Here is a 57,671-nt window from a genome sequence, read left to right on the forward strand (position 1 = left end):
AAATAGTCTATGAAGAGAATTTTACTAACGATTGCATTTATTATTTTTGCTAATTCAATTATATACAGTCAAGCAAGTAAATTCTCATACTTACAATTTGACATTGCGGTTTCTATTACAGGAAATCAGGATAGAGACAACTATTATAATGATTCTGAATCAACTTCTTCAAATGCTTTTTTTGTTCCTAATGGTTTAGGTTCGCAAATTGGCTACGGAGTTCATTATAAAAAATGGGCTACATTGGGAATCCATAGCGGTATTGACTGGAAATGGGACCATAAACTTGTTGCTGTACCTGTTTTTTTAAATCTTGGCTTAAGTCCGAAAGTAGGACCAGAAACTAGAATCATGCTTCAAGCTGGTTATGGAAAAGGATTTGCCCTTGGCCGTGGCAATTTAAATGGAGCATATAAAAAACTCAAGCTTGGAATTGGCTCTGATGATTTTATCCTTTTTGTAGAAATAAGCGATTATGCTTTTCCACTTCATAACGAAAAAAGCATGGGTGCTATTTCTTTTGGAATAACGTTACAGGATTTCTTTTATTACAAATCGGAAGAAAATTAATTAAAGGAATAAAAAAGCACATTACTTTTTCTTCGGTAATGTGCCAGTCTTTCTAAAGCAAGTATTATTATTTCATACTTATCTTAAATTAATAGTGAGGCACATTTTTCCCTCCAAATAAAAATTGAGAGAAGAAATCATAAAACCTTTCGAATAACTTTTTCATGATAGTGTATTTTAATTGTTAGACATTTAAATCAACACCAATAAAAAGAGTAAATCAGAAAGTTATAATAGAAGTGGGTTACTATTACTAAGATACAAAATCCAATTTAATTTAAAAAGACTTTAAGATAATTTTATTATACAAATCACTTGTTTTCAGTATATTATTAAAAAACTAAAGACGATTGTAAGTAATATTATCCATTATTTCAATCAATTCTTCCTGAACAGAAATGCCTTTATCGGCCAAATACCATAACTGCAGATCGGTTTTTATTTTTTCATCAACAACACCAAAATCCCTTTTGTAATCTGCCATTAACTTGGAGGCTCCTTTTGGTCTAGGCCCCCAATCGGCACGAACAATTCCGGCTTCTTTACAAATTACAATCACTTTTGGAATCGCTTTACCTCCATTAGTCAGATATTGATTCATCAATTCTTCATTTTCATCTCGAAGTACAATTTTAAGATCGATTTTTTTATTAGACTGCACTGCCATTTTATTTAAAATCGGAAGAATCTGTGCCGCATCTCCACACCAACCTTCAGAAAGAACCAACCAGATGTAGTGATTTTTCAAATTTTGCAACTTAGAAATTACATAATCTTCAATTATAATTGTCTTTTCTAACCGATTCATTCTAGCTTCGTTCAGTTTGGTATAATTGGTCAAACTTTCCGATTGTTCATTTCCAGTCGATTTTCCGTCTGCTAATAAATCTGTGACCAGTTTTCGGTATTCTGTATAGGAATGACTATTGAATAGTCCTTTGGCTACGATGCTTTTCATATTGTTTTTTTTGGTTATGCTAAATTTAAAACAATTTTGCAAAACAGAAGAATGACTTTTGTCATAATTAGGAGAATTCCCTTTTATTACAAAAGTCATTTCATTTTTTGAATAAAACAGCACACGGATAAAAACGGATTTATATAAAGAATCAAAAATCCATTTTCGCCTGCGTTTTCGTGATAACGAATCTGTTTAATCCGCGTCAAAATCTATAACATTTTAATTGTTGACAGCAGATTAAATTTTAAAACATTAGGTATCACAAGTTACATCGTCCCACTCTGCCTCGCTATAACTAATAAGCCAGTTCAATGCATAATGACGCTCATACACCACACCCGGATGAACAGTTGTCATTTCTTGTCCATTTAATCTCGCATCGACGCAAGCCCAGTCCAATCTGTAATACAAATCGTTTAAAGCCAATATTTCTGATTTGCTTCTCGCATTAAAAACAGAATTAATAAAATCATTGGGATCTTTATCAGGCCCCACTGGATATTCTTCTTCTGGAATGTCATTTAAACTGCACAATTCATCCGGAAATCCCAATTCTTGAACTTTGTTCAAAGCAAACATCAAAACCCAGATACATTCGCATTTCCATGATTCATGACTTTTTTTCTGTTCTGTCGGATTTGCCAGAAAATCTTTTTCATTTGGAGTAACAAAATCCCATAAATTGTAAGTTTGAAGATATTCTGTCGCTTCCTCGTTTGAAATTGTATTAAATGAAACTAGATTTGTTATTGCAAGAATGCATACTCGTTGCGCAATTTCTTTGGGAGTTCTTAGAACAACTTCCTCTTCTGCTTCAATATAAGGAAGGTATTTATTTATTTTTATCTCTTTTTCCTGCAGAATTTTTTCACTGGCAGTCTTCCATTGTTTTTGTTCTTCAGTTATTACCTCCGATTCTTTGTCGTAATAAGCACTCTTGATTTTTACATCTAAGTTTTCGACCTCGCAATTTCCGTCGTTATCTAATAACAAATCGAGATTTTCGTCCAAAAAATGCTGACCGTCAGATTTGCTGATGATTGTTTTGGGCTGTACAAAAAGAATTGCTTCCTGGTCTTTTGCTAGTTTTTTAATGAAATCTTTTAAGTCTTTAGTCTGCCCCTTATCCTGACTGATTGAAAACTCTGAATTTAAAGTTTGTATTTTATGCAGAAACAAAGCTTTTATTTTTTCATTTTTTGAATAAAGCGAATCTACATAACCATATAATCCCCTGAGGTTTCCGGTCAAAGGACATTCATCTGTGTCAGGAATTTGGTAAGACGGTTGTTCTCTTTCGCGGTAAACGATTGTCAGCTTGCTTCCAGAACTCAAAAAACCTCCTTTGATTTCGATTGTTGCAATTTGAGATCCATTTTGGTTGCTGCTCGTAATTATTGACTGCGGATAACTGTTTTCGACGCTTTCTATAATTTTGTCAAAACCAATATGGTGCGAATAAAGTGTGCAAATCATGTTTTAAATTATTTTCAATTAATAGTTGCGCTGTTCGGATTTTGGGTCTTATTCTAAAAAAACTTTTTAAACCAATTCTTACAACGCTGAAAAATTCAATCCAAATATAGACAGAAATTATTTTTGCAAACATTATTTTTAAAAATCAGAATATGTCTATATTTGCACAAATTAACGCAACAACAAACATGAAATATAAAAGAATTCTTCTAAAACTTAGCGGCGAAGCGCTAATGGGTGACTTACAATACGGTATTGACCCAAAAAGATTAGCCGAATATGCAGACGAAATTAAGCAAATTCACAGTAAAGGAGTAGAAATTGCGATTGTTATTGGAGGAGGAAATATATTTAGAGGCGTTGCCGGAGCCAGTGCAGGAATGGACAGAGTCCAGGGTGATTATATGGGAATGCTTGCAACTGTAATTAACGGAATGGCATTACAAGGCGCTCTTGAAGATAAAGGAATGAAAACGCGTTTGCAGACTGCCTTGAAAATGGAATCTATTGCAGAACCTTACATTAAAAGAAGAGCCGACAGGCATCTTGAAAAAGGAAGAATCGTAATTTTTGGAGCTGGAACCGGAAATCCGTATTTTACGACTGATACTGCAGCAGTTTTGAGAGGAATCGAAATTAATGCCGATGTAATCCTAAAAGGAACACGCGTTGACGGAGTTTACGATTCTGATCCTGAAAAAAATGCTTCTGCCGTAAAATTTGATTTTATTTCGTTTGACGATGTAATCAAAAAAGGACTAAATGTAATGGACACCACAGCTTTTACATTAAGCCAAGAAAACAAACTTCCGATTGTTGTTTTTGACATGAATAAAATCGGAAACCTATTAAAAATCTGCAAAGGCGAAAACATAGGAACTGTAGTAAATATATAGTCTCGGTCACGGTTTAAAGTCGCAATACCTACTAAACTGAAAACTGAAAAACAAAAAACTGAAAAATAAAAAAAATGACTGAAGAAATAGATTTTATTTTAGAAAGTACTGAAGAATCAATGAATGGTACTATTGCACACTTAGAAAAAGAATTTCTAAACATTCGTGCAGGAAAAGCTTCTCCGGCTATGCTTGGAGGTGTTTTTGTAGATTATTACGGATCTCAGACGCCACTTTCTCAGGTTTCTAAAATCAGCGTTCCTGATGCCAGAACAATTACATTACAGCCTTTTGAAAAAAATATGCTTTCTGTAATTGAAAAAGCCATTTTGATTGCTAACATTGGCTTTAATCCAATGAACAATGGAGATGTTATCATCATCAGCGTACCACCTTTGACAGAAGAGCGTCGTCGTGATTTGGCAAAACAAGCAAAATCTGAGGCTGAAGATGCGAAAATCGGTATTCGTAATTCGAGAAAAGACGCTAATACTGATATCAAAAAATTAGAAAAAGAAGGAACATCTGAAGATATCTGCAAATCTGCCGAAGAAGAAGTTCAGAACTTAACTAACGCTTACATCAAGAAAATTGACGAATTATTGGCTCTGAAAGAGGCTGAAATCATGAAAGTATAATTATTATAAGCTATAAAATAAAAATCCGTCCGGTATATTGTACCAGACGGATTTTTTTATTGCTATTTTTGCATACGAAAATTATTTTTTTTCGTTTTTGAAATTATATCATTCTATATGAAGCTATTTTGTTTTTTGACTTTGTTTTTTACGCTTACAATTCAAGCACAATTTCAAATAAACGGTATCGTAACCGATTCTAATAACAAACCTCTTCCGTTTGCCACGATAACAACTCCAGAAAACAATAATGCTATTACGGATGTTGACGGAAAATTTATTTTTAAAATAAGTACCGCAACTTCTTCGATGACGGTTTCCTATATCGGTTTTCATACGAAAACCATCTCAGTATCAACTTCCAAAAAATTCTATGCTGTTTCTCTTTTACAAAAAACAGATGATTTAAAAGAAGTGGTAGTTTCGAATGAAAATCCAGCATTGACCATCATAAAAAAGGTAATTGCGTCTAAGAATCAAAATGATCCACAGAAAAAGCTGCACAATTTTGAATACAAAACGTACAATAAACTTATTGTAACTGCAAATCCTGATTCGATAGACGGACGTATCGACTCTTCTGCCGCTTATAAAGATCTCAGCAAAAAAACAATTCACATAGATTCTTCTGACTACAAGTTTAAAGAAATCATCAGCAAGCAGCATTTATTTCAAACCGAAAAAGTTTCACAATATCAGTTTGCGGAGAATAAATTGAAAGAAACAATCCTAGGAACAAGAATGGCAGGTTTTAAACAGCCTGTTTATGAAATTATTGCATTCAATCTCCAATCTATTTCTATCTACGATTCTAAATATGAATTATTTGAAACGAAATACGAAAATCCGATTTCTAATAATGCTCCTTCAAATTACAATTATAAACTGCTCGACACTGTAAACCTCAAAGGCCGAGATGCTTATATGATTTATTTTAAAAATAAACGAAAAAAAAGAGCATCGGGACTTGAAGGCGTTTTATATATCGACAAAGAAAATTTTGCGATTGCCAAGGCTGTAATGCGTATAAAAGGTGTTCTAGACATCAGTGGCATTCATGATTTTGAATACCTTCCAAAAGAAAAATTATGGTTTCAGAGCAACACTACTTTTAAGATCGTAAAAGGAAAAAATGATGATGATATTAAGATTTTAGGAGGCACAATTCAGTTCGACAGTGATGTTGATGAGAATTTTGAGCCACGAAAAAAAGTAGCTTCAGATTTTACCTATTTGCTTTCTGAAAGCAACAGTTTTGATGTACGGGTAAATACAAATGTACCTGTAAAAAATCAGTCGCTATATATTGAAATCAAAGACGATGCTGCCCAAAAATCAGAAAGTTTCTGGCAAGCTTACCGAAAAGAAAATCTTGATGAAAAAAGCCAAAAAACATATTTGTTGATTGACAGTCTCTCTATAAGCAATAAAGTTGAAAAACGCTTAGGAATAGGCCGAAAAATCCTCAACGGATTCTATCCGATTGGTCCCGTTGACCTTGATCTTAAGAAGATTATAAGTTACAATAATTATGAAGGATTTCGTCTTGGATTAGGAGGAATTACGAACGAACGTCTTTCAAAAAATTTCCGTATTGAAGGATATACTGCTTACGGAACAAAAGACGGTGCTTTTAAATACAGTCTTGGCGCTGGGATTTTATTGGATAAAAATACAAATACATGGTTCAACGGATATTACACCGATGATGTTCGCGAGATTGCAAGTACTGTATTTGCTGTTGACAAACGTGTTTTTAAAATTTATGACCCACGCCCGATTAACATTAGCACTTTTTATGAATATACGGGTTGGAGAGGAAATATTCAAACCAAATTTATTCCGAAAACAGAAGCGGTTATAGAATTTTCTAGAAATTATATAGAACCAAAATTTGACTATCTTTTTAATGTAAACGGAAAATCATATTCGAGCTATGTAATGTCAACCGCTATGATTTCTATAGTTTGGGCACCATTCAGCAATTTTATGCAGACTCCTTCAGGAAGAAACGAAAGCGAAAAAAAATTCCCAAGATTTACTTTTCAATATACACAGTCACTGCCTAATGTTTTTGACAATGACTTCACCTTCAGCAAAATAGATTTCAAAGCTGAATATGAAAAAAAATACCTAAACCGTCAAAAAACTGCCTTATTGCTTCAGGCGGGTTTTGCATCTGGAGATATACCGTTGACGCATTTGTACAATACTTCTCCGAACAACTTAACCAAAGAAACGGTTACACAGCGAATTACATTTTCAGGAAGAAATGCATTTGAAACCATGTATTTTAATGAATTTTTCTCTAGTCAATATGTAATGTTTCAGATTAAGCACGGCTTTGACAGAATTAAAATCCTTAAAAAAGTAAGGCCTTCATTGGTTCTAGTTTCTAGAATAGCATGGGGAGGTTTGGAAAATCCAGAGGAACATGACGGTCCCGAATTTAAAACACTCGAAAAAGGCTTTTTTGAATCCGGAATTGAGCTGAACAAAATTTATAAAGGTTTTGGTCTTGGAGGATTTTATCGTTATGGTCCAAATCAGTTGCCGAAATTTGAAGATAATATCGCCGTCAAAATTTCGTATGTAATTGATTTAGGATTGTAAAATCTTATTTTTTAATCCATTTATTCCACATCTGGTTTCTTCCGTGATTGTTTGATAGCAGAAAGGTTCTTTTTGTCTTTAATGCGTTTTTTAACTACCGCTTTGGGAACTTTAGTAGCTTTTCGGACTTTAGGGACATAAAGTCCCTTTTTCATAATCTCTAAAAACCGTTTTATCACGATTTCCTTGTTTTTAAGCTGGCTTCTGTCTTCATCACAACTCAAAATCAAAATATTTTCAGAAGTAAGTCTCGAAGTTAGATTATGCTCTAAAATCATTTTCTCTTCTTCCGCTAAAGCCTGAGAAGCGTTCAAGTCAAAAGTTAAAATCACTTTTGAGGAGACTTTGTTTACGTTTTGTCCGCCCGAACCGCTACTCCGAACAGCCTTAAAACCCAACTCTGATATGATTTTTTCTGCATCCATATTATTGTGGCTGATGTGCGGGTTTCAATAAATCATTGACTGTTTTTACCGGATTAAAGGTAATCAACGGAACAGCCGCAAAAATAGTAAGCCAGCCAGCCATAGAACCATTCCACAATCCAGGAAGTTCGTAGTTTCGTACAATTTTCCCGTCAACGCTTTTTTCGGCTATAAAACCTGTTTTTTGATCGACAAATTTCTGTAAGTCAAACTTTTCGTTTTTGTAATTTTTAATAGCACAAACCAAATCAACAGGATTAAAATGTGTTGCTTTTGCAAAAATCTCTGCCTGCTTTTTATTGGTAAGATCTACCTGAGAAGTTTCAACAATCTGCAACGAAGTTACTCCTTTATCATTCATAACCCAAAACGGGCCTCCTCCTGGTTCTCCTTCGTTTTTTACCATCCCGCATACACGTATTGGCTTATCCAAAAGCTCTTTAAGCTTCAAAATCTTATTTTCAGAAGTAAATTTATTAAAGTCGTTCGAAATTTCTGTATTCAATTTTTCTTTTAAAAACGATACAATCTCCTCAATATCTTCCTCTTTAATTTTCTGCTGCTCAATTTGATTTAAGTAACCGAAAATCTTTTGCTGCACTTTTATTAAAATACCAGCCAAGGCTTTTTTATACAATGTCGTTTCTTCAATATGATTCTGAATCACATTGTCGATGTTTTTTATAAAAATAATGTCTGCTTCAAGATTGTTAAGATTCTCAATTAAAGCTCCATGTCCGCCTGGTCTAAATACAATTTTATCATTTTTATCTCTAAACAGCTTATTTTTCAAATCGACTGTAATCGAATCCGTCTTTTTGCTTTGATAAGAATACTGAATATTAATTTTTGTTCTCGATTGATTTTCAATCTTTTCTTTTAAAAACGAACATTGATTTTCAAATAAAAACTGATGTGCTTCAGAAACGGTGAAATGTAGATTCGAAATTTCGTCGGCAGTTGCATAATGAACACACTCATTCAAATGTTCTTCAATCGGATTGGCAATATGGCTTTCATATTCATGAAAAGGCAATACCGCTTTTGGTTTATTCGAAAAATCAAAATAATCTGAAGATAAAAGCAGTTTTACAAAATAATAATTTTTATAATCCCTGTCTAAAGATTCAAAATCTGGATAAATTTCCCTTAGCTTTGTATCAGTAGCCTTAAAAAATGGAAATTTTTCCATTCCGACAATAAAAACAGGAAGTTCTGTATCTTTCTTGCGGTTGATATAAGCATTAATTGTCTCTTCACCTATCTTAAAATCATTTAGAAAAGCTGTCAAAAATTTAAACATTCTGCTTGCCGCGCCAGAAGCAGGAACGAACTTTTTAAGCTTAAATTTTGATTTTTCGACATCATAAAACATTGCATTTTCTTCAAATGCTGCTTTAGACAAATCCAAAATTCCATTATTTAAACCTGCAGGACTTACCAGATTACTTTTTGCAATTCCGTTTTCAAAAATTTCCAATTGCTTAAGAATATTTCCAAACACAGCGCCATGTTTGTATATTTCAACAAAATCAAGCGAAGAAAAACCTTTTTCTTTAGCTATGGTCAATTCATTAATAATTGAGATTGCGTTTTGCAGTCGATGTTCTTTATTCCCAGAAAGAGTAATAAAAGGCTTATTATGATCAATTAGAGTTTGTTTAAATACTGAAAAAACAGTTTCTCTACCCTCTGCTTTATCTCTAATATCATCTTTTTCCCAAGGAACATCAATATTGGTTAAAAATACCAAATCATAATCATGTTTTAAGGCCGCTTCATGAAGTTCTGGTTCAGAAAATCCATAATAAATTTCAGAAAAAACCTTGGTTACCATGAGATTTGTATCACAAAAAAGATACCTGTCTGCAGCACTAAGTTTTTCGTTTTCTAGTGCGGTCTGCCCATAAGCGATAGGCATCATATCCGAAGCATCGCAAACATGCTGGTTTTCTTCCCATTTTTGCTGTAAATAATCACGAGCAAATTCCGGAACCCATTCTGTTTTATAATATTCAGCAAGTTGCTTTGCCAAAGTCGTTTTTCCTGTACTTTCAGGACCGAACAAGGCAATTCTTATGATTTTTGATTTTTGCTGTTTAAGATTTTTCTCCATTCTATATAAGCCGATACAGCTAAAATTGTAAAAATTAAATATTGTAATGAAAGCATGCCCAAACCTCTATAGGCATAAAGCGGCACTACAATGATATCACCAATTATCCAAAGTGTCCAGTTTTCGATTTTTTTTCTGGCCATATACCACATTCCAGCAAAGAATATTCCTGACGAAATCATATCGACATAATTGTCTACTTTAATCTCGTAATCAAAATATTTATAAATGCCGAAAACTACAAAAATGGTAACGATAAACAATGCTATACCGATTATTTTTTCATCATCGTTCGTTCTCGTTATTGGGAGATTATCTTCTACAGTTCCTCCTTTTGCCCAAACATACCATCCATAAATACTCATTATCGAAAAATAAGCATTAATAATCATATATCCTATATAACCAGCAACATATAAAAGATATACTGAAATTACCGTTGCAATTAATCCTGTTGGATATACCCAAATATTTTCTTTTTTGGCAAACCAAACGCTTAAAATACCGCAGACAAATACTAAAAATTCTAGTATAATATGCCAAAGCGGCGCATTTTTATAACTTTCGAGAAAAAAATCAATCATTGAGGCCGTTTTGAGTTGCTAAAACTGATTCAAAAAAATGGCTGTTATTTTCAAAAGCAGTTCCAATAACCACCAAATCTGCGCCAGCATTGTAAGCATTCTGAATTCCGTGCAAATCTACAATTCCGCCTCCAACAATAACAGGAATTTCTATATTTTGAGCAATCATCTCAATCATTTCTAGCGGAACAGCTTGTCTAGCACCACTTCCAGCTTCGAGATATATAATATGATTCCCGAGCATTTCTCCTGCCTGTGCTGTTGCAAGAGCCAGATTTAAATCGTCTCGTTTCAGAGGCTTTGTTTTACTTACTCTTTCTACTGCCGTTTCGCTACCGCTTTCTATTAAAATATAACCCGTTGAAATGACTTCAAGTTTTGTTTTTTTCAAGATTGGCGCAGCCTGAACCTGATATTCTATCAAATAATCGGGATTTCTGCCGGATAAAAGCGACAAAAACAAAATTGCATCGGCTTTAGACGAAATTTGCGAAGGATCTCCCGGAAATAAAACAACCGGAAGCGAAGTTTTCTGCTTTAATGCCGAAATTAATTCTTCTAAAATATTGGTCTGAACAATGCTTCCTCCCACAAAAATATGCGTTGCAGGCGACTGGTTGATTTTTTCAATCAGCTGGCCTACATTTTCCAATACAATTTTATCAGGATCCAAAAGTACTGCGAGCAATTTCTGACCTTTCTTTTTGGCTTCTAAAATTTGTTGTCGAATCGTAAATATTTGTTTTTGCATACAGAGTGTAAAAGTAAAAGTTTTTTGATGCAGAAGAACTATATTGAATGAATTATATTTGTCTTATGGCTTTTTATAACGTAAAAAATACGATATGATTACATCTGAATTATTGGAAAAATATACTGCTGTCAAAAAAACATTCTCTAAAAACGAAACTATTTTTGAAGAAGGAAATTTGCCGTTGTATTACTATCAGATTATTTCGGGCGAAATAAAAATGAGCAACTATAATGATGATGGACGAGAATTTATACAAGGGATCTTTTATAAAGACCAATCTTTTGGCGAGCCTCCTTTGTTCTTAAATCAAAAATATCCTGCCAATGCCATTGCTGTTGAGGACAGCGAAATTTATATGCTCCCAAAAGCTAATTTCATGAAACTTCTTGAAGAAAACCCTTCCATCAGCGTAAAAATAATCGAAAATCTGGCGCAACGTTTATATTACAAATCGGTTATGGCAGCCGAAATGTCTACTCAGGAACCTGAACATCGTGTTTTAAAGTTAATTGATTACGGAATTACCCATTTCGATTTTAAAAAAGACCAAAACGGATACTTAATCAATTTTACGAGACAACAAATTGGCGATTTGACAGGTCTGCGTGTAGAAACGGTTATTAGAACAATAAAAGCATTAGAAAAAAAAGGAAAACTAAAAATTATTAATCGAAAAGTATACAGATAAAAAAGTTCTGGTTTTATGATTAAAGTCATAAAACACAGCGGTATAGTGGGCGTATCTTTGTCATATAAAAATCTGAATATCATGACACTATATCAAACAACATTCGACATTTTCAATAAAAACTACATGGGATCAGCTGCAATGGCAGTAATTGGGCAAAGCTGTTTAGGAGGTGCTGCCGCAATGTATGTTTTATCAAACGGAACTTCTTTTTTTCAAATGATCCAGCTGGCAATTATCGTTTTAGCCTGTATCTTTGTAAACACTTCAATTTTGGCACAAATGAAGCACAAAGTAGTTTTTAACCTTTTGCTTTTAAGTTCTGTTTTAAGTGTATTCTTTATTTTATTAAACACGCTTTTTCTGTGAAAAAACAAATAGAAAACAGAACTGACATTTCTTTTCTGGTAAATCAGTTTTATGATAAAATAAGAGCCGATGCAGCAATCGGCTTTTATTTTAATGAAATGATTACTGATTGGGATCTACATCTGGAAAAACTAACTGATTTTTGGGAAACCAATCTGTTTGGAGTTCGCAAATACAAAGGAAATCCACATGCCGTACACAATGAAGTAGATGCTCACTTTGGCGAAAAAATCACAGCAAACGAATTCGGAATTTGGCTCAATCACTGGTTTCAGACCATTGATGAACATTTTGAAGGCAAAAATGCCGAAACCTTAAAAAGACGCGCTCAAAAAATGAGCACTTTTTTGTTTTTGAGTATGTTTCAGCATCGTCAAAAAGAAAGCGAAGTTTAAATTTTGGAATTGGAATTTGAGATTTCTTTATTCTTTTATTTCTCAAACGCATAAACCAATGTAAAATTTTCGATTTCTAGATAATGAACCTCAAAATCTTTAATTAAATCATCAAAATACAGACTCGCCGAGGTCTGTTTTTTATTTAAAGAGAAATCATGTACTCTGATATGATCTTTGAAACTAATTCCCTTTTCGTTTCTGATTTTAAAAATCGCTTCTTTTGCACCCCAGATAACGGTTAACTTTTTGATGTATTCTTCAGACTCATTCGGTTTGAGGTAATCGCATTCGTAATCGGTAAATTTATCGGCAATTCTAATGATTTTTTCGCGCTGTAATTCCATATCGATTCCAACCGTTTCTTCACTGATAATTATAGCGGCAAAATTGTGCGAATGTGTAATGGAAATATAATTATGACAATCAAAATAAGGTTTTCCGAATTCGTCATAATGCAAATCTTTGTCTGTAAAACCCATTTCCTGAATCAACATTCTCACGCTTAAAAAAGCACGTTGATGCATTTCAGATTTCATTCCGTCCAGTCTTCTCTGTGTTTTTTCCTTCAAAGAAACCTGACTGTACAATTCATCAAAAGATTCAGTTATTTTCCAAATTAAAATTTTAGTAGTTTCATTAAATTGTATGGTCTGAAATAGAGGCATTATGGTGAGTTCTGCGTTAAAAGTTATTTGTTGTTTTTTAAACCATATAAGTCATATAAGAAAATATAACAGTTGGCTAAAAATGTACTAGTAAATATAATCAATTAGCAATAAAGCTAATAGTTTAAAAACCCTTTTTAAATGAACTTATATGTCTTATATGGTTCAAAAACGATTCCTAAACTAACTTTCTAGAGATTAAGAAATTAAAGAATTCACAAATCTTGCAGAAAGTAGTAAAAATAAAAACCTATTATGTAAATTTGCAAAAATTTTACAATTATACAAATATACTATAAATGAGTACAACGACTACGCCTTACGTGGCTTATAAAGTAAAAGACATTTCTCTAGCGGCTTGGGGAAGAAAAGAAATTGAACTAGCTGAAGCTGAAATGCCAGGTTTAATGGCACTTCGAGCTGAATACAAAGACGAACAACCATTAAAAGGTGCTCGTATTGCTGGATGTTTACACATGACGATTCAAACTGCTGTTTTGATCGAAACTTTAATTGCTCTTGGTGCAGAAGTTACTTGGTCTTCTTGTAACATTTTCTCTACTCAAGATCAGGCTGCTGCTGCAATTGCTGCTGCTGGAATCTCAGTTTATGCTTGGAAAGGTCTTGATGAACAATCATTTGACTGGTGTATTGAGCAAACTTTATTCTTTGGTGAAGACAGAAAACCATTGAACATGATCTTAGATGACGGTGGGGATTTAACTAACATGGTTATCGATCGTTACCCAGAATTAGTTCCTGGAATTAAAGGTCTTTCTGAAGAAACTACAACTGGTGTTCACAGACTTTACGAAAGAGTAAAAGCTGGAACTTTACCAATGCCTGCAATCAACATTAACGACTCTGTTACTAAATCTAAATTTGATAACAAATACGGATGTAAAGAATCTGCTGTAGATGCTGTACGTCGTGCAACTGACTTAATGTTAGCTGGAAAAAGAGTTATCGTTTGTGGATACGGTGACGTTGGAAAAGGAACTGCTGCTTCTTTTAGAGGTGCTGGATCTATTGTAACGGTTACTGAAATCGATCCAATTTGTGCTTTACAAGCTGCAATGGACGGTTATGAAGTTAAAAAATTAAACACTGTAATTGCTAATGCTGATATCATCATTACAACGACAGGAAACAAAGATATCGTTCTTGGAGAGCACTTCGAGCAAATGAAAGACAAAACTGTTGTTTGTAACATCGGACACTTCGATAACGAAATCGACATGGCTTGGTTAAACAAAAACCACGGTGCTTCTAAAATTGAAATCAAACCTCAGGTTGACAAATACAACATCGCTGGAAAAGATATCATTATCTTGGCTGAAGGTCGTTTAGTAAACCTTGGTTGTGCTACAGGTCACCCAAGTTTCGTAATGAGTAACTCATTTACAAACCAAACTTTGGCACAAATCGAATTATGGAACAATAGCGCAGCTTACAACAATGATGTTTATATGTTGCCAAAACATTTAGATGAAAAAGTTGCTGCTTTACACTTAGCTAAATTAGGTGTTGAACTTGAAGTTTTAAGAGAAGACCAAGCGGCTTACATTGGTGTTGAAGTTCAAGGTCCATTCAAACCAGAATACTACAGATATTAATATTTTAGATTTCTGAGTTTAGATTTTAGATTATCTGAATACATATCAAACCCGGCAGATGTTTTTGAACTTCTGTCGGGTTTCTTTTTTGGTTAAAATTTATTTAATTATAAATCAAAAACAGAAGTCCTTTTAGAACGGATTAAATCTTTCAGCCTAATCCAAAAAGCAAGAGTCAGATAAACCCCAAAACCAAGACCGGCGGTAACAAAAGAAATGTAAATAAAAAAAAGACGCACACTCGTTACGCGCATCCCTAATTTATCGGCTAGTCGCGATGAAACATGAAAACCGTATTTCTCGAAAAAAAACTTTAGTTTTAAGATTGCAGACATTTTATTGTAAACTTTAGATTGTAAAATTACGAATTATCTAATTATTCCAATTTCTAATTTTACAATATCTCTTCATTCTTTAAGAGTTCCAATCCGAAAGCACATCTAAGGCATGATTTTTTATTGCAGTATTCATTCTTAAGCTCCAACATCGACTGGGTTTCAAAAGCATTATTAGATTTTATCCCAAATGAAGCAAATTTATCAATAATAGCATTTTTCTCTGGCGGAACTTCCATTAAAAAATCTATCAAACGTTCTGAAATTGATTCTCCCATAATCGAACTGTATGCAAACTGAATCGGAATTATCGTATTCACAATCAGTAAATCTATAAAAGATTTAGACAAACACTTTGCTTTCCAAGCACTTGCCTTATCAAATAGATAATGATTCTGCCAATAAGAACTTGGTGAAGTTTTGAGCAACTTATAGACTGATTCAGTAGATTTTAAATTAATCAATTCTGAAAATAAATTCTGGTTGTCGCTATATAAACTGGCAAGCTGAGCCAACCTTATTGTTGGAAAATTATCTGGCCGATGTTTAAAAAACTGAACTTGTTCTATGTGATTTTTTTCGATTTGATATTTATTAACAAGATACAAGTAACGGATTTTTAGATCCAAGAAATAAACATCTTCAAAATGCGAATCAAGTAATCCTGAAGTACCAAAAAGCAAAGCCTCTAGATTTTCTATTTCAAAACCTTCTTTTCTGATTACAGAAAAAGGTATCGATTTTGCTATTTGCAAAAATGCTTGCCCATTTGTATTTAAACCAAAATTTTTGGCAAGGAGAATAAACAAAACGGCTTCCCAATCCTGATTGGTCTCTTTTAGCAGGTCATAAATAAATTTCGATTTTCGTTCCAGTCTTTCAAAAAATAGTCTTTCCTGCCAATTTTTAAGAACAAAATCATTTATCTGTGTCAGCTGTTTTTCGCAAAAAATCCAAGATTTAGGTGTTGTTAATTGATTGTACAGCTCCAAAGCATTTTCAGAAACATATTCTTTTAAAACCAAAACAGGAATTTCTGTATTGTCTTCTCTAAAAACCGTTGTATCATTTTCCCAGACAACATGTAGAATTACATTATCATAAGCTTTGTCTCTTTCATGAAAATGACCGTACCAATCAGATGATTTTACATGAATCTCAACATTTCCCGCCCATTTCTGATTGCCAATAATAATTTGTGCATTAAAAAAGTCTGGGCCAGAATTCTCCAAAAAATCGCCCGAATGCAGTATAATCAGCTCTTCATTTTCAGTCGTTTTTAATTTTAGAGTTTCAAACTTTTTAAATCTCCATATATAATGAAGAAAATCTTCTTTCATGTCAAAAGGCTTTTATAGAATTACAAAAACCGAATTTAATAAAAAATAATACTAATCTTACATTTTTTAAAGTCAAAAAACAAAAAACCTCAATTTCTAGCAAATCAGAAATTGAGGTTCTTACCTAAATTATTTGGAAATACTATTTTATAGATCCAATAATATCGTATTTGGTAATAATATGATGATGTCCGTTTTGCAAATCAACTAAAACTGCATCATTTTCTTTGGTAAAAAGTTTAGAAACTTCTTCAATTGGGGTTCCTAATTTCACAATTGGAAACGGCTTACCCATAACATCTTTAATTGGTTTTTCGGCAACATTCTTATCGGCAACATAACTTCTAAACAAATCTGTTTCATCAACAGACCCAACAAAACCGTTAATATCAACTACTGGAATTTGAGAGATTTTGTATTTTCTCATACGTTCAATGGCATGAGAAACCAATTCTTCAGTACGAACCACAATCAATTCTTTATCGATATGATCTTTTATTACATCTTCGGCTTTGGTAACGTTTTCTTCAAGAAATCCGCGTTCACGCATCCAGTCGTCATTAAACATTTTACCCACATATCGACTTCCTGAATCGTGAAAAAGAACCACTACAACATCATCGGGTTTAAAATGTTCTTTGAGCTGTAAAAGTCCTTTTATACAAGCTCCAGCAGAATTCCCAACAAAAATTGCCTCTTCTAAAGCTATTTTTCGGGTATAAACCGCAGCATCTTTATCAGTTACTTTTGTAAATCCGTCAATAAGTGAAAAATCTACGTTTTTAGGCAAAATATCTTCTCCAATTCCTTCTGTGATATACGAATAGATTTCGTTCTCGTCAAAAATCCCAGTTTCATGGTATTTTTTAAAAACAGAACCATAAGTATCAATTCCCCAGATTTTGATATTCGGATTTTTTTCTTTTAAGTATTTTCCAACTCCAGAAATTGTTCCACCTGTTCCAACTCCAACCACAAAGTGCGTGATTTTGCCTTCTGTCTGTTTCCAGATTTCAGGACCAGTCTGTTCGTAATGCGCCTGTGAGTTCGACATATTATCATACTGGTTCACATACCATGAATTTGGCGTTTCTTCTGCCAAACGTCTAGAAACAGAATAATACGAGCGCGGATCAGAAGGTTCTACATCTGTCGGACACACAACCACTTTTGCTCCGACTGCTCTAAGAATATCCATTTTTTCCTTAGATTGCTTATCCGAAATTACGCAGATCAGCTTATAGCCTTTTACAATTGCAACGAGAGCAAGCCCCATACCGGTGTTCCCAGACGTCCCTTCAATAATTGTCCCCCCTGGTTTTAGTCTTCCATCAGCTTCAGCGTCTTCAACCATTTTTACGGCCATCCTGTCTTTTACAGAATTTCCAGGATTAAAAGTTTCGACTTTTGCTAATACTAACGCATCAATTTCGGCAGTAACTTTGTTGAGTTTTACCAACGGAGTGTTGCCTATTGTTTCTAAAATATTTTTTGAAAAGTCCATTTTATTTAAATTATTAATTTGGTTTTAATGAATAAAAGCTTGGTACTATTGGAAGAAATTCCAAACCAGACCAAATCGAATTACGAAATCACGATATGGATAATTTGGTGAAGAAAAATAATTACTCTTAGAAAAAGCAGCGTTAAAATGCTCTGCTTTCAAATAAAATCTCGTCTGGCGAATTCTCGCATTTATAAAAAAGTCAAATGCGGCAAATCCTCCTATTTTCTTCTCCTGCTGTACAAAAAATTCTGCCACTACAGGATTATAGCCATCACCATAATATTTCGTGAAGTAATTGAAAGTGAAACCACTTTGCATGTAAAGTGCTTTTTTGAAAAAGTAACCTGAATAATACAATGTATTTCTGGTTACAAAATCAGGAACATTTAAAATAAGATCCGATTGATCTACTTTTTGATATAAAAGAGTATTATCTAGAGCAAATTTTCCAAATTTAAATTCTCTATTTGCTTTTATTTCTAAATAATTAATCACATTTCCATACTGAAAAGGTTTTACAATCTGAATCAAACTGTCTTTTTGAGACTGAGTGGCATCATCCTTAAAATATAAATGGTCTTTTAGAACTGTGTACTGAACTTGTGCATTAAGCCAAGGCGTCGTAATTTCGGCACTTAAGGAATTAATCTTTTCATTCTTGAAATTTTCTGACCAGTTGTACTCTACCCAACTGCTTTGGTATAAATTGTAATTGTTGTTTGGCAGTTTATTTATGTTACGATATCTGAAATCAAATTTAATTTTTTCATTCATGTCATATCTTAACTTGGCGTCTAAATCAGAAAGCGACTGATTTGTAATAGATCTTGAATACAAAAATCGTCCGTTCCATTTATTTTTTTGGTATTCATACTGCCCGCCGACATTGTTAATCTGCAAATACAAATTATCTGGAATGGTCTTATCAGTTCTAACAATAATACGATTGTACTCGTAATTAGATCTGTAGTCGTCTATAAAGAAATTAAATTTCCCGAGAAGCGAATTTTCATAAGTGGCTCCTACTTTATTATAAAGTTTTTCGAATTTCGTATGATCGTTAATTCCGCTAGTTACGTACGAATCCCCAAAACGCTGTATACGTAATGTATCTGCAGAAGAAATAACTGTTGGCTGTCTGTATTCGTAAACTTTATTTTCGTAATTAAGTTGATGAGTGATATACAAATTGTTGTTTGCATTTCGCGGATTGATTCGAAAAGCATGATCAATAAAAAATCGTCTCCCCTTTAAAAATGATTGCGCATCAGTCAAGAAAACCTGCAATCTCTGACGGTTCTTATAATCTTTATTATCACTTTCAAAATCTGATGGAGTCGTAATTCCTCCGTTTTCTTCATTCAAAACATCCTGATACGTGTAATGCGCATTTATGGCATATCTTCTATCGGTCGTTGCATAACTGGTTGTAAACCTAAAGTTTCCTGCACTTACCAGCTGATTGATATAATCTCCTTCAGACCTTAAACCTCTATAGGCAATTGAAAAATTAAGATTTTTTGAAATATTCAATGTCAAAAAAGAATCGACATTCTGTCCTTTATTTATAGTAGTATTGAAAAACAACTCAGTTAATGGAGTCGGCGCAGAATAATAACGAATCTGATCTGCTTCGATATAATTAAAGTGCTTTCCTTTAAAGCCAATTTCAGGATACGGCGAAAAACTGGTCAGACTATATTGCAGCGTATTGTATGGCTGGCCAATATTTGCAAAAGCCAAAAGCCCAAATTCATCCCTTCTTATGTGATTCTGTTTATAAGCACTTTTTATTGTCAATGACGTATCTGCATAAATAGTATCATGTTCGAGCGTAATAATCTTATATTGATCAATTTTTGCCACAATAGACTTTTTCTTTTTTACAGTATCTGTAATACTTGAATATTTTGTATTCATATCTAAATTATTTTTAGAGGTATTTTTCTCTTGCGAAAACAATAAAGATGGGATAACTAAAAGATATAGAAAAATGAATATTCTCATTTGATGGCTTTATATATAAATATTTTGATAAAATTTGTCAAGCAAAGGTAAAAGATAATCACGTATAAATAAAAATCTATATGTAAGTATTAACTTTTTTTTCGAAACCTATTTTTATATAATCAAAAAGTCCTCAATCATTCTGATTGAGGACTTTGAAAAAATATTAATCTGATATTTATTTATCCCATCCTGGATTTTGTCCTAAACCTGGGAATATGTTTAATTCAACTTGTGGAATCGGCCATAAAAATCTATAATCACTGCCAGGTATTGCGGCAACTCCTTTTGGTCCGCTATATGGTTTTCCGTCTAAAGTAAACAAACCAGCATTAGGAGTACCATTAGCAATTTTAGCTGGTATACCATCTATCGGCGCAATATCATCGCCCTGTAATCTGTGTATGTCAGACCATCTTCTTCCTTCAAAAATAAACTCAATTCTACGCTCTGCCAAAATTGCTTTTACCAAACTTGCAGGAGCAGCAAAACTACTGGCGGTGTAAGCTTGCGTTGACGGATTTGCTAAGGATCTGTTTCTCACTTTATTTAACAGACTTAAGGATTCTGTTGTATTTGGTGTCGCTAAACGTGCATAAGCCTCAGACATGTTTAACAAAACCTCTGCATATCTGATAACTGGAGCTGCATCAGAAAAATTGGTTACATCAGTATATTTATTAGTATATTTTCTACCATCAACGGTAAAAACAAGTTTGCCTTCTTCTCTTCTCTTATCATCAGTCAACCAATTTGGATCTTTCCAAATAATTGGACTTATGGTTACCAGAGTTCTTCCTTTTAAAATACTAGCCAAAGCTGCATTTGTGTTAGGATTAGCACTTGATGAATGCTGAATTGAAAAAATAGATTCACTATTCGTTAAATTATTCGCTAATATAAAAGGATCTCCAGGATTGGCTGTCAAGGAATAAACTCCATTTAATTTAGTTCCTTCTTCAATAACTTTTGCCCAGTCTCTTTTATGAAGATATACCCTTGTCTTAAATGCTATGGCTGCAGATTTAGATGCTTTTGCCGTACTTTTTGTAGTAATCAAATTTTCAGCATCTGTTAAATCTGCTAAAACTTTTGTATAACATTCTGCAACTGTATTTCTTGGTTTTGGAGTTTCTGAAGTAATTTCAGAAGCTGTATTTACACCAACTTCTCTATACGGAATCCCCGGATGTGATGCGCCATCTGTAAAATTATAAGGTCTTGCAAAATAAGTCAGCAATTCAAAATGCGTTATTGCTCTTAAAAACTTAGCTTGACCGATATAATCATTTGCTACAGATTGGTTAATAATTCCTTTAGCTAATGCCCCATTTACACCTTCTATCATTAAGTTACATCTGTTAATCAGCCTGTAACCATCAATCCAATAATAGACGTTATTAGCTGTATTGGCATCATAACTGCCCTCATAAGTATATTGGTAAAAAGCGGCTGTATTTATAACATCTTCTCCTCGACAATCACCTTGTTCAACAAAAGCTGCTCCCCAAACATAACCTCTACCTCCATTTGGTGTACCACTATTATAGGCTCCTATTGCTGCAGCATTGTAAACACCATTCATAGAAGCTGCAATTAAGGAAGGAGTTGAGAAAGCCTCAGCCTCAGAAATACTATTTATCGGGGTTAAATCCAATATTTTCTCTTCTGTACATGCATTCATCCCAAACACCATTACAGAAAGCAAAATTGTTTTTATTGTATTTTTCATATTTTTTGTATTATAAACTTACATTTATTCCCATCGACATTACCTTAGAACGCGGTGTACCATTAACGTCTACTCCTGCAGTTTCCATTTCTGGATTAACTCCCTTATATTTAGAAATCATCAAGAAGTTTTGAGCTTGAGTAAAAATCCTGAAACTGTCTACTCCAATTTTGTCTAATAATCCTTTTGGCAATGAGTATCCTAAACTGACATTATCAAGTGAAATGAAGTTTCCGTTTTCAACAAAACGAGAAGTTGCGTTACCATTTAGATTTGTCGTATTGTTACTGCCTGCATATAATCTAGGTGTCCAGCCGTCTCCTGGGTTATCTACACTCTGCCATCTTCCTAAAATCTCCGTGCTATTGTTATTGAAGTTTTGGTTCATTAACTCTCTTCGTGTTGCATTAAAGATTTTATTACCTCCACTGAATCTAACCATAAAACCAAAATCAACGTTTTTATATTTCATATTAGAGCTAAATGAACCAAAATATTTAGGAAGTGTATTTCCTAAAACTACCTTGTCTGCTGCTCCCAATGAAGATAATTTAGAAGCATCTGTTGGTTTCGCAGGATCAAAAACAGAATAAGATGTGCCCGGTAAATTTGCTTGAACTAAGCTTCCGTCAGCTTTATAATAAACTGGATTACCATTGGATTTATTAACTCCCCAATATTTATATCCATATAATGAATTAATCGATTCCCCTTCTCTAATAATAATATTTGGCGAGATGTTAACATTAGAATCACCAACGTATGAACCTCCAATCATGTCACCGCTTGGTAGAGAAGTAACTACGTTTTTAGAAAGTGTTAGATTAGAAGAAACATCCCATGAAAAGTTTTTCGTATTTATAGCTTTATATGTCAATGCAAATTCTAAACCTTCATTATACATATTTCCAACATTGCTGTTTATTATATTGTCTGGAACACCTAATGATGGAAGGACTGGTGCTTTTAAAACCAAACCGTCTATATCATTTTTATAATAATCAAAACCTAATGTTAAGCGATTATTGAATAATCCTAAATCAATTCCATAATCGATTTTTTTACTGGTCTCCCATTGCAACACACTATTCCCAAATTGCGAATAGCCTAGACCATTTAGAGTTCCATAAGGAGAACTAATCGTCAATCCTTTTGAAGGATATTCAATTCCTCCTAAAACATCAACATTTCCTACTTGAGAATAAGATGCTCTTAATTTTAAATCAGAAAGCGTACCGCTGATTCCCTCCATAAACTTTTCCTTCGTAACAGTCCATCCAGCAGAAACTCCTGGGAAATTATTCCATCTCACATCTGACTCGAACTGAGAGATACCGTCTCGTCTTAATGAAGCCTGAATAAAGTACTTTTCTTTATAATTATAATTGAATCTTCCTAAATAAGAAATAATCCCTTTTTCGCGAACCGAACCTCCAGAATCCTTAGTAGAATAAGAATTTGATACAAGATTTTTATTATAGAAATCACTCAACAAATCACTTCCTTGTCCCCAAAAATTCTGATATTTCTGTTTCTGATATTCTGAAACTAATGTTACTCCCAAATTGTGGTCTTCGGCAAATGTTTTCTTATAGTTTATTATATTCTGCCAGTTCCATCTTGTATATTCAGTATTATCATTGTATATAATTCCATTTCGCGAACGTCCATCACCATGAACCGGGTTCCAATAATACATTCCTCCTGTTATAGCATTATCTGCACTTACCTGCAACCTGTAGCTTAAGTCTGAAGTAATTTTAGCATTTGCAAAGACATTGGCTAATGTTCTATTTACCTTTGAATAATATTTGTTATTATTTAAAACATAAACAATATTAGTGATATTATCTCCTACAACTTCATTATTATCCCATTTCCCAACAGTGGTGTTGTCGCTTGAAAGATTATAACCTGTTGCATTATTTGCGTCATAAATCGGCACGTTTGGCTGTTGTCTTAGAGTATTGAAAACATTTCCAGAAAGTCCATTTGTATTGGTATTTAAACCGTTATATTCTGTTCTTGCAACACTCAAATTGGTACCAATACTAAGCCATTTATTTATTTCCTGATCGATATTGGCTCTGATAGAATATCTCTTCATCTCATTTGCTAAACTGATACCTTTTTGATCGGTAATTCCGAGAGACAAATAATATTTTGTTTTGTCTGTCCCTCCGCTTATCGCAAGATTATTAGTAATTTGGGGAGCACTTCTAAAAACTGCACTTTGCCAGTCTGTATTATAAGTAGTTCCTGCAGCCCATGGAGAAGCATTGATATTAGCTCTTTTCTCATTAGAAATCATTATAAAATCAGGAGTTTCTAATACATCATACTTTTTAAAAACTGATGCAATACCAAGAGTGCTTGAGAAATTAAGTTTCATAGTTCCTTTCTTACCGCTTTTGGTCGTAATCAAAATGACTCCATTTGCAGCTCTAGAACCATAAATAGCAGTTGCGGCACCATCTTTTAAAACCTCAAATGACTCTATATCTGCAGGATTTATATCTGCCAGACCATTAGTATTTGCAGCACCACCAATATCACCACTCACAATTGGCATTCCATCTACAACAATCAAAGGCTCAGTTAATCCGGAAATAGATGCGATTCCTCTAATTCTAATCTTAGGAGCTGATCCGATAATACCAGAATTGGTTAAAACCTGAACTCCGGTAGCTCTTCCCGCCAATGCTCCTTCAAAACTCGGAGTCACCAAATTTGCAATATCGCTTCCAGAAATTTTAGAAATCGAACCTGTTACTTCTCTTTTTTTCTGAACACCATAACCAACAACGACTACTTCATCCATTATTTGGGCTTCAGATTCTAAAACAACATTAATAGTGTTTGAAGCTCCAACGGTAACTTCTTTATTTGCCATCCCAACGTATGAGAAAACTAAAATATTACCTGTTTTTACTTTTAAAGAATAACTTCCGTCGAAATCAGTGTGTGTACTTGTTTTAGTTCCTCTAACAAGAACATTCACTCCCGGAATAGCTCCTGTCTTGTCAGTGACCTTACCAGTCACAGTTCGTTCCTGAGCAAAGGCGAACTGCATACCTAACATTAAAAGCAATGTTAAAATAAATGTAAATTTAAATCTCATGTGAAATTATTTTGAGTTAATAATCTGACAAAAATGAGTTATTTATCTTACATTTAAAACATAAAACTGTTAAATTTTAACCTTTTTCCTACATTAAAATTTAAAAAAAATAAAACAAAGATTACAAAAAAAGTTAAAGTTAAATATAAGTAAATAATAGTCAATGCTTTAATGTTATTTTAAAACTTGAAAAAAAAATCATTAAACTTAAATTTTAACATACTTCGACATCTTAACTTTGTAGCTCACTTACAAAATAATTGCCCGCTCGAGAAAATAAATAGATATTTGCCTTATCTAAAAAGAATAAAAAATGCTTCAACGTAATTATTCGGGATTTATATTAGAATCTGGCACAGACGAAGCCGGGAGAGGCTGTCTAGCTGGGCCTGTTACAGCTGCTGCCGTAATTTTGCCAGCTGACTTTGAAAATCAATTACTAAATGACAGTAAACAATTGTCTGAGAAAACGAGGTTTCTTTTAAAACCATTAATAGAAGAACAGGCTTTGACTTATGCAGTTACGCACCTTCACGCGGATGAGATTGATGAAATAAACATTTTAAATGCATCGATGAAAGGAATGCAGGAATGTGTTTTAAAACTGGCTCATACACCAGAATTTATTATTGTAGACGGTAATAGATCCTTAAACTCTAAACTGGGCATAAAAAATAATTTTGGCAAACAATTTACTTTAGATGAAATAGCACTTCTAAAATCGATTCCACATCAAAGCATCATAAAAGGAGATTCGAAATTTTTAAGTATTGCAGCCGCTTCTATATTGGCAAAAACATATAGGGACGAATTTATGGATAAAATTCATGAAGAGTTTCCAATGTACAATTGGAAACAAAATAAAGGCTATCCGACAAAAGAGCACCGCGAAGCCATTAAAAAATACGGAACAACCAAATATCACAGAATGAGCTTTAGATTGCTTCCTGAACAATTACAGCTTGACTTCTGCGAATAAATAATAATTTGAAATATTTAAGATTTAAAAACATCTAAAAAAAGTAAAAAGCCCTCAATCTTTTGATTGAGGGCTTTTCTATAAACATTTATTTTAAATCCTACCAGTCTGGGTTTTGACCTAAACCAGGATTAGTATTCATTTCTAATTGTGGTAATGGCCACAAGAATTTATAATCAGTAGATGGAATTGCAGCAAGAGCAGTAGTGACAACATAGCCGTTTCCTAATACAAACGCAGTTGCAGGAACAGTACCACTGGCAACTTTTGCAGGAATACCATGAGTAGCAACAGAAGCAATTGGATCATCTATTAATCTGTGGATATCAGTCCATCTACGTCCTTCTTGTAAAAACTCAATTCTTCTTTCTTTAAGAATTAAAGCTACTAAATCTGCATTTGTAACATAAGAAGCTGCAGTATAAGACTGAGTTGCAGGAGTAGCCAAAGATCGGTCTCTAACAGAGTTCAACAAAGTCAAAGCTGTTGCTGAATTTCCTAAACGAGCGTTAGCTTCAGCCATATTTAATACTACCTCAGCATATCTGATAACTGGAGCAGCATCTGATCTGTTAGTTACGTCAGTATATTTATTAGTATACTTAATACCTGAAGCAGTATAGATGAATTTTCCATCTTCTCTACGTTTATCATTAGTAAGCCATTGTGGATCTCTCCAAAGAATTGGACTGATACATACTAAAGCTCTGTCTTTTAAGATTGGAGCCAAAGCACCATTTACAGTAGGATTAGAAATACCTGAATGCTGGATAGAAAAGATAGATTCGCTATTGCTAGGCGCAGGTGTTGTAGTCCCTTGAAAAGGAGCATAAGGATCAACTGTTAAAGCAAAAGCACCATTTAATTTAGCTCCTTCAACCAATACATTTGGCCAATCTCTTTTTTGAAGATAAAGCCTTGTCTTGAACGCGATTGCAGCCCATTTAGAAGCTCTTCCTACAACTCTTGCAGAGAATGTAGCACTACTACCAGTAGTGATTAAGGTTTCAGCATCGTTTAAGTCTGCTAAAATTTTATCATAACATTCTGCAACTGTATTTCTTGGTTTTGCAGATTCTGAATTAATTTCTTCAAAAGTATTTACCCCAACTTCTCTGTAAGGAACACCTGGATGAGTAGCACCAGCAGTAAAGTGATATGGTCTTGCAAAATAAGTAAGAAGCTCTAAGTGTGTTATCGCTCTTAAAAATTTACACTGTCCGATATAGTTATCTCCGATTGCTTTAGTAATAATACCTTTTGCTACAGCATCATTAGTTCCCTCAATCATAAGGTTACATCTGTTGATTAATCTGTAACCGTCAACCCAGTAGTAAACGTTATTAGCTGTAGTTGGATCATAAGTAGTTTTATATGTCAACTCATAAAAAGTCTGCAAATTTACTACATCTTCTCCTCTAGTTTCACCTTGTTGAACGAAGGCAGCTCCCCATATATAACCTCTACCACCGTTTGGACTTGTTGGTATAGCGTTATATTGTCCTACTGCAGCAGCATTGTAAACACCATTCATATATGTTGCTATCAACGTTGGCGTTGTAAAAGCATCAGGACTTAGAATATTGTTGATTGGTTTTAAATCCACTATTTTTTCTTCTGTACATGCACTCATCCCGAGTACCGCTGCAGAAAGCAAAATTGTTTTTATTATATTTTTCATATGTCTTTATTATAAACTTACATTTAATCCTACAGATATTACTTTAGCACGTGGAGTACCATTGATATCTACTCCAGATGTTTCCATTTCAGGATTTAAACCTTTGTAGTCTGAAATTAACCAGATATTTTGTCCTTGAACAAATAATCTGAAACTATCAACACCGATTTTATCTAATAACATCTTAGGCAATGTATAACCTAAACTAATGTTATCAAGTGAGATAAAATCACCTTTTTCTACGAAACGTGTACTAGCACTTCCAGAAAGGTTAGTAAATGTATTTGAACTTGCATATAATTTTGGCGTCCATCCGTCTCCAGGATTGTCAACACTTTGCCATCTTCCTAAAATCTCAGTTCCGTTGTTGTTAAAGTTTTGGTTCATCAACTCTCTTCTTGTTGAGTTGAAGATTTTATTTCCTCCACTAAATCTGAACATAAATCCAAGATCAAAGTTTTTATATTTCATATTAGATGAGAACGATCCATAATATGTTGGCAATGTATTCCCTAAAATCGTCTTGTCAGAAGTTGATAAAGAAGATCTGCTAGCTGTATTCATCGCTGCACCTGGGTTAGCCTCATCATAAGTATAATACAATCCATCATTAATGTTTCCTTGTACTAAGCTTCCGTTTGCTTTGTAGTAAACTGGGTTACCATTTGCTTTGTTAACACCATAATATTTGAATCCGTATAAAGAATTGATTGATTCTCCTTCTTTAATAATAATATTTGGTGCAATGTTTGTATCTGTAGACGAACCTCCTACGATAGCTTGACCTTGGTATAAAGTTGTAACTTTATTTTTAGTAAGCGTTAAGTTAGAAGCAAGATCCCAAGAAAAGTTTGCATTATTGATTGCTTTAAAGCTAACTGCGAACTCATATCCTTGGTTATACATTTTACCAACATTCTGGTTAACTGTATTGTTAGGAATACCAATAGAAGGAGGAGTTGGAGCAGCAAGTACTAAGTTATCAATATTATTTTTGAAATAGTCAAATGCTAAAGTCAAACGATTGTTTAAGAATCCGAAATCTACACCAAAGTCAACTTTTGTAGAAGTTTCCCATTGTAATAGAGGATTTTGGAATTGATAGTAACCAATACCGTTTGAACTACCATATGGAGAACCAATTGTAAGATCTTTTGAAGGATAAGGAGCTGAGTTTAATACATCAACGTTACCAACTTCTGAATAAGAACCTCTTAATTTGAAATCAGAAACTACAGTGCTGATTCCTTCCATGAAACTTTCTTTAGAAACTGTCCAACCTGCAGAAACTCCAGGGAAGTTATGGTATCTAACATCTTTCTCAAACTGAGAAATTCCGTCACGTCTAAGAGAAGCTTGTACAAAATATTTCTCTTTAAAGTTGTATGTAAAACGTCCTAAGTAAGAAATAATTCCTTTTTCAGAAATACCTCCACCAGTATCTTTAGTATTAAAACTATTTGTAACTAAGTTTTCATCAAAGAAATCACTGATAATATCACTTCCTTGACCCCATAATAATTGGTCTCTAGATTTTTGATATTCCATAACTCCTGTTAGACCAAGATTGTGATCTTCAGCAAAAGTATGTTTGTAGTTTAAGATATTCTGCCAGTTCCATCTTAAAAGATTTCTGTTTTCTTGGTAAACAATACCGTTTGAAGTACGACCATCTCCATGTACTGGGTTCCAGTAATAGAAACCATCTGTAGATGCGTTATCAGCACTTACTTGTAATTTATAACTCAAATCAGAAGTAATTTTTGCATTTGCGTAAGCACTTGCAATAATTCTCGTTGTTTTTGATTTGTATTTATTATGATCAAGAGCGTAAATAATATTTGTAATATTATCTCCTGCTTCAGCTAAGTTATCCCATCTACCCACTGTTGCGTTGTTTGGAGAAAGGTTGTATCCTGTTGGATCTGCAGCATCATAAATCGGAATATTTGGAAGCTGTCTGATTGTATTAAATATGTTCCCAGAAAGACCACTAGCATTGCTATTCAATCCGTTATATTCCGTTCTGTTCAAAGCTACGTTAGTACCAACACTTAACCATTTGTTAATCTCTTGGTCAATGTTTGTTCTAATAGAATATTTTTTCATACTATTAGCTAAATTGATACCATCCATATCAGTAAGACCTAAAGATAAATAGTATTTAGTTTTATCAGAACCTCCACTAAAGTTAAGATTGTGCGTCATTTGAGGAGCATTTCTTAAAACCGCAGACTGCCAATCTGTATTAAAAGTAGTTCCTGCTGCCCATGGACTATAAGTAGTGTTCGTAGCAGTCGCCAAGTTTAATCTTTTCTCATTAGAAATAGTAATAAAATCAGGAGTTTGTAACAAATCGTATTTTTTAGCTGCACTAGCAACACCAAAAACACTTGAGTAAGAAACTTTTAAAGTACCTTTTTTACCACTTTTAGTAGTAATCAAGATTACCCCGTTTGCAGCTCTAGAACCATAAATAGCTGTTGCAGCACCATCTTTTAATACGTCAAAAGACTCGATGTCTTCTGGGTTAATATCAGCCAAACCATTTGTTGGCGAAACACCTCCAATATCACCAGAATAAATTGGAATACCATCTACTACAATTAATGGCTCTGTACTACCAGAAATAGATCCAATACCTCTAATTCTAATTTTTGGAGCAGCTCCAAGAAGACCAGTGTTTGTTAAAACCTGAACCCCAGTCGCTCTACCTGCTAAAACACCTTCAAAAGATGGAGTTACCAAGTTAGCAATGTCTTTTCCTGCGATTTTAGCAATAGACCCGGTAACTTCTTTTCTTTTCTGAACACCGTAACCTACTACTACCACCTCATTCATTAATTGAGCTTCAGACTCTAAAACCACATTAATAGAATTTGCAGTTCCAACAGTTACTTGTTTGTTTGACATACCAACGTATGAGAAAACTAAAACATCTCCTGTTTTTGCTTTAATAGAATAACTACCATCAAAATCCGAATGCGTAGTTGTTTTTGTTCCTTTAACCAGAACGTTCACACCTGGGATAGCACCTGTTTTATCAGATACCGTACCAGTTACAGTTCTCTCTTGAGCGAAAGAAAACTGCATAGATAACGCTATAAATAGCGTGAAAATCCATTTAAATTTTAATTTCATTTTAATTTATTTTGAATTAGTAGATGGCAAACATCTTAATTATTTCTTAAAATAACAAACATTTTCGAATATAAAAGTTGTAATTCTTTAATAACACTTTAACAGTTGATTATTAAATCATAATTTTTCAGACCAAAAAAAACATATTTCATAAAAATAAGACACTATTTCTATCATATCGCAATTTCATGCTTTAACAGGCTTCAAAGCGGTTTTTGAAGCAAATTGAGGAGAAAACAAAAAGTAGCTACTGATTTTAATAAAACCATAAAAAATATTTCTATTTTTGAATTATTCGCAAAATTTAAATGCTTTTAAAAAAGAAAAATGCTTTTAAAATTAATCTTAAACAAGAAAACGGAAAAATCTTCAAAAATTTATTAAAATTAGACAATAACGCCGTTTTTACTAGTATTTACCTACTAAAACCAAAGTACATCATCATAATTTTATACAGTATTTTATGAATAAAAAAATATTTAGAGCTAGTAAAAACGCCAGTTCAGCAAAAAAAATTAACCTAAACACAATAATTTTATAATTCAAACGTTACGAACTTTCTCAAAAATATCATTTTTACAGTTTTTTTGTATCAATAAATAGCAAAAAAAACCGGAAAAGTCATCTTAATAACTTTTCCGGCCTGATAACCTTATTTTTTTGCTGTTAAATAAAATCCGCTTCTAACAAACTTGAAAGATGCTTTAAGATTTTTTCTTTCACTTCAGACTCATCTACTTTTTCTACACCAAGTTCTACATTTAAAGAAGTAACTCCTTTTCCGCGGATGCCACACGGAATAATATTGTCAAAATATCCCAAATCAACATTTACATTCAATGCAAATCCGTGCATGGTTACCCAACGAGAAGCACGAACGCCCATCGCACATATTTTTCGTGCAAACGGAGTTCCGACATCAAGCCATACACCTGTTTCGCCCTCGCTTCTACCGCTTTTTAAGCCGTACTCTCCTAAAGTAAGAATAATTGACTCTTCGAGATAACGAAGATATTTGTGAATATCTGTAAAGAAATTTTCTAAATCCAAAATTGGATATCCTACAATTTGTCCTGGACCATGATAAGTTATATCTCCTCCTCGATTTATTTTATAGAATGAAGCTCCTTTTGCCTCTAGCTGTTTTTCATTTAAAAGAAGATTTTCAAAATCACCGCTTTTTCCTAAAGTATAAACATGGGGATGCTCAACAAACAAAAAATAGTTAGGCGTTTGAAGATCTAATTCTTCACGTCTATTTTTTATTTTAAGATCGACTATACCCGTAAAAAGTTCCTCCTGATAGTCCCAAGTCGATTTATAATCTTTCTTGCCTAAATCCTGAAGCTGAATTTTTTTATTCATTTTAATTATTTTTCGAACTCAACTTCAAAATTAAGTTTCTCTGGATTCTCCATATAATCCGTAAAAGAATATTGAATTGTAATTGATTTTCTATCGTCGCTAAACAAAGCATTAGGATTGGATACCTTTTTGATTTTTTTTGGAAAGTGGTACTTTATTATATAATTCGACGAAGCAAATATCATTTTTGACATATCTGCAGAATCTTTTGCTTTTTCTGCCAATTTCTGCTGATCTATGATTGCTTTACGGCTAAACTTTTTACCATCGTACTTATAACTCAGTTTACTGTTGTTACCTCCAAAACCAGCTCCTACGGGCGATGGAGCATTTCCTCCTTCTAATTTCTGAAGCGTGCTTGCCGACTGCAAAATATCCTGCAATTCGTTTACATTTTTAAAATCCATAGCCATGGTCATTAAAAACTCTTTCTTTTCGGAGCTCATTTTGGTTTTGATCGTAAAATTTTCAAGCTTTTTAAGTTCCTGTTGTGTCTCAGGAGACAATTTTGCAATACTGTCTTTCTTTTGTTCAAACATCTGCTTGAAGCTAAAAGTAGAATCTATGTCTTTTTTTGCATCGGCTCCCATCTGACTGCCAATTTGGTCACCAGCCATCTGCATTAACGAAGAACCATCGATATCTACAGAAAAATTCCCAGTTCCATTTTCGTTGATGGTAATATTTTCAGTAAAAGTACAGCTCGTTAATGTCGCTATTAAAAAACAAAAACTTAGTAATTTATATAATTTCATAAGAGTAAAATTTTTCATCAAAGATACAAAGACTATTGCAAAGAAACACCTTCTGGACTTTGGGTTAATTTTCGAATGTCACTTTAAAGCCTAGATCCATATCGGCCTCTTCTAAATCTTCTAACGGAATATCATATACAAAACTTTTTCTGTCGGGAGCTATTATCGCATTTTTTAATGAAACGGTTTTGATTTTTTTTGGAAAGTGATATTCCATAGAATATTTACATTCTTTCAACATTTCTGTCATTTTTCCAAAAAAAGGGTCTGGTTCATCTTTGTCTTTGCCTTTCTTTTTCGATTTAGGGGATCGATTTTTGTCATTTTTTGGCAAATCGGTTGTTTTTATAAAAACGTTTCCGTCATAGACAAAAGAAGTTTTTTCGGTTTCTTTTTTCGGCAATGCACTTAATGCTCCTAATTGTTTTTTATCCGTAAGCGCCAAAACCTCCATTGCTTTAGAAGGCGGCGCCATATTCTGAATACTATCTAAAGTAGGAAAATCAAAAGCCATATTATACTCAAACTGCTTTTTCTCTTCGTTTATTTTTAAATTGATTTTGAAACTCTCCAGAACTTTCAGCATTTCTCTATCTGCCAAAGGCAATTTTGCAATACTGTCTTTTGCTTTATTAAAAATATCCTTAAAGTTAAAAACTGTATCAACAACCTTTTTATGAGCAGTTGAATCTGTTTTTTTCATTCCCATTTTGTACAAACCTGCCATATCGAAGCCATAAAAAAAGCTTCCTGAGCCATCATCATTAATGACCATTTTTTCTTTAATAGTGCAGCTAGTAAGACAACATATAATAATAAGGTAGAAAAATAGATATTTCTTCATGCTTTTTAGATTTGGGTTACAGCGGCGAAGATAGTCTCTTTTGAAGATTATATTGCCCTATTCTAAAACAACTTCTAGATTTGTCATTTCAGGATTCTGCAGACAATCTGAAAGTTGAAATTCTAACGTCAACGATTTTCTGTCTGAACTTATAAGCGCATTCGAATCTGAAACCGATTTGATTTTCCTCGGAAAATGATACTGCAAAGCATACAGCTGAGTAAGTTTTGCTGCGCCGTATTTGGTTTTAAATTCCTTGCATTGCAGTTTTATTTTTTCTAGTTCAGTTGTGTTTATAACGAAAACCGAACGTTTAAAAATTTTCCCGTCAAAAGAATAGGCAATCCTGAAATAATGCTCTTCTGCTGTTAAAGCATAATTGTGCTGTATGTCTGAAGCATAATCTTCTGTTTTGTACAAATCCGGAATTTCTGAAACTTTGCTAAAGTCAAGTCTGAATGAAGTTCTAAATTCTTTCTCGAAAGAGCTTCTTTTTACATGCGTTTTTACATTCGCATATTTTTGAAACAACTGCTGTTCTTCTGGTTTATATTGTGAAAAATTTTCTTTGTACTTACTGATATAATCTTTAAAAACATAAGCAGTATCCTTAAAAACATTTTCTTTGGAATATTGTTCGCCAGCCAATTGCATATAACTATTTTCTTCCCGAAGCTGAACCACTTCTATACTGCCACTTCCATCCTCGTTAATAGTTATCCTTTCTGTAATCTGACAACTAATCAGCAAAACAAGAAGTAAAAAAGTCGATATATGTTTCATTTTTTGAAAAAAAATCTAAGTTCTTAAGCGACTAAGATACTACGTTTTTTAGTTGATTTCTTACAGGAATGTTTTTATGCTAAAATATCTTTTGAAAACATAACTTCTTTCCTAGCCCCGATAGAAGCGGTATCTCCCGATTTAGAAAAACAAGACTTTTTAGTCGTAGTTTTTGTTAATCGGGAATTTAGCGGATAGCGGGACAAAACGTTCTTGAAAAAACGGCAAATTTCTGCTGCAAAAAACCTTAACACTTTGACTTGAAACTTGAAACAAAAATTTTATCTTTGCACACTTAAAAAAATAGCACAAAATGGCATTATCAGAACAAGAAATCATTAGAAGAGAAAAACTTCAAAACTTACGCAATCTGGGAATCAATCCTTATCCGGCTAATCTTTTTCCTGTAAATCATACTTCGAAGCAGATAAAAGAAACTTTTGAGGAAGGTAAGAAGGTAATCGCTGCGGGGCGTTTGATGAGTGTTCGTGATCAGGGTAAAGCTTGTTTTGCTGAATTACAGGATAGCGAAGGACGTATTCAATTGTACGTGAATCGTGATGTTTTGTGTGAAGGCGATGATAAAACTTTATACAACCAGGTTTTTAAGAAATTGACCGATTTGGGCGATTTTATTGGTATTGAAGGAGAATTGTTTACGACTCAGGTTGGTGCGAAATGTATTCGTGTGAGCGGTTTTACTTTTTTGAGTAAAACTTTGCGTCCGCTTCCTTTGCCAAAAGTAGATGAAGACGGAAACATTCACGATGCTTTTAACGATGCTGAATTGCGTTATAGAATGCGTTATGTAGATTTAACGGTTAATCCGCAGGTTAAAGAAACTTTCATCAAACGTACTAAGTTATTTACTGCAATGCGTGGTTATTTTAACGACGCTGGATATCTTGAAGTTGATACTCCAGTTTTACAATCCATTCCTGGAGGAGCTTCGGCGAGACCATTTATTACGCATCATAACTCGCTTGATATTCCGCTTTACATGCGTATTGCGAATGAGTTGTATTTGAAAAGATTAATTGTTGGTGGATTTGAAGGTGTTTATGAGTTCTCCAGAAACTTCCGTAACGAAGGAATGGACAGAACGCATAATCCTGAATTTACTGCAATGGAAATATATGTAGCTTACAAAGACTACAACTGGATGATGGAATTTGCTGAAGGTTTATTGGAGCATTGTGCAATTGCTGTAAATGGAACTAGCGAAGTTACTTTTGGTGAACACCAAATTAACTTTAAAGCGCCTTATGCTCGTGTTACGATGACAGATTCTATCAAACATTTTACTGGTTTTGATATTTCAGGAAAATCAGAAGAAGAATTGTTTGAAGCTGCAAGAGGAATGGGAATTGAAGTGGATAAAACAATGGGTAAAGGAAAATTGATTGATGAGATTTTTGGAGCGAAATGCGAAGGAAATTATATTCAGCCAACTTTCATTACTGATTATCCTAAAGAAATGTCGCCACTTTGTAAAGAACACCGCGACAATCCAGATTTGACGGAACGTTTTGAATTAATGGTTTGCGGTAAAGAAATCGCAAATGCGTATTCTGAATTAAATGACCCGATTGATCAAAGAGAACGTTTTGAAGATCAAATGCGTTTGGCAGCAAAAGGTGATGATGAAGCAAACGGAATTATCGACGAAGATTTCTTAAGAGCACTTGAATATGGTATGCCTCCAACTTCTGGAATGGGAATTGGAATGGATCGTTTGATTATGTATTTAACGAATAATGCTTCTATTCAGGAAGTTTTATTGTTCCCACAAATGCGTCCGGAGAAAAAACAAACAGTTGAACTTTCTGATGAAGAGAAATTCATAGTTGATTTATTGAAAGGAAATGACAATAAAATGGATCTTCAGCAATTAAAAATTACTGCAAATTTGAGCGGTAAAAAATGGGATGCTTCTATGAAAAACTTATCGAAACATGGTTTAACTAAAGTTGTCGTTGACGGCGAATTTAAATTTGTGGAATTGGCAGAGTAAATTCCAATTCAGAAATTCCAAATTCCAAAATTGGATTTTTTATGATATAGCAACCCGACAGGTTTAAAAACTTGTCGGGTTTTGTTTTTGTCTCAGATTTCAAGTCATTCGGAAACGTCAAACCTGAAACCTGAAACAAATAAAACAAAAAATAATCTGGGCGTGCCACCAACCCAATAAAAGGGCAAACTCACCAATGCGCTTATACGCCCTTTTATTGGGTTGCTGTCGGGCTATCCGCGCTACTTCGGTAGCCAGCTCCTATCCCTCACGCACATGTACATCAAGAACGTTCATATTAATCAGATAATTTGGATGTTTTCTAAAAAATAAACCTAAATTTGACTTGTAAACCCCAATATCTGCGATAAAATATGAGAACACGCCTAACTTTAATCACACTATTATTTTTATCATTTATAAGCAATGCACAAACCAGTTTTCATAGGCAAATGCAATCTTCAAATGCCATGGTGAGACAGCAAAACCAAATGTTTTTACTACAGCAACAACAGCAGCGTAATATGACAAACATGATGCGTAGTATACAAACTACCGAAGAAAAACTGGCAAACGAAGAAAGAAAACTTCAAAAGCAAGAAAATAAAACCGCAGAAAAAGAAGCCGATTTAAAACTAAAACAAGAAGAATTAGCTGCGCTTGAAAACAGTTCAGCCAATAATACTGACGCTCAGAAAGAAATCGAAAAAGCTAAAAAGAAAATAGCAAAATCGGAAGAAAAAATAACCGATTCAAAAAAGGATATCGAAAAAACTTCAAACAAAATTCAGGATTTGAAGCAGAAACTGGAAGATGATAAAATCAAAAAAGAAGAGCTAGCTAAAAAACAAGAAGAAGAAAAAAGGCTAAAAGAAGAGGAAAAAGCCAGAAAAGAACAAGAAAAACAAGAAAAGAAAAAATAAAACTCCTCTTTAAACCTATAATAAAATGGTTGAAAAAAGCATTAAAGAAACTGCCTTCAAACTAACTTGCGAATTAGTAGAAAACATCAACACAGAAGATTTTGAAAAATTAAAGAACAATTTCGGGATCAATAGTGCTGTTTTAGAAGAAATCAAAGAAGAATTGTTCGACTATTTTGAAACTGAAAATCTACCAAAATTCAAAATTCTGGAAACTCATTTTGATATCTTTAAATATGATTCTACAGAAGGATTCGGCATCGAAGCAAAGATTTTTACTCTTGACAATAAAGAAACCGAAGTGACATTACACACCGAATTCTACAATAATAGCTTAAAATTTAAGTTAATTGAAGTAATGTAGCATTATTTTTTTCAACTCCAACATCCACAATGATTGACAAAATTCCCTGTGACATACACGGCTCAAAAGACATATCTTTTGCCTGCATACATTTAGCAACAGCCATAGATTCAAAAAATCAAATCGGTTTTTACTATTCAGAAGCAGAGGATGATCTTCCACAAATCGCTTGGTGTGGCTCTTGCGAACAATATCTTCTCGATAATGAAGAAGAATGGACAGAGACTTTTCAATCCTTGGCCGATTTCAAAATGTTATGTTCTGATTGTTTTGAAGAAGCAAAAAATAAAGAAACAGAAGTTCATCTCAGATAAAATTATTTTCATGAAAAAGATTATTCCTTTTTATATATTCGCCTTTTTTACTTGTTCAGTCTTCGCCCAAAGCAATGATATCTGGGTTTCTTTTCCAAATAAAGACACTACGCTTGTAGGTTTTAAAGACAAGAACGGCATCGTTAAAATTGAACCTAAATTTTCAGGTTTTATAACTGCGCAAAAATTCGAAAATATCATCGCTGTTTCTGAAGAAGAAAACGGCAAATGGAAAAGCTATTATTTGACCAAACAAGGAAAAGTTGTTGGACGAGACAGCTTATTCACTTTTGACAACAGTCCCGATTGTGAAAATGAAGGTTATATAAGATTTAGAGATTCCAAAACAGACAAAATGGGAATCTATAACGGTGAAGGGAAAATTGTAATTCCAGCAGCATATGATGTTGTATCAAAAGTTCATAACGGCTTGATTTCTGTCCTCAAAGGCGCTAAAAAGAAAAGAGATCCTCTGGGAGAACATTTTTTCTGGACCGGAGGAAAAGAACTTCTTATCGACCTCAATAACAAGGTTCTTGTCAACAACTTTAAAAGTGATAACAATTTAAATTTTTATTCGCTAGAAAAATCAAAAGAACCAAGCAAAGACAAAACAAGAGATAATTTTCTGGGAGTAGACGGTCAATATTATTCGTTTATTAACTACGAAAAAGAATTTACAAATTGGCTGCGAAACACTTTACTTACCGATTTATCCAAAGCCAATTTAGAAAAACATTCTTTTGAAAAAATCACGTATTGGAAAGAACCCGATGGTTGGTTAAATGTACCTAAATCGAAGTTTATAGAACAAAATTACCTCTATCTAAAATTAAAGCTTGAAGAATTAAAAAATCCAAAAACAGATTATTTTATAGCAACAGACGGACTGAATCAGTTTATTTTTGAATCGCCCGAATACGACATTTATTTCAACAATTGTCATGAATCTAAGGATTGGATCTATCCTGTTAAAAACATTGTAATCAACCCAAAAAACAAAGCTGATTTCAAACAAGATCATCTTCATTTTTTAAGAACCGAAAAAGGCTATAAACTTATATCTGTAGCCGGAGCAAAAGATAATCTTAAATAAATCGTTCCGGTTTAAAGTTTACCTTTGTAAAAAAGTGAACTATGAAGAATTTTATATTTTTAGGTCTTGCTATAATCTTCGAAATCATTGCGACTTCGGCATTAAAAAAGTCTGAGGAGTTTACCCGATTAATTCCAAGTATTATAACTGTGGTTGGTTATTGTGGTGCCTTTTATTTCTTAAGTTTTGCTATTAGAACTATTCCGGTTGGTTTTGCTTATGCTATTTGGTCTGGAGTTGGCATTGTCTTAATAACGATTATCGGTGCTGTTTTCTTTAAAGAAATTCCGGATCTGCCAGCTATTATTGGTCTCGCCTTAATTGCGATTGGAGTTATTGTGATTAATGTTTTTTCTAAGACTACTGCTCATTGATAGGTAATGCCACGAAGGCACTAAGACACAAAGTTTTAATTTTACTATCATGCCCATTATGTTTCGCTTAGCATTTCAATACTTCAAAAAAACCTTCGTGCCTTAGCGCCTTTGCGGCATAAAAAAACAAAGCAAGTTTCAGATTTTATTCCCGCACAAACCAATCGATCTTTGTCTTATAAAATGGAAAGAAGATGAACACACAGGAAACCATCAATTATAATCGTATTGCCGAAGCTATAGATTATATCAAAGCTAATTTTAAAGAGCAGCCGAATCTGGATGAAGTAGCAGAAAAAGTGCATTTAAGTCCGTTTCACTTTCAGCGGCTTTTCAGCGATTGGGCTGGAACAAGTCCGAAGAAATTTTTGCAATATACAAGTATCGAGCACGCCAAAAAACTGCTCAAAGAAAATCAGGCTACAATTTCTGAAACGGCTTTTGAAACTGGACTTTCCGGCACCAGTCGACTTCATGATTTATTTGTAAATATTGAAGGAATGACGCCAGCGGAATATAAAAATGGCGGAAAAAATCTGGAGATAAATTACAGTTTTGCCGAAAGTCCGTTTGGAAATATCGTTGTCGCATCTACTCCAAAAGGCGTTTGTTTTATGGCTTTCGCCGAAGATGAAATAACCGGATTTAGTGCATTAAAAGACAAATTCCCAAATGCTCAATTTTCTAAAAAATTGGATTTAGTACAACAAAATGCCTTATTTATTTTTCAGAACGATTGGAGCAAATTATCTGAAATTAAACTTCATTTAAAAGGAACCGATTTTCAATTGAAAGTCTGGGAAACCTTATTGAAGATCCCAATGGGACAACTTTCTACTTATGGCGCTGTGGCGCAGCAAATTCAAAAACCAAATGCATCGCGTGCAGTTGGAACAGCGATTGGAAGCAATCCTGTTGCATTCCTTATTCCTTGTCACCGTGTAATCCAGTCGTCAGGTGTTTTTGGCGGTTATATGTGGGGAAACACACGTAAAACAGCCATAATTGGCTGGGAAGGCGCACAGATAAATCTTTAATTTTTTTCGCCACAAATTACTCAAATTAGCACGAATTATTTTTATCAATCAAAAGCAAAATTTGTGTAATTCGAGTAATTCGTAGCAAAAAAAAATCTCAACCTAAAACTTTTTATGCAAAATATACAATCAAAAATTGCGTCCCAAAATTGGGAAAGCATCACCGAGTCTATGCACGAAAATGGATTCGCAATACTTCCTAATATTATCAATAATGAACAATGTGACGACTTAAAATTCGATTACGATAATCCACATCTTTACCGAAAAACAGTCGTAATGGAACGTTACAGATTTGGTTTGGGAGAATACAAATATTTCAATTATCCTCTTCCCGATTTAATTCAAAATATTCGTTCGTCAATCTATCCAAAACTGGCTCCAATTGCCAATGCATGGATGAAAGCATTAAATATAAATACTGTTTTTCCTGCTAACCATGAAGCATTATTAAAGCAATGTCACGATAACAATCAGCTTAAAGCGACGGTTTTAATTCTAAAATATGGAAAAAGCGGTTTCAATACTTTACATCAGGATTTGTATGGCGATGTTTATTTTCCGATTCAAATTGTACTTTTTCTAAACGAACCTGATGAGGATTTTACAGGAGGCGAATTTGTTTTGACACAACAAACTCCAAGAGCGCAATCGAAAGCAATTGTACTAAAACCTAAAAAGGGAGATCTTTTGGTTTTTACGACTAATTTCAGACCTGTAAAAGGAACAAAAGGCTATTATCGTGTCAATATGAAACATGGTGTGAGTGAAGTTCATTCGGGTGAGCGTTTTACATTGGGAGTTATATTTCATGATGCATTAAATTAAGGTACAAAGGTTCAGAGGGTCAAAGTTGCAAAGTTTTTTTGACTAAGTTTCCACAGTGTTTGTCATTTCTGACATAAAATGAGAAAAACCTTTGAACCTTTGTTTCTTTGCAACTTTGAACCTAAAGTAATGATTCAACATAACAAAATTTCAGATTCAGATCTTCGTATTAAAATTAAAAATGGCGAAATTTGTTTCGGTGGCAACCAAAAACTAAAAATCTACGGAACACTCAAATGTTCTTCTGGAAAAAGAATGAAACGCGAAAATCGGGTTTTCTTTTTATCCGAAAGTGAAGCCGAAGAAAATGGTTTTAGACCTTGCGGACATTGTATGAAAACCGAATATTTAAAATGGAAAAATGGACTTATTTAATCCTCAAACTGACGAAAACACCAATTTGCTTCCGAAAGATGGAACAGTAAATTATTACGGAAAATTGTTTTCGAGAGAAGAAGCTGATTTCTACCGTGATATTTTACTCAATACAATTGAATGGAAAAATGACGAAGCCATTATCTTCGGAAAACTAATTCTAACCAAACGAAAAGTTGCCTGGTACGGAAATCAGGAATTTGAATATACCTATTCGAACACTACCAAAAAAGCACTTCCGTGGACTCCTGAACTTTTAAAATTAAAAAAAATCATTGAAGAAAAAACCGGAGAAACTTTTAATTCTTGTCTGCTGAATTTATATCATACTGGCGAAGAAGGAATGGCATGGCACAGCGATGCCGAAAAAGACCTGAAAAAGAATGGAGCAATTGGATCGGTAAGTTTTGGTGCCGAACGTAAATTTGCTTTCAAACATAAAGAAACCAAAGAAACTGTACCTATGATTTTGGAACACGGAAGTTTATTAGTGATGAAAGATGAAACGCAAACATATTGGCTGCATCGTCTTCCGCCGACAAAAACTACTCAAAAACCAAGAGTAAATTTGACTTTTAGAACTATCGTTGAATAAAATATTAGCCATTAAGAGAATTAAGCTTTTAACCTAATGAGAATTAATCTCTTAATAATTAAAAACGTATTTTCTACCAACCTTGATTCAATCCATTTTTTAGGACCTCATCGTATTTTTCTTTATCAAAAGAATATAAATTCGGGGCTTTGTGCGCTACGTTGTTTTTCTTTTCATCCAGTTTAGTCAGAATGCCGATGTTGGTTATTTTTCTGAAAAAGTTTCTTCTGTCCAGCTTTTTATCCAAAATCGTTTCATACAATTTCTGAAATTCAGGAACTGTAAATTTCTCTGGCAATAAATTGTAGCCTACTGGCATCAAGTTTAATTCGGCTCTTAAAGTATCCAAGGCTTTATCGAGGATTTCTTTGTGGTCTAAAATAAGTTCGGGTACTTCTTTATGGTCAATCCATTTTACTGTTTCGGATTTATTGGTCGGATTTAGAACAATTTTCGAAAAATCAACCAACGCATAATAACCGATTGTAACAAAACGTTGAGTAAGCCACTTACTTCCTTCTTCTGAAATCTCCATACTTTTTAAGACTTCTTCTCCAAAATGATTATGGTTTCGCATTACTTTTCCAAAAACCGCAAATTGTCTTAAAAAAATACCTTCAACTCCAGTTCGGCTGTTCAGTACCGTTATTGCAGCGGTATCGATGTCTTGATCCAGAGGTACAAAACCTCCAGGAAGCGACCATTTTTGGGTATTTTCTACCTCAATCAGCAAAACTTTGAGCTGATTATCGTGAAAACCAAAAATCACGCAATCTATAGAAAGTCCGGGCTGATAATTTTGGCTGTTATCTAAAATATCTTTTAACATCTTTTTTTGGGGTAAATGCTTTTAGCTGCAATTTAAACATTTTATTGATGAAGCTTTATTTGCCAAGAAAAATGAGTTAAGTGTAGAAATCACAATTTTTCCTTAAAAGATAAAACTAATCAAAAAAATAAGTACATTGCGTCAATATAACACATTTGAATTATAAATTACTCAAACTTGGCCTTTTCTAAGAAAAAACATAATAAAGACTAAGAAATTTAATTCTGAAATTATGATTTCCAATTCATTAAAAAACATCAATCAAAAAATCACCAATAAAATCTGGACTTCTTTCGGGTTTGTTTCCAAAACGTATCTTCTTGAAGCTTCTTTAAAATACAGCGAAGAGCAGGAAAGAATTTTTAATGAAATGATTAATGAAACCGACGCAAAAGACAAAAAGGCAAAACGCGAGGCCTTAGACAAAGCTTTGTATGCTTCTTATAAAGGAATCGGAGCAATGGATTTTATTAGTACTGTCCTGAAATAATTGCATTAATTATTTTAGTTTATATAGGTGGCCTCACTAAAAAAGTGAGGCTTTTTTTGTTCTAAATTTTCACAAATTTATCAGACAAAATATAGCATTATTAGTTATTTTTGTTCTACTCAAGTAAGAATATACACCAGTAAAAATTATATTATTTATAAGCATGGACAATACTTTAGAATTAGAGCATTACAAAATTCAGAAACCTGAAAACTGGGCTCCAAACATTGACGACAATCAGCTGATTGAATCCATAAAAGAATCTGATTTCTCCAACAAACAAGTTGAGGAAGGAAGAGATTTCTGTTACCTTCTAGATAAAGTTTATTATACAAGTGATAACGAAAACAGCGAATATGCCTGCGTCGCTTATACACTTAACGAACCTTCGAATCTTGAAAGTGCTTCGGCAAGAGATGTCGTAGTCGAGGAAAACGAAACCTATATTATTCACAGAATAAGTGTTTTGAGAGAAGGTGTTCTAATCGATAAAATTGCAGATACCAAAATAAAAGTTTTAGACAGCGAAAATCAAAGCGAAGGCGGTATTTTAAGCAGCAACAAAAAAGTAAACATCACAATCAAAGATTTACGTCTTTATGATGTTTTAATTACCGAAGATTCGCGTGTAAAGGTATTTACAGATCGTGATTTTATGCGAAAAGAATTCCTGAAATATGTTTATGTAACGCCAAGTACTTACTGGGCTTACGGAAATTATAAATTCACTTTTATCAACGACCGTAAAGATCCTATTACTTACAAAAAAACGTTTTTTAGAGACGAAGAAGGAACTGTTTTAGAACCTGAAATTCAGCATTTACAAAAAGGTGAAAGATTTGTTATTGAAAAAGAAAACTACATCAACTTTTTTGATACCAACAGAGAGATTGCTCCTTTTATTGATTTTGCAACTGACAGCAGCTGGATTGATCTTGCCAATTATATCGCACCTTTTTATGAAGAAATCTATAGCAAAGCTTCTTTAAAAGAATTTGCTCCAAAACTTGTCGAGAAACTAGATGCTATCACTGATAAAGATGAACAGTTGCAATTTGCAATAGATTATGTGCAGAATCATGTTTACTATATTTTTAATGCTGATGAAATGAACGGCCACAAACCGCAGGAACCATCGGTAACTTATGAGAATAAACAAGGTGACTGCAAAGCGAAATCTGTTTTATTAAAAGTGGTTTTAGATTACATCAATGTTGATTCATCTGTGGTATTGGTTAATTTTAATACCGATCACTATATCAGGCATTATCTTCCGTCATTGCTGACTTTTAATCATGTTATTGTAAAAGTCAATTATAAAGGCGAAACTTATTTTATTGATGCAACAAGCAGAGATGAGTTTGGATTAATTGAAAATCGTGGTTTTATTTATTTTCTTCATTATCTGGAAGTAAAACAAAATCAGGGATTACAAATTAGAGAACCTTACAAATTTCCGTATTATGGCATTACTGAAAAAGTAGATTTCAGTGCAAAAAATAATTCTGGTCAATTAAAATTGGTTACGACTTACAAAGCAAATCGTGCCAATTATATGCGTAAATATTTCAAAAACACCAATAAAAGAGAGATTATCGACAGCTGGAATAATTTCTTATTTTATACTTTGAATTATTCAAGCGACAGAAATGGTACCGATATCAGAACTATTTTTAAAGATGCAGTTATTGAGGTTATCAGTGATGATAAAAAATTGAACGAATTTACGATTCAATACAACGCCACAATTGAAAATCCGTATTTTACAGATCCTGAAAAGAATCGTTTCTTAATGTATTTTGACCGAAATATGGTTAAAAACGCCGCTCGTGATTTTATGCATACTGATATTCCTTTCTGGCATAATTTCGATAACGAAAAATATGAAGTCAATTTATCTACTGATGAAAAAATAGATACTCAGGAAAAATACACTATTCAGGAAAGCAACATCAACAATCCTTATTTTGATTATACAAGCCGTAAAAAAGTTACCAAAAACAGCGCATCGATTTACATTGACTACAAACCATTGGTAAATCTTGAAATTCCTCAGAAAGATTTCGAAGAATTTAGAAATGACCATCACACGATTGCCGACAGTAATTTCGGAGTCGGAATTGACATTATCGAACAAGGATTATTGAATATGCTGAAATACAGCTTCAAGAAACGTTTGAAATAATAAAACCATAAAAAAAACGGGGCCTTTAAAGACCCCGTTTTTTGCTAATTTGCAAGTAATTCAAAATCTGATCTTAATTTGATATCCGCAGATGAAGAACCGATCATCAGTTCAAAATCTCCAGGTTCTGTTGTCCATTCAAGCTTATTGTTATAGAATGAAAGTTTTTCTTTGTCTATTGTAAATTCGATTGTTTTAGATTCTCCCACATTTAATTTCACTTTTTGGAAATCTCTTAATTCTAAAACCGGACGCACTACAGATCCAAATTTATCTTTAAGGTACAATTGCCCTACTTCTTCTCCGGCAACTTTTCCGATATTCGATAATTTAAATGAAACTTTAATGGTTTCGTTATTCTTCATTTTTGTCGAAGAAAGCTTCAAGTCAGAATAACCGAATTCTGTATAACTCAAACCATATCCAAACGGAAATTTAGGTGAATTTTTCAAATCGATATAAGCCGAAACATAATTGCTTTCTGTTTCAGTTTTTGCCGGTCTTCCTGTACTGAAGTGGTTGTAATAAATCGGAATCTGTCCTACTTCTCTAGGAAAAGTCATCGGCAGTTTCCCAGACGGATTATAATCGCCAAACAAAACATTCGCAATAGCATTTCCTGCCTCGGTTCCCAACCACCAAGTGTACACAACTGCCGGAGCATTATCTGCAATCCAGTTGAAAACAAGCGGTCTTCCTGCATTTATTAAAACTACAACCGGTTTTCCTGTTGCCTGAATTGCTTTTACCAAATCTTCCTGAACACCAGGCAAGTGAATATCGCTTCGGCTTTTTGCCTCGCCACTCATATTGTGTCTTTCACCAATACTTAAAATGACAACATCGGCTTGTTTAGCAATCGCAACAGCTTCTGCAAAACCATCTTTATTATCTCCTTCTACTTCACAGCCTTTCGCATAAAGTAATTTTGTGTTTTTGCCTACTTTGTTCAGCAAACCATCCCATTGCGAAACGACCCATTTGTCATAGTTTAACTCTGGAAGTTCTACAGCCCAGAAACCCATATTAGCTTTGTATTCTTTTACCATCGGGCCAATAAATGCAATAGTTTTAGTGTCTTTTGAAAGTGGCAAAGTCTGGTTTTCGTTTTTCAACAAAACAATACTTTTTTCAGCCATTTCTCTTGCAGCTTTTCTGTTTTCAGGATTTCCTAAAACTTTTTCTTCCCTTTTATCATCAGAATAGCGATACGGATTTTCAAACAATCCTAATTCAAATTTCTTGCGAAGAATGCGTCTTACGGCATCGTCAACTAAAGCAATAGAAACTCTTCCTTCTTTAATCAATTGCGCCAGATTATAACGGTATGCATTACTTTCCATATCCATATCGCTTCCGGCCGTAATCGCAGCATAAGCCGCTTCTTTTAGATCTTTAGAATAACCGTGCGCTACCATTTCGCCAATTGATCCCCAATCTGACACTACAAATCCTTGAAAGTTCCATTTCCCTTTTAAAATATCTCTTTGCAAATGAATATTTCCCGTTGCAGGAATCCCGTTTATATCATTAAATGAATTCATGAATGTCGCTGCACCCGCATCCAAAGCCGCTTTAAAAGGAGGCAAATAAGTTTCCCAAAGCATTCTTTCGCTCATATCAACAGAGTTGTAGTCTCTTCCGCCAACTCCCGCTCCATAAGCCGCAAAGTGTTTTACGCAGGCCATTACTGAATTTAAGTCGCCCAATTTATTTCCCTGAAAACCTTTTACTCTTGCATAGGCGATTTTAGAACCTAAATAAGTATCTTCTCCTGCGCCTTCCATTACACGTCCCCATCTTGGATCGCGACTGATGTCGACCATTGGTGCAAATGTCCAGTGAATACCGCTTGCAGAAGCTTCTTCGGCGGCAACTCTTGCTCCCTGTTCAATTGCTTGTAAATCCCAGCTTGCGGCTTCGGCCAAAGGAAGAGGAAAAGTAGTTTTATATCCGTGAATAACATCCTGACCAAATAACAACGGAATTTTTAAACGAGACTGCATCGCCAATTCCTGATATTGTCTGGTATATTTTGTTCCGATGATATTGAGCATCGAACCAACCAAACCCGCTTTGATTTCGGCTTGTTTGTTAGGATTTATTGTAATTGGCCCCGTCGCCTGATTGTCTCCAGTGTATTGGTTAAGCTGGCCAATTTTTTCCTCAATAGTCATTTTTTTCAACAGATCGTTTACTTTCTGATCTATTGTTTGCTGTTGTGCCGCCGCAAAAAGCGAAATCATCAGCAAGGCAAATGTGGTTACTTTTTTCATGAAGTTAGTTTTGTTTCCAAACGTAGGTCGCTACCGCTCCTGCATTTAGTGTGGTTGTGGTTTGTTGTTGATTGTATTTTATATTGAATGTTTCTGTCGAAGCTCCATCATTTTGTACGATCAAAACAATTTGTCCCTGTGGTGTTTTAAAAGCAACATTATGGAGATTTCCACTCACGTTACTTCCAATTCTCACAGAACCTTCTGGAACAAATTTAGAAGCATGTCCGATAATATAATATCCTACTTCTCTCTTAATATTCTGATTTTGATCAATCATTAATGCGCCTTTACAAGTTGTACAGCCGCCTGGCGTAAAAGGTTTGTAATACTCATCGTTTGCTAATCCCCACGAAAGTGCAATTTTGCTCCAATTTCGCATAGAGCCAATTACTACGTTCTTCACATTCCATTTCAAATCGTTTTCAAAACTACTTCCAGAGCCTGTATATTGTTCGGTAAAATACAAATCTTTATTTGGAAATTCATTATGAACGGTCGTTAAAGCACTAATATCTCCTTCATATAGATGAAAAGCCGAGCCCACCACAAAAGGATTTGCTTTTTTATCTCTTAGAATTGTCAGCGGATATTCTGGTTTGTTGCAGTTATGGTCGTAAACAATAATTTTTGTTTTGATTCCTGCTTTCGCGAAAGCGGGACCCAAATGATTTCCAATAAAATCTGCCTGTTGTTCTGCCAACATCAATAAACTTGGATTATTTCCCGGATGCAATGGCTCATTTTGAGGCGTTATTGCATCAATGGCAATTCCGTGCGATTTCATTGCTTGAATGTATTTTACAAAATACTGCGCATAAACTTCGTAATATTTCGGTTGTAAACTTCCTCCTTTAGAACTTCCGTTGTCTTTCATCCAAACTGGAGGCGACCACGGAGAACCCATTATCTTAATCTTTGGATTTATTTTTAAGATATCCTGTAAAACCGGAACCACATCGTTTAAATCTGGTCCTAGATTGAAATGTTCCAACATTAAATCAGTTTGCCCTTCTGGCATATCATCATACGAAAAAACTTTTTCATTCAAATCAGATGCTCCAATACTTATTCTAAGGTAACTCAAACCAATCGCATTCTCTTTTCTAGAGAATAATTCCTGTAACAGCGCTTCTTTTTTGGCTTTATCTAATTTCATGATTGCCTGAGCGCTTCCTCCTGTCAAAGAAAATCCAAAACCTTCTACAGTTTGGAATTTTTGAGAAGGATTTATCTCAATGGTTTGGTTTGAATTAGTTTCTGAACCAAAAACTAAATCATCTTGTTTTTTTAGTTTTGAAGTTTCATCTTTTGTTGTAATCCAAGATGCTACTTTTCCAGAATTAGATGTAACACTTTTTGAAGATCCGCATTTTAGCTGCACCACAATAAGTGGCAGCAAAAGCAAGATTTGAAGTTTTTTCTTGATGTTTTTCATTTAATCTATCTCTATTAAGACAGGCAAATGATCCGACGGATATTTTAAATCTTTAGAATCACTCAGCACTGCATGTTTTTGAATTGTGAGTCCGCTGTTTTTTGAAATAAAAATATAATCCAGTAATAATGTCACTGGTTTATTGTGCTCAAAATCGTTGAACGTTCCTGATGGCCCAAAAGGTTTTTCTTTAGAAACCTCTTTGGTGTCATCCATAACTTTTTTGATTTCAGCAATTTGAGCTGTTTCTGGTTCCGAGTTAAAATCGCCCATCAAAAACGCTGGATAATTTTTTGTGTTTAATGCTTCCATTCTTGAAAGCGCCAGCTGAACGCCTTTCACTCTTGCCACTTCGCCCATATGATCCAAATGCAAATTAAAAACATAGAATGTTTTTTTAGTTTTCAGATCTTTAAAAAGTCCGTAAGTACAAACTCTGTTACAAGCGGCATCCCAGCCTCTCGAAACTACGTTTGGTGTTTCTGAAAGCCAAAATGTATTAGAATCCAATAATTTAAATCGGTCTTTTTTGTAATAAATCGTACAGGCTTCTCCCGTTCCGTTTTCTTCTCGGCCTACTCCAAATTTGTTATAATCTGGCAAAGCCGATGCAATATCAAGTACTTGATTTGGCAATGCTTCTTGAATCCCAAAAATATCCGGACTGTAAAATCGTATTTGAGAAGTAAAATAGTCCTTTCGGTTTGGCCATGCATTTTCTCCGTCAGAAGCAACATCTAAACGAATATTATAGGTCATGATTTTTAAATTCTGACCAAAAAATGAAGTGCTTACCAAAAGCATCATTACCACTAAAACAATTGTATTTACCTTTTTCATCTTTAAAAAATTTTAATCCGTAAAGCTAGTGTTTCCAAAGGCTTGAAGAGAAAAACCTATTTAAAACTTATGTTAATTGTACGCTCCACAGTCCAATCATTTTTTCAACTAATGAAAAAAGAAACAGCAAAATGAGTATTACAAAGCCAAATTTGTCCATAAGTCGCTTTTTGATGTCATTGTTATTTTAAAAATTCTATATAATTGAGATTGAAGCCTCCTTTTTCAAAAACAACTTTAATTTTTTCCTGACCAACATTCAATTCAAAATCTGATAAAATAACAGTTTTCCATTTGTCATTTCCTCCTGTTGAAGGCAGTGTAATTGTATTAGATTTAGCTCCGTTTTGAGATTCTAAGTGAAGTTTTCCTTCCGATTTTTCACTTGAATAACGAATAGCAACTTTGTATTTCTGCTGTTTTTTAACCTGAACCGTAAATTGGAGCCATTCTCCGTCTTCGATAAAAGAAACTTGATATCCTTTTGATCCAGCATCTTTACAAGGAAGTATGTCGACGCCATCATTTCGCATTGTATTTCCTTTGTTCCATTCTTCAAATTTGTTGGTTTCTACTCTGTAATTCACACAATCTTTATCAGAGTAAGCGTAACCATTGGTTCCTAAATCATAATAAACTGCAGCAATTTTTCCAGGAACAAATTGTTTTTTATACGGTTTTGTATCATTGGTCTGCACTTGCCTGAACATGGCATCTATAACATCTGGCTTAATGGTAACATTTTCCATTTTGTAGTTTTCTGCCATTTTCATTAAAGTTTTTTTTGCAAATTCAGGAGATGGTTTTTGACCTCCCTCTTTCCAATATTTTAGCAAAACATCGTATTCTGGAATTTTGGTTACAGAAGTTACTCCAGCAATATTCTCGATTTTTTTCATCGGCCAAAAAGCCCAACCGATATTGTTGTTTTCTACTAAGGTCAACGCATCTTTAAACCATACATTTGAGTTTTCGCCGCTTTCTCCCAACCAAATCGGAACATTGTATTGCATTCGGTAATCCAGCATTTTCTGAATAGATTCTTTCGTATTGTAATTCCAATATTTGTGAAAACTCAACGCCATATTATCATCCCATAAAGGAAAAATTCCGTTGTAATTATTTCCCCAGCAGTTTCCTTCAATAAAAATTAAATGATTGTTATCGACTTCGCGAATAGCTTTGGTTACCGCAACCATCAAATCCCTCAAAGGCCCGTTTGAGTTTTCATCACAACCGTTTTTATTCGATCCTGTAAAATTCCAGTTAGGCTCGTTGATGATATCATAAGCGCCGATCCATTCTTTATCACGATAGCGGGCTGCCAGTTTTTTCCACAAGGCTATCATTTTTTTCTGATTTGCCTCACTCTGCCACAACGAAGGTTTTGTAGTATCATAATCCGAAATGGCTGCGTCATTCCCTTGTCCTCCAGGAGCTGCATGCAAATCTAAAATCAGGTATATTTTATTGGCTTCACACCATTTCAATAGATTATCAGTCATCGTGAAACCTTCTTCAATCCAAGTTATCTCACTGTTTTTTTCCTGTTCGATTGGCAGTGTATATAGATTATAATGCATTGGAAGACGGATTGAATTGAAACCCCATTTTGCCAAAGAGTCAATATCACGTTTTGTAATTCCGTTTGCTTTGTAAGCCGCATAAAATTCCTTGGTTCCCTTTTCTCCAATCACATCCTGAATTTTCTGCCTGATTTGATATTGCGGACTTGCAAAAGACTGTGTCTGCAACATATATCCTTCCTGTACCATCCATCCTCCTAGACCAAGACCTCTTAAAATGATGTTTTTTCCGTTTCCATCCACAATCTTTTGTCCGTCTCTATGCAGAAATCCTTGGCTGAAAACAGTAACAGATAGCAATAATTGAAGTATCGTTATTCTTTTTTTCATCACATATTTCTTTAATTATTTCCAAGTGTAAGTCCCAACTGATCCGCCTTCAAGAGAAGAGGTCACCCATTTACCATTAAATTTTATATTGAACATCTGAAGATCCGAGCTGTCATTCTCCACAATTAAAACCTTTGAACCAGAAGGCGTTATAAAAGCAGCATTCTGAAGATTCCCGCTTATATTGCTTCCGATTCTAACCGATCCAGCAGGAACGAATTTTGAAGCATGCGCTATAATATAATAAGCCACATTACGCTGAAAGTTTTCTGGAGACGTTATCGTTAAGGCGCCTTTACAGGTCGTACATCCGCCTGAAGTATTGGGGCCGAAAGAAGCATTATTGGCGAGATTCCATTCCAAAGCATTCTTACTGTAATTTCGCATAGAGCCAATGATTACATTTTTGAGATGCCACTTTAAATCGCCTCCAAAATCACCTGTAGAAGCAGTATACTGTTCTGTAAAATATATGTTTTTACTCGGATAAGCATTGTAAACATTGGTAAGTGCGTTTATGTCTCCAGCATATAAATGAAAAGCCGATCCGTCAACAAAAGGAAATGCTTCGGCATCTGCCAAAATTGCTTTAGGATAATTCGGATTATCGCAATTATGATCGTAGGTAATAATATTTGCGGTAATATTTGCGACTTTAAAAGCCGGTCCTAAATTCTTTTTTATAAACAAAGCCTGATCTGCTGCAGACATATACATACTCGGATTGTTTCCATCGTGCAAAGGTTCGTTCTGCGGGGTCACCGCGTCAATTGTAATTCCTTCGGCTTTCATCTGCTGAATGTATTTCACAAAATATTTAGCATAAACATCGTAGTATTGCTCTTGCAGTTTTCCTCCCACAAAACTGTTTTTATCTTTCATCCAAAGCGGTGCCGACCAAGGAGTTGCCAAAATCAGAATTTTTGGATTGATAGCCAAGATTTCTTTTAAAAGTGCAATTACTCCGTTTCTGTCTTTATCCAAACTAAATTTTGCAAGATCCAAATCTGTTTCACCAGTCGTAATATCATTATATGTAAAAGGCGCTGCATTTAAATCTGATGCTCCAATACTGATTCGAAGATAACTGACACCAATTGAGTTTTCGCCTGAACCAAATAATTCCTGCAAGAGAGCGCTCTTTTTTGCTGGTGTCAATTGGTTAATTACGTCAGCGCTTCCACCGGTTAATGTATATCCAAAACCATCTATTGTTTGGTATTTTTGGGCAGCATCGACCTCAATAGTATTGTAAATATTATAAGTTGTTCCAAATCCCAAAGTTCCTGCCTGTTTTGTCAACAATACGCTTTGATTCCCTTTAGTAAGCCAAAAGTCAACATCGTTGGTAACCGTCGGCGGATTTACCACTGGAGGTGTTACTGTTCCTGGATCAGTTGTATCTCCAGAAGAAGAGCATTTTACTTGCGTCAAAATTACTGTCACAAACAATATCGCTTTTATAGTATTACTAAGATTGAATTTCATTTTTTATAGTTTTTAGTTAATCATGCTTTAGCAGACAATTGTCTGTATTGCATGGGCAGGAATAGTTATAGTTTGTCTTAATGATTTATTTTCTAAAGAGTAAATGATTTGCGAGAACAAACAGCTTACTTGCATGAATATGAGGACTGATGCTAAAATTCTGGCTTTCATACTATCTTAAAATCAATCAATTAAAAGTAAAGAGAAGACTATTATGGATGATTCAACTAGCCTTCATCTCTACTTTACTACAAACATTAATAAACAAGTGTCTGAATTGCGTGAGGTGGAATCTTCACGACTGTTTTTTCTGCACCAATAATCAAATTATAAGTAAGTTCATTGGCGGATTGGTTCATTACAATTGTTGCCATTGTTCCGTCTGTGTTTAAGAATGAAGTACTCAAAAGCGCACTTCTGCTTACTGCTGTACTAATTCTGACAGCATTTAAACGAATGAATTTCGAGAAATGTCCTATGTAATAATAAGATGGAGTATAAATCAACTCTCCAGTTGAAGTATCTGCATGAATCGGTGCGAAACAAAAATTCCCTACATGATTAGGCCCACCGTTTTGATCCAGCAATATATTCCAATCTGTCCATCCTGCTGTTCCGTTGTTAAAATCATTGATCATCGAAATCCCGTAACGTTCTCCATTTGGCCAATATTGGTATTTGGTGGCATCAAATTTTTCTACGCAACCTTCTGTAAACATTAATCCTTTATCTGGATATGCTTCATTTACTTTGGCAACATTATCAAACATTGAAGCTCCGCCAGACCAGTTTTCATACCAATGAAATCCCATTCCCCAAACATATTTTGAAGCTTCGGGATCAGAATAAATCACATTTGCTCTGTAATTCATCAAATCACGATTATGATCCCAGACAATGATTTTTTTGCTTCCTAAATTTTCTTTTTTCAAAGTAGGTCCCAGAAAGTTTTTAATAAAATCTCTTTCTGCTTCGGCAGTATAAATACAAGATTCCCAAGTCTGTACTGCCATAGGTTCATTTTGGGTTGATGTACCCCAGATCGGAATGCCTTCTTTTTCGTAAGCCTTAATAAACTTTACATAAAAATTGGCCCAAGTTTGGTAATACTCCGGCAATAAAGTCCCTCCTTTCAGTACATTTTTATTGCTTTTCATAAAAGCGTTCGGCGACCACGGAGCAACATATGTTGTCAACTTTCCCCCGGCACTCTGGATTGCTTTTTTTATCAATGGAATACGGTATTGCCTGTCGTGGTCAATAGAAAAAGTTTTCAGATCTTTATCTCCCTCTTCGATATAAGAATAGCTTCCACTGCTAAAATCAGAACTCTGAATCGTTGTTCTTAGCAAAGAATAGCCAATACCTTTTTGTTTATCGTAATAAGCATTTAAAAACTCGTCTTGTTTTTCTTTCGAAAGTTTAGCAAAAATCTCGGCGCTTGCATCTGTTACAGCAGCGCCAATTCCCATGAAAGTTTGAAACTTTTTAGAAGGTTGCACAAAAACTGATGTTTCGGTTTCTAGTGGTTGTTTGGATGCAGAAAAAGTCAGATTATCTGTTGATGTAAGACGCAGATTGGTATTTTCTGCAGTGGTATAAACTGTAACTTTCTTGCCTTTGGCGGTAAATTCCTTCTTAGGTTTTGGCTGTTGTGCAAAAGCTGTTGCAGCAAACAAAAGACATAGAATTTTTAAAGTATTTTTTTTCATTCTTTTCCAATTATAAATTTAAAATTGAAGTTTAAACGGCATGTTCAAGGATTTAAAAAATAGCCCATATTCAAAATGATTACGGGCTATTTACAACCAAACTTAAACTTAACTTAACTCTTTATTTTCCTCTAAGTTCAACACTTTTTACACTGATTCCTCCTGGTGCTATTCCGCCTCCGCAACGAATCATCAGATAGATTTTACCTGTTGTGTCAAATTTCACAACATTGCTGACTGCATCTTTTTTCGCGTTTTTCACACAACCAATAGCTGATAATCTTCCTGAAAACTCCGTTTTACCGCATCCGTCCCAAGTGCTAAGTCCCATCACTTTTCCACCATCTCCGTAATCTCCAGAAACAGTAGCTGGATCAACCTTTCCTGCATAAACTTCAAACCACATATCACTAGAAGCTCCTCCAGAAACAGTCATGTCGATAGTGTATTCTTTATCTTTTATTACATCTACAGCCTGATAAATCCCCGCATGTCCGCCACTAATGGTTGCGCCTTTTGCACTGTAAGTCCAGTCTGCGCCTGCATTGTAAATCACTTTTTTCCAGTTTGCTTGATCTTCTGCTGTTACAAATGACCCGCCTTTTATAAGGTTTCCTTTTGCAGGATCAGAAGTTGCCACTGTTACTTGAGCAGTTGCAGTTCCCATTGCGCCACCCGCACCAATTGCTGTATGTGTAATTGTATAAGTTCCTGCATCTGGAAGCGAAATCGTTTCATTCATTTTTCCTGGATAGGCACCAGTACCTGTATCCCATTTTGATGAAATAACCCCTTTTGGTTGCGCAACCAAAAGATAAGTATTGATTGCTCCTGTTACTGGAGTTACAGTAAACGAAGCATCAACATTTGAAGCAATCAGCGGATTTCCGTTAACATCGTCATCACAACTTGTAAGTGTTCCTAATGCTAGAGCCAGCATTAGGAATACACTTCTTTTTAAATTTATATTCAGGTTCATTTTTTTGTGTTTTTGGTTACTTAATCTTCTTACTGATAATTAGGATTTTGCTTCAATTTTGTACCATTTAACTCTGTAAAAGGAATTGGAAAAATCTCATCTGTACCTGCATCAAAACCTCTGTCTGCTAATGCTGTTGCTGCGTCTCCCCATCTTACCAGGTCAAAGAATCTGTGTCCTTCTCCTGCTAATTCCATTCTACGCTCGTTTTTGATAGCGGCTAATGTTACAGGAATAGATGCCAGTCCAACTCTAGCTCTTACTGCATCTAACAACGCTTGTGCTCTGGCTCCAGACCCTAGGGCTTCTGCTTCCATTAAGTAAGTATCTGCAAGTCTGATTACATATGAATTTTGTTTATAGTTCAGCTCAGCAGCTCCTCCTCCTGTACGAACATCAGATTGTCTCGGAAGGTATTTGTTCAAGAAATAACCAGTATCTTGATAAGCTGGAATATAGTCTGCTTTACCTGCTGCTTTTAAGGCTTTCAAATCAAAAATAGTGGCTTCAAATCTCGGGTCATTTTTCATAGCATCATACAATTTCTGAGTTGCCACGTTAAACGCCCAGCCTGCAGGAAGATCTGGTGCATCAGAATTTGCTGATCTTACATAACCTCTAGGTCCAACCATAACGTTTAGAGAGTTTCCTTCGTCTTTACCTTGTCCCCAGAAACCCCACTCAGAATTACCAGCACTACTATGAGATACTTCTAATAAAGACTCTGCATTAAACTTATTTGTTGTTACCCACAAATCACTAAATTTATCCAAGAGTTTATTTCCATATTGGTTTGTTGTTCCTGGTGTACCATTTACTTGTGCCAAAACAGCTGCTGCTTCTGTCTTTTTGTTTTCAAATAAATATACTTTACCGAGAATTGCCTGAGCTGCTCCTTTGTTCAATCTTCCAGATTCTGTTTTCACATCTAACGTATTTGGCAAAGATGGAATAGCCTCTAATAAATCTTTTTCTATTTGTGCATAAATTACATCTGGCGTCACCTGTTCTGGATCGTAAATAGTCTGAGTAGTCAAAGGCACCAAAACCAATGGAATATTCTTAAACATTCTAACCAGATTAAAATAATAAAGTGCTCTTAATGCTTTTGCTTCTGCAGCAAATCTGGCTCTCACATTATCATTCATAGCTGCTGCAGGAAGTTTTGATATTAGCATATTTGCTCTTGAAACTCCTTGATAATGATCATTCCAATAACTACTTGGAATACTGATTGAT

The 57,671-nt window shown here is 34.3% G+C and carries 50 protein-coding genes (2 of these 50 only partly in view); 22 read left to right on the forward strand and 28 right to left on the reverse strand.

Annotated elements, in window-relative coordinates:
* Position 1, forward strand: partial view of a tRNA pseudouridine(55) synthase TruB gene (gene truB / locus ACFFLS_RS14800; RefSeq protein ID WP_379684719.1) — a 1-nt sliver only. The gene continues 695 nt to the left of window position 1, outside the view; a 1-nt sliver of its 696-nt coding sequence is all that appears in the window; its start codon lies off the left edge, out of view; the stop codon is cut by the window's left edge — 1 of its three bases falls inside, at position 1.
* 8 nt (positions 2–9) lie between these two features.
* Positions 10–570 carry a hypothetical protein gene (locus tag ACFFLS_RS14805; RefSeq protein ID WP_379684718.1) on the forward strand — a complete coding sequence of 187 codons (561 nt, stop codon included), beginning with the start codon at positions 10–12 and terminating at the stop codon, positions 568–570.
* A gap of 340 nt (positions 571–910) precedes the next feature.
* On the opposite strand, the gene ACFFLS_RS14810 is transcribed toward ACFFLS_RS14805, so the two are convergent.
* Both ACFFLS_RS14810 and ACFFLS_RS14815 read right to left on the reverse strand, forming a co-directional pair.
* Complete coding sequence (locus tag ACFFLS_RS14810; protein ID WP_379684717.1) at positions 911–1,528, reverse strand: thioredoxin family protein; 618 nt, start codon at positions 1,526–1,528, stop codon at positions 911–913.
* A 255-nt stretch (positions 1,529–1,783) separates the two neighbouring features.
* Positions 1,784–3,007 carry a DUF4272 domain-containing protein gene (locus tag ACFFLS_RS14815; protein ID WP_379684716.1) on the reverse strand — a complete coding sequence of 408 codons (1,224 nt, stop codon included), beginning with the start codon at positions 3,005–3,007 and terminating at the stop codon, positions 1,784–1,786.
* Between the two features lie 188 nt (positions 3,008–3,195).
* Between ACFFLS_RS14815 and pyrH the strand changes: the two genes are divergently transcribed.
* From pyrH to ACFFLS_RS14830, 3 genes are all read left to right on the forward strand, one after another.
* The gene (gene pyrH / locus ACFFLS_RS14820; RefSeq protein WP_379686356.1) at positions 3,196–3,903 is read left to right on the forward strand and encodes a UMP kinase; all 708 of its coding nucleotides are present in this window, start codon (positions 3,196–3,198) and stop codon (positions 3,901–3,903) included.
* A 74-nt stretch (positions 3,904–3,977) separates the two neighbouring features.
* Positions 3,978–4,541 carry a ribosome recycling factor gene (gene frr / locus ACFFLS_RS14825; RefSeq protein ID WP_379684715.1) on the forward strand — a complete coding sequence of 188 codons (564 nt, stop codon included), beginning with the start codon at positions 3,978–3,980 and terminating at the stop codon, positions 4,539–4,541.
* Between the two features lie 117 nt (positions 4,542–4,658).
* Complete coding sequence (locus ACFFLS_RS14830; RefSeq protein ID WP_379684714.1) at positions 4,659–7,154, forward strand: DUF5686 family protein; 2,496 nt, start codon at positions 4,659–4,661, stop codon at positions 7,152–7,154.
* 20 nt (positions 7,155–7,174) lie between these two features.
* On the opposite strand, the gene arfB is transcribed toward ACFFLS_RS14830, so the two are convergent.
* From arfB to ACFFLS_RS14850, 4 genes are read right to left on the reverse strand one after another with little or no spacing between them, the layout of a single operon-like run.
* Positions 7,175–7,579 (reverse strand): alternative ribosome rescue aminoacyl-tRNA hydrolase ArfB, encoded by a 405-nt coding sequence (arfB, locus tag ACFFLS_RS14835; RefSeq protein ID WP_379684713.1) that lies wholly within the window; start codon positions 7,577–7,579, stop codon positions 7,175–7,177.
* A 1-nt stretch (position 7,580) separates the two neighbouring features.
* Positions 7,581–9,695 carry a DUF4301 family protein gene (locus tag ACFFLS_RS14840; protein WP_379684712.1) on the reverse strand — a complete coding sequence of 705 codons (2,115 nt, stop codon included), beginning with the start codon at positions 9,693–9,695 and terminating at the stop codon, positions 7,581–7,583.
* Positions 9,656–10,279, reverse strand: a complete 624-nt coding sequence (gene pnuC / locus ACFFLS_RS14845) for a nicotinamide riboside transporter PnuC (RefSeq protein WP_379684711.1) — start codon at positions 10,277–10,279, stop codon at positions 9,656–9,658. Before pnuC ends, ACFFLS_RS14840 begins: the two co-directional genes overlap by 40 nt.
* On the reverse strand, positions 10,272–11,030 hold the full coding sequence (locus ACFFLS_RS14850; protein WP_379684710.1) for a phosphoglycerol geranylgeranyltransferase: 759 nt from the start codon (positions 11,028–11,030) through the stop codon (positions 10,272–10,274). Before ACFFLS_RS14850 ends, pnuC begins: the two co-directional genes overlap by 8 nt.
* A 94-nt stretch (positions 11,031–11,124) precedes the next feature.
* Between ACFFLS_RS14850 and ACFFLS_RS14855 the strand changes: the two genes are divergently transcribed.
* The 3 genes from ACFFLS_RS14855 (at position 11,125) to ACFFLS_RS14865 (ending at position 12,485) form a co-directional block, all read left to right on the forward strand.
* On the forward strand, positions 11,125–11,721 hold the full coding sequence (locus tag ACFFLS_RS14855) for a Crp/Fnr family transcriptional regulator (RefSeq protein WP_379684709.1): 597 nt from the start codon (positions 11,125–11,127) through the stop codon (positions 11,719–11,721).
* 81 nt (positions 11,722–11,802) lie between these two features.
* Positions 11,803–12,090: a hypothetical protein gene (locus tag ACFFLS_RS14860; protein ID WP_379689496.1), complete on the forward strand. Its 288-nt coding sequence runs from the start codon at positions 11,803–11,805 to the stop codon at positions 12,088–12,090.
* Positions 12,087–12,485, forward strand: a complete 399-nt coding sequence (locus tag ACFFLS_RS14865; protein WP_379684707.1) for a group III truncated hemoglobin — start codon at positions 12,087–12,089, stop codon at positions 12,483–12,485. The genes ACFFLS_RS14860 and ACFFLS_RS14865 overlap by 4 nt, the downstream gene beginning before the upstream one ends.
* 35 nt (positions 12,486–12,520) lie before the next feature.
* Here the strand turns inward: ACFFLS_RS14865 and ACFFLS_RS14870 are convergent, their stop codons facing one another.
* The gene (locus ACFFLS_RS14870) at positions 12,521–13,153 is read right to left on the reverse strand and encodes a 4'-phosphopantetheinyl transferase family protein (RefSeq protein WP_379684706.1); all 633 of its coding nucleotides are present in this window, start codon (positions 13,151–13,153) and stop codon (positions 12,521–12,523) included.
* A gap of 299 nt (positions 13,154–13,452) precedes the next feature.
* Between ACFFLS_RS14870 and ahcY the strand changes: the two genes are divergently transcribed.
* Positions 13,453–14,769 (forward strand): adenosylhomocysteinase, encoded by a 1,317-nt coding sequence (gene ahcY, locus ACFFLS_RS14875; protein ID WP_379684705.1) that lies wholly within the window; start codon positions 13,453–13,455, stop codon positions 14,767–14,769.
* A gap of 107 nt (positions 14,770–14,876) precedes the next feature.
* Here ahcY and ACFFLS_RS14880 read toward each other — a convergent pair whose 3' ends face one another.
* The 6 genes from ACFFLS_RS14880 to ACFFLS_RS14905 all read right to left on the reverse strand — a co-directional run bounded on the left by ACFFLS_RS14880 (position 14,877) and on the right by ACFFLS_RS14905 (position 24,811).
* Entirely contained in the window at positions 14,877–15,104 is a 228-nt protein-coding gene (locus ACFFLS_RS14880; RefSeq protein WP_008466940.1) for a PspC family transcriptional regulator, read from the reverse strand.
* 59 nt (positions 15,105–15,163) lie between these two features.
* Positions 15,164–16,444, reverse strand: coding sequence for a DUF2851 family protein (locus tag ACFFLS_RS14885; RefSeq protein WP_379684704.1), 1,281 nt, complete (start codon positions 16,442–16,444; stop codon positions 15,164–15,166).
* A gap of 142 nt (positions 16,445–16,586) precedes the next feature.
* On the reverse strand, positions 16,587–17,948 hold the full coding sequence (locus ACFFLS_RS14890; RefSeq protein WP_379689498.1) for a pyridoxal-phosphate dependent enzyme: 1,362 nt from the start codon (positions 17,946–17,948) through the stop codon (positions 16,587–16,589).
* 45 nt (positions 17,949–17,993) lie between these two features.
* Entirely contained in the window at positions 17,994–19,958 is a 1,965-nt protein-coding gene (locus ACFFLS_RS14895) for a putative porin (RefSeq protein WP_379689500.1), read from the reverse strand.
* A gap of 178 nt (positions 19,959–20,136) precedes the next feature.
* Positions 20,137–21,690, reverse strand: a complete 1,554-nt coding sequence (locus tag ACFFLS_RS14900; RefSeq protein ID WP_379684703.1) for a RagB/SusD family nutrient uptake outer membrane protein — start codon at positions 21,688–21,690, stop codon at positions 20,137–20,139.
* 10 nt (positions 21,691–21,700) lie between these two features.
* On the reverse strand, positions 21,701–24,811 hold the full coding sequence (locus ACFFLS_RS14905; protein WP_379684702.1) for a SusC/RagA family TonB-linked outer membrane protein: 3,111 nt from the start codon (positions 24,809–24,811) through the stop codon (positions 21,701–21,703).
* Positions 24,812–25,124: 313 nt separating this feature from the next.
* On the opposite strand from ACFFLS_RS14905, the gene rnhB reads away from it, so the two are divergent.
* Positions 25,125–25,790 (forward strand): ribonuclease HII, encoded by a 666-nt coding sequence (rnhB, locus tag ACFFLS_RS14910; protein ID WP_379684701.1) that lies wholly within the window; start codon positions 25,125–25,127, stop codon positions 25,788–25,790.
* Between the two features lie 100 nt (positions 25,791–25,890).
* Here rnhB and ACFFLS_RS14915 read toward each other — a convergent pair whose 3' ends face one another.
* From ACFFLS_RS14915 to ACFFLS_RS14940, 6 genes are all read right to left on the reverse strand, one after another.
* Positions 25,891–27,471, reverse strand: coding sequence for a RagB/SusD family nutrient uptake outer membrane protein (locus tag ACFFLS_RS14915; protein ID WP_379684700.1), 1,581 nt, complete (start codon positions 27,469–27,471; stop codon positions 25,891–25,893).
* 9 nt (positions 27,472–27,480) lie between these two features.
* The gene (locus tag ACFFLS_RS14920; RefSeq protein WP_379684699.1) at positions 27,481–30,612 is read right to left on the reverse strand and encodes a SusC/RagA family TonB-linked outer membrane protein; all 3,132 of its coding nucleotides are present in this window, start codon (positions 30,610–30,612) and stop codon (positions 27,481–27,483) included.
* A 666-nt stretch (positions 30,613–31,278) separates the two neighbouring features.
* Positions 31,279–31,977, reverse strand: a complete 699-nt coding sequence (gene lipB / locus ACFFLS_RS14925; RefSeq protein ID WP_379684698.1) for a lipoyl(octanoyl) transferase LipB — start codon at positions 31,975–31,977, stop codon at positions 31,279–31,281.
* Positions 31,978–31,982: 5 nt separating this feature from the next.
* Positions 31,983–32,732 (reverse strand): hypothetical protein, encoded by a 750-nt coding sequence (locus tag ACFFLS_RS14930; protein ID WP_379684697.1) that lies wholly within the window; start codon positions 32,730–32,732, stop codon positions 31,983–31,985.
* Between the two features lie 64 nt (positions 32,733–32,796).
* Positions 32,797–33,576 (reverse strand): hypothetical protein, encoded by a 780-nt coding sequence (locus tag ACFFLS_RS14935; RefSeq protein ID WP_379684696.1) that lies wholly within the window; start codon positions 33,574–33,576, stop codon positions 32,797–32,799.
* 57 nt (positions 33,577–33,633) lie between these two features.
* Positions 33,634–34,359, reverse strand: a complete 726-nt coding sequence (locus tag ACFFLS_RS14940) for a hypothetical protein (protein ID WP_379684695.1) — start codon at positions 34,357–34,359, stop codon at positions 33,634–33,636.
* Between the two features lie 313 nt (positions 34,360–34,672).
* Between ACFFLS_RS14940 and lysS the strand changes: the two genes are divergently transcribed.
* The 10 genes from lysS to ACFFLS_RS14990 all read left to right on the forward strand — a co-directional run bounded on the left by lysS (position 34,673) and on the right by ACFFLS_RS14990 (position 42,279).
* Positions 34,673–36,373, forward strand: a complete 1,701-nt coding sequence (gene lysS, locus ACFFLS_RS14945) for a lysine--tRNA ligase (protein WP_379684694.1) — start codon at positions 34,673–34,675, stop codon at positions 36,371–36,373.
* Between the two features lie 374 nt (positions 36,374–36,747).
* Positions 36,748–37,296 carry a hypothetical protein gene (locus tag ACFFLS_RS14950; RefSeq protein ID WP_379684693.1) on the forward strand — a complete coding sequence of 183 codons (549 nt, stop codon included), beginning with the start codon at positions 36,748–36,750 and terminating at the stop codon, positions 37,294–37,296.
* A 25-nt stretch (positions 37,297–37,321) separates the two neighbouring features.
* Positions 37,322–37,660 (forward strand): hypothetical protein, encoded by a 339-nt coding sequence (locus ACFFLS_RS14955; protein WP_379684692.1) that lies wholly within the window; start codon positions 37,322–37,324, stop codon positions 37,658–37,660.
* Between the two features lie 29 nt (positions 37,661–37,689).
* Entirely contained in the window at positions 37,690–37,974 is a 285-nt protein-coding gene (locus tag ACFFLS_RS14960) for a hypothetical protein (RefSeq protein WP_379684691.1), read from the forward strand.
* 10 nt (positions 37,975–37,984) lie between these two features.
* Positions 37,985–39,070, forward strand: coding sequence for a hypothetical protein (locus tag ACFFLS_RS14965; protein WP_379684690.1), 1,086 nt, complete (start codon positions 37,985–37,987; stop codon positions 39,068–39,070).
* 41 nt (positions 39,071–39,111) lie between these two features.
* Positions 39,112–39,444: a DMT family transporter gene (locus tag ACFFLS_RS14970; RefSeq protein WP_379684689.1), complete on the forward strand. Its 333-nt coding sequence runs from the start codon at positions 39,112–39,114 to the stop codon at positions 39,442–39,444.
* 194 nt (positions 39,445–39,638) lie between these two features.
* Positions 39,639–40,481, forward strand: coding sequence for a bifunctional helix-turn-helix domain-containing protein/methylated-DNA--[protein]-cysteine S-methyltransferase (locus ACFFLS_RS14975; protein WP_379684688.1), 843 nt, complete (start codon positions 39,639–39,641; stop codon positions 40,479–40,481).
* Between the two features lie 114 nt (positions 40,482–40,595).
* Entirely contained in the window at positions 40,596–41,309 is a 714-nt protein-coding gene (locus ACFFLS_RS14980; RefSeq protein WP_379684687.1) for a 2OG-Fe(II) oxygenase, read from the forward strand.
* 129 nt (positions 41,310–41,438) lie between these two features.
* A complete protein-coding gene (locus ACFFLS_RS14985) occupies positions 41,439–41,684 on the forward strand; it encodes an Ada metal-binding domain-containing protein (protein WP_379684686.1) in 246 nt (81 codons plus the stop codon).
* On the forward strand, positions 41,671–42,279 hold the full coding sequence (locus ACFFLS_RS14990; protein ID WP_379684685.1) for an alpha-ketoglutarate-dependent dioxygenase AlkB family protein: 609 nt from the start codon (positions 41,671–41,673) through the stop codon (positions 42,277–42,279). Before ACFFLS_RS14985 ends, ACFFLS_RS14990 begins: the two co-directional genes overlap by 14 nt.
* Positions 42,280–42,352: 73 nt before the next feature.
* Here the strand turns inward: ACFFLS_RS14990 and ACFFLS_RS14995 are convergent, their stop codons facing one another.
* Positions 42,353–43,108 (reverse strand): NUDIX hydrolase, encoded by a 756-nt coding sequence (locus tag ACFFLS_RS14995; protein ID WP_379684684.1) that lies wholly within the window; start codon positions 43,106–43,108, stop codon positions 42,353–42,355.
* A 232-nt stretch (positions 43,109–43,340) separates the two neighbouring features.
* Here ACFFLS_RS14995 and ACFFLS_RS15000 point away from each other — a divergent pair, with 232 nt between their 5' ends.
* Together ACFFLS_RS15000 and ACFFLS_RS15005 are read left to right on the forward strand one after the other, a co-directional pair.
* The gene (locus ACFFLS_RS15000) at positions 43,341–43,598 is read left to right on the forward strand and encodes a hypothetical protein (protein WP_379684683.1); all 258 of its coding nucleotides are present in this window, start codon (positions 43,341–43,343) and stop codon (positions 43,596–43,598) included.
* A gap of 163 nt (positions 43,599–43,761) precedes the next feature.
* Entirely contained in the window at positions 43,762–45,783 is a 2,022-nt protein-coding gene (locus tag ACFFLS_RS15005) for a hypothetical protein (RefSeq protein ID WP_379684682.1), read from the forward strand.
* Between the two features lie 44 nt (positions 45,784–45,827).
* Here the strand turns inward: ACFFLS_RS15005 and ACFFLS_RS15010 are convergent, their stop codons facing one another.
* From ACFFLS_RS15010 to ACFFLS_RS15045, 8 genes are all read right to left on the reverse strand, one after another.
* Positions 45,828–48,059 (reverse strand): glycoside hydrolase family 3 N-terminal domain-containing protein, encoded by a 2,232-nt coding sequence (locus tag ACFFLS_RS15010; RefSeq protein ID WP_379684681.1) that lies wholly within the window; start codon positions 48,057–48,059, stop codon positions 45,828–45,830.
* Between the two features lie 4 nt (positions 48,060–48,063).
* Entirely contained in the window at positions 48,064–49,497 is a 1,434-nt protein-coding gene (locus tag ACFFLS_RS15015) for a glycoside hydrolase family 30 protein (protein ID WP_379684680.1), read from the reverse strand.
* On the reverse strand, positions 49,498–50,337 hold the full coding sequence (locus ACFFLS_RS15020) for an endonuclease/exonuclease/phosphatase family protein (protein WP_379684679.1): 840 nt from the start codon (positions 50,335–50,337) through the stop codon (positions 49,498–49,500).
* 182 nt (positions 50,338–50,519) lie between these two features.
* Entirely contained in the window at positions 50,520–52,253 is a 1,734-nt protein-coding gene (locus tag ACFFLS_RS15025; protein WP_379684678.1) for a cellulase family glycosylhydrolase, read from the reverse strand.
* A gap of 15 nt (positions 52,254–52,268) precedes the next feature.
* A complete protein-coding gene (locus ACFFLS_RS15030) occupies positions 52,269–53,741 on the reverse strand; it encodes a glycoside hydrolase family 30 protein (protein WP_379684677.1) in 1,473 nt (490 codons plus the stop codon).
* Between the two features lie 257 nt (positions 53,742–53,998).
* Positions 53,999–55,453: a glycoside hydrolase family 30 protein gene (locus ACFFLS_RS15035; RefSeq protein WP_379684676.1), complete on the reverse strand. Its 1,455-nt coding sequence runs from the start codon at positions 55,451–55,453 to the stop codon at positions 53,999–54,001.
* A gap of 121 nt (positions 55,454–55,574) precedes the next feature.
* Entirely contained in the window at positions 55,575–56,432 is an 858-nt protein-coding gene (locus ACFFLS_RS15040; protein WP_379684675.1) for a hypothetical protein, read from the reverse strand.
* Positions 56,433–56,461: 29 nt separating this feature from the next.
* Positions 56,462–57,671, reverse strand: the 3' portion of a protein-coding gene (locus ACFFLS_RS15045; protein WP_379684674.1) for a RagB/SusD family nutrient uptake outer membrane protein. 302 nt of this gene lie beyond the right edge of the window; only the last 1,210 of its 1,512 coding nucleotides appear in the window; its start codon lies beyond the right edge, outside the window; it ends in the stop codon at positions 56,462–56,464.

Source organism: Flavobacterium procerum (assembly GCF_042431625.1).
In the GTDB taxonomy this organism is placed as follows: domain Bacteria; phylum Bacteroidota; class Bacteroidia; order Flavobacteriales; family Flavobacteriaceae; genus Flavobacterium; species Flavobacterium procerum.

What these genes read in the sequence shown, in the direction of transcription:
- ACFFLS_RS14805 (WP_379684718.1), top strand. Translation starts at nt 10, where the DNA reads ATGAAGAGAATTTTACTAACGATTGCATTTATTATTTTTGCTAATTCA.
- ACFFLS_RS14810 (WP_379684717.1), bottom strand. Translation starts at nt 1,528, where the DNA reads ATGAAAAGCATCGTAGCCAAAGGACTATTCAATAGTCATTCCTATACA.
- ACFFLS_RS14815 (WP_379684716.1), bottom strand. Translation starts at nt 3,007, where the DNA reads ATGATTTGCACACTTTATTCGCACCATATTGGTTTTGACAAAATTATA.
- pyrH (WP_379686356.1), top strand. Translation starts at nt 3,196, where the DNA reads ATGAAATATAAAAGAATTCTTCTAAAACTTAGCGGCGAAGCGCTAATG.
- frr (WP_379684715.1), top strand. Translation starts at nt 3,978, where the DNA reads ATGACTGAAGAAATAGATTTTATTTTAGAAAGTACTGAAGAATCAATG.
- ACFFLS_RS14830 (WP_379684714.1), top strand. Translation starts at nt 4,659, where the DNA reads ATGAAGCTATTTTGTTTTTTGACTTTGTTTTTTACGCTTACAATTCAA.
- arfB (WP_379684713.1), bottom strand. Translation starts at nt 7,579, where the DNA reads ATGGATGCAGAAAAAATCATATCAGAGTTGGGTTTTAAGGCTGTTCGG.
- ACFFLS_RS14840 (WP_379684712.1), bottom strand. Translation starts at nt 9,695, where the DNA reads ATGGAGAAAAATCTTAAACAGCAAAAATCAAAAATCATAAGAATTGCC.
- pnuC (WP_379684711.1), bottom strand. Translation starts at nt 10,279, where the DNA reads ATGATTGATTTTTTTCTCGAAAGTTATAAAAATGCGCCGCTTTGGCAT.
- ACFFLS_RS14850 (WP_379684710.1), bottom strand. Translation starts at nt 11,030, where the DNA reads ATGCAAAAACAAATATTTACGATTCGACAACAAATTTTAGAAGCCAAA.
- ACFFLS_RS14855 (WP_379684709.1), top strand. Translation starts at nt 11,125, where the DNA reads ATGATTACATCTGAATTATTGGAAAAATATACTGCTGTCAAAAAAACA.
- ACFFLS_RS14860 (WP_379689496.1), top strand. Translation starts at nt 11,803, where the DNA reads ATGACACTATATCAAACAACATTCGACATTTTCAATAAAAACTACATG.
- ACFFLS_RS14870 (WP_379684706.1), bottom strand. Translation starts at nt 13,153, where the DNA reads ATGCCTCTATTTCAGACCATACAATTTAATGAAACTACTAAAATTTTA.
- ahcY (WP_379684705.1), top strand. Translation starts at nt 13,453, where the DNA reads ATGAGTACAACGACTACGCCTTACGTGGCTTATAAAGTAAAAGACATT.
- ACFFLS_RS14880 (WP_008466940.1), bottom strand. Translation starts at nt 15,104, where the DNA reads ATGTCTGCAATCTTAAAACTAAAGTTTTTTTTCGAGAAATACGGTTTT.
- ACFFLS_RS14885 (WP_379684704.1), bottom strand. Translation starts at nt 16,444, where the DNA reads ATGAAAGAAGATTTTCTTCATTATATATGGAGATTTAAAAAGTTTGAA.
- ACFFLS_RS14890 (WP_379689498.1), bottom strand. Translation starts at nt 17,948, where the DNA reads ATGGACTTTTCAAAAAATATTTTAGAAACAATAGGCAACACTCCGTTG.
- ACFFLS_RS14895 (WP_379689500.1), bottom strand. Translation starts at nt 19,958, where the DNA reads ATGAGAATATTCATTTTTCTATATCTTTTAGTTATCCCATCTTTATTG.
- ACFFLS_RS14900 (WP_379684703.1), bottom strand. Translation starts at nt 21,690, where the DNA reads ATGAAAAATACAATAAAAACAATTTTGCTTTCTGTAATGGTGTTTGGG.
- ACFFLS_RS14905 (WP_379684702.1), bottom strand. Translation starts at nt 24,811, where the DNA reads ATGAGATTTAAATTTACATTTATTTTAACATTGCTTTTAATGTTAGGT.
- rnhB (WP_379684701.1), top strand. Translation starts at nt 25,125, where the DNA reads ATGCTTCAACGTAATTATTCGGGATTTATATTAGAATCTGGCACAGAC.
- ACFFLS_RS14915 (WP_379684700.1), bottom strand. Translation starts at nt 27,471, where the DNA reads ATGAAAAATATAATAAAAACAATTTTGCTTTCTGCAGCGGTACTCGGG.
- ACFFLS_RS14920 (WP_379684699.1), bottom strand. Translation starts at nt 30,612, where the DNA reads ATGAAATTAAAATTTAAATGGATTTTCACGCTATTTATAGCGTTATCT.
- lipB (WP_379684698.1), bottom strand. Translation starts at nt 31,977, where the DNA reads ATGAATAAAAAAATTCAGCTTCAGGATTTAGGCAAGAAAGATTATAAA.
- ACFFLS_RS14930 (WP_379684697.1), bottom strand. Translation starts at nt 32,732, where the DNA reads ATGAAATTATATAAATTACTAAGTTTTTGTTTTTTAATAGCGACATTA.
- ACFFLS_RS14935 (WP_379684696.1), bottom strand. Translation starts at nt 33,576, where the DNA reads ATGAAGAAATATCTATTTTTCTACCTTATTATTATATGTTGTCTTACT.
- ACFFLS_RS14940 (WP_379684695.1), bottom strand. Translation starts at nt 34,359, where the DNA reads ATGAAACATATATCGACTTTTTTACTTCTTGTTTTGCTGATTAGTTGT.
- lysS (WP_379684694.1), top strand. Translation starts at nt 34,673, where the DNA reads ATGGCATTATCAGAACAAGAAATCATTAGAAGAGAAAAACTTCAAAAC.
- ACFFLS_RS14950 (WP_379684693.1), top strand. Translation starts at nt 36,748, where the DNA reads ATGAGAACACGCCTAACTTTAATCACACTATTATTTTTATCATTTATA.
- ACFFLS_RS14955 (WP_379684692.1), top strand. Translation starts at nt 37,322, where the DNA reads ATGGTTGAAAAAAGCATTAAAGAAACTGCCTTCAAACTAACTTGCGAA.
- ACFFLS_RS14960 (WP_379684691.1), top strand. Translation starts at nt 37,690, where the DNA reads ATGATTGACAAAATTCCCTGTGACATACACGGCTCAAAAGACATATCT.
- ACFFLS_RS14965 (WP_379684690.1), top strand. Translation starts at nt 37,985, where the DNA reads ATGAAAAAGATTATTCCTTTTTATATATTCGCCTTTTTTACTTGTTCA.
- ACFFLS_RS14970 (WP_379684689.1), top strand. Translation starts at nt 39,112, where the DNA reads ATGAAGAATTTTATATTTTTAGGTCTTGCTATAATCTTCGAAATCATT.
- ACFFLS_RS14975 (WP_379684688.1), top strand. Translation starts at nt 39,639, where the DNA reads ATGAACACACAGGAAACCATCAATTATAATCGTATTGCCGAAGCTATA.
- ACFFLS_RS14980 (WP_379684687.1), top strand. Translation starts at nt 40,596, where the DNA reads ATGCAAAATATACAATCAAAAATTGCGTCCCAAAATTGGGAAAGCATC.
- ACFFLS_RS14985 (WP_379684686.1), top strand. Translation starts at nt 41,439, where the DNA reads ATGATTCAACATAACAAAATTTCAGATTCAGATCTTCGTATTAAAATT.
- ACFFLS_RS14990 (WP_379684685.1), top strand. Translation starts at nt 41,671, where the DNA reads ATGGACTTATTTAATCCTCAAACTGACGAAAACACCAATTTGCTTCCG.
- ACFFLS_RS14995 (WP_379684684.1), bottom strand. Translation starts at nt 43,108, where the DNA reads ATGTTAAAAGATATTTTAGATAACAGCCAAAATTATCAGCCCGGACTT.
- ACFFLS_RS15000 (WP_379684683.1), top strand. Translation starts at nt 43,341, where the DNA reads ATGATTTCCAATTCATTAAAAAACATCAATCAAAAAATCACCAATAAA.
- ACFFLS_RS15005 (WP_379684682.1), top strand. Translation starts at nt 43,762, where the DNA reads ATGGACAATACTTTAGAATTAGAGCATTACAAAATTCAGAAACCTGAA.
- ACFFLS_RS15010 (WP_379684681.1), bottom strand. Translation starts at nt 48,059, where the DNA reads ATGAAAAAAGTAACCACATTTGCCTTGCTGATGATTTCGCTTTTTGCG.
- ACFFLS_RS15015 (WP_379684680.1), bottom strand. Translation starts at nt 49,497, where the DNA reads ATGAAAAACATCAAGAAAAAACTTCAAATCTTGCTTTTGCTGCCACTT.
- ACFFLS_RS15020 (WP_379684679.1), bottom strand. Translation starts at nt 50,337, where the DNA reads ATGAAAAAGGTAAATACAATTGTTTTAGTGGTAATGATGCTTTTGGTA.
- ACFFLS_RS15025 (WP_379684678.1), bottom strand. Translation starts at nt 52,253, where the DNA reads ATGAAAAAAAGAATAACGATACTTCAATTATTGCTATCTGTTACTGTT.
- ACFFLS_RS15030 (WP_379684677.1), bottom strand. Translation starts at nt 53,741, where the DNA reads ATGAAATTCAATCTTAGTAATACTATAAAAGCGATATTGTTTGTGACA.
- ACFFLS_RS15035 (WP_379684676.1), bottom strand. Translation starts at nt 55,453, where the DNA reads ATGAAAAAAAATACTTTAAAAATTCTATGTCTTTTGTTTGCTGCAACA.
- ACFFLS_RS15040 (WP_379684675.1), bottom strand. Translation starts at nt 56,432, where the DNA reads ATGAACCTGAATATAAATTTAAAAAGAAGTGTATTCCTAATGCTGGCT.